58 protein-coding genes, 4 tRNA genes and 1 pseudogene (1 of these 63 cut by a window edge) are annotated in these 55,336 nt (G+C 55.8%); 34 read left to right on the forward strand and 29 right to left on the reverse strand.

The genetic code is table 11. From position 1 onward, the window contains the following. Positions 1-353 precede the first annotated feature (353 nt). The 3 genes from Q8R39_02380 to Q8R39_02390 all read left to right on the forward strand — a co-directional run bounded on the left by Q8R39_02380 (position 354) and on the right by Q8R39_02390 (position 2,345). Complete coding sequence (locus Q8R39_02380) at positions 354-1,307, forward strand: hypothetical protein (GenBank protein MDP3735253.1); 954 nt, start codon at positions 354-356, stop codon at positions 1,305-1,307. Between the two features lie 21 nt (positions 1,308-1,328). Continuing rightward, positions 1,329-1,532: a hypothetical protein gene (locus tag Q8R39_02385; protein ID MDP3735254.1), complete on the forward strand. Its 204-nt coding sequence runs from the start codon at positions 1,329-1,331 to the stop codon at positions 1,530-1,532. 183 nt (positions 1,533-1,715) lie between these two features. Further along, positions 1,716-2,345: a sigma factor-like helix-turn-helix DNA-binding protein gene (locus tag Q8R39_02390; GenBank protein ID MDP3735255.1), complete on the forward strand. Its 630-nt coding sequence runs from the start codon at positions 1,716-1,718 to the stop codon at positions 2,343-2,345. A 165-nt stretch (positions 2,346-2,510) separates the two neighbouring features. Here Q8R39_02390 and Q8R39_02395 read toward each other — a convergent pair whose 3' ends face one another. The 3 genes from Q8R39_02395 to rpsO all read right to left on the reverse strand — a co-directional run bounded on the left by Q8R39_02395 (position 2,511) and on the right by rpsO (position 5,955). Further along, positions 2,511-4,742 (reverse strand): polyribonucleotide nucleotidyltransferase, encoded by a 2,232-nt coding sequence (locus tag Q8R39_02395; protein ID MDP3735256.1) that lies wholly within the window; start codon positions 4,740-4,742, stop codon positions 2,511-2,513. A 367-nt stretch (positions 4,743-5,109) separates the two neighbouring features. Beyond that, positions 5,110-5,673: an NYN domain-containing protein gene (locus tag Q8R39_02400; protein MDP3735257.1), complete on the reverse strand. Its 564-nt coding sequence runs from the start codon at positions 5,671-5,673 to the stop codon at positions 5,110-5,112. Positions 5,674-5,682: 9 nt separating this feature from the next. Then, a complete protein-coding gene (rpsO, locus tag Q8R39_02405; protein ID MDP3735258.1) occupies positions 5,683-5,955 on the reverse strand; it encodes a 30S ribosomal protein S15 in 273 nt (90 codons plus the stop codon). 75 nt (positions 5,956-6,030) lie between these two features. On the opposite strand from rpsO, the gene Q8R39_02410 reads away from it, so the two are divergent. Next, positions 6,031-6,984, forward strand: a complete 954-nt coding sequence (locus Q8R39_02410) for a tyrosine-type recombinase/integrase (GenBank protein MDP3735259.1) — start codon at positions 6,031-6,033, stop codon at positions 6,982-6,984. Between the two features lie 34 nt (positions 6,985-7,018). Here the strand turns inward: Q8R39_02410 and dnaN are convergent, their stop codons facing one another. Together dnaN and dnaA are read right to left on the reverse strand one after the other, a co-directional pair. Beyond that, positions 7,019-8,119: a DNA polymerase III subunit beta gene (gene dnaN, locus Q8R39_02415; protein MDP3735260.1), complete on the reverse strand. Its 1,101-nt coding sequence runs from the start codon at positions 8,117-8,119 to the stop codon at positions 7,019-7,021. 249 nt (positions 8,120-8,368) lie between these two features. Beyond that, a complete protein-coding gene (gene dnaA, locus Q8R39_02420; protein ID MDP3735261.1) occupies positions 8,369-9,727 on the reverse strand; it encodes a chromosomal replication initiator protein DnaA in 1,359 nt (452 codons plus the stop codon). A 204-nt stretch (positions 9,728-9,931) separates the two neighbouring features. Here dnaA and rpmH point away from each other — a divergent pair, with 204 nt between their 5' ends. The 4 genes from rpmH (at position 9,932) to Q8R39_02440 (ending at position 11,773) form a co-directional block, all read left to right on the forward strand. After that, on the forward strand, positions 9,932-10,066 hold the full coding sequence (gene rpmH / locus Q8R39_02425) for a 50S ribosomal protein L34 (GenBank protein MDP3735262.1): 135 nt from the start codon (positions 9,932-9,934) through the stop codon (positions 10,064-10,066). Between the two features lie 60 nt (positions 10,067-10,126). Beyond that, positions 10,127-10,462 carry a ribonuclease P protein component gene (locus Q8R39_02430; protein MDP3735263.1) on the forward strand — a complete coding sequence of 112 codons (336 nt, stop codon included), beginning with the start codon at positions 10,127-10,129 and terminating at the stop codon, positions 10,460-10,462. Between the two features lie 24 nt (positions 10,463-10,486). Then, positions 10,487-11,227: a YidC/Oxa1 family membrane protein insertase gene (locus Q8R39_02435; GenBank protein ID MDP3735264.1), complete on the forward strand. Its 741-nt coding sequence runs from the start codon at positions 10,487-10,489 to the stop codon at positions 11,225-11,227. A gap of 63 nt (positions 11,228-11,290) precedes the next feature. Next, a complete protein-coding gene (locus Q8R39_02440) occupies positions 11,291-11,773 on the forward strand; it encodes a R3H domain-containing nucleic acid-binding protein (protein MDP3735265.1) in 483 nt (160 codons plus the stop codon). 378 nt (positions 11,774-12,151) lie between these two features. Here Q8R39_02440 and Q8R39_02445 read toward each other — a convergent pair. The 8 genes from Q8R39_02445 to Q8R39_02480 all read right to left on the reverse strand — a co-directional run bounded on the left by Q8R39_02445 (position 12,152) and on the right by Q8R39_02480 (position 15,478). Continuing rightward, a tRNA-Gly gene (locus Q8R39_02445) sits at positions 12,152-12,222 on the reverse strand. Between the two features lie 65 nt (positions 12,223-12,287). Then, a complete protein-coding gene (locus Q8R39_02450; GenBank protein MDP3735266.1) occupies positions 12,288-13,520 on the reverse strand; it encodes a GspE/PulE family protein in 1,233 nt (410 codons plus the stop codon). A 129-nt stretch (positions 13,521-13,649) separates the two neighbouring features. After that, positions 13,650-13,720: transfer RNA gene (locus Q8R39_02455), tRNA-Pro, on the reverse strand. A gap of 19 nt (positions 13,721-13,739) precedes the next feature. Continuing rightward, complete coding sequence (locus tag Q8R39_02460; protein MDP3735267.1) at positions 13,740-14,141, reverse strand: YraN family protein; 402 nt, start codon at positions 14,139-14,141, stop codon at positions 13,740-13,742. Positions 14,142-14,363: 222 nt separating this feature from the next. Continuing rightward, a complete protein-coding gene (locus tag Q8R39_02465; GenBank protein ID MDP3735268.1) occupies positions 14,364-14,765 on the reverse strand; it encodes an NUDIX domain-containing protein in 402 nt (133 codons plus the stop codon). A 28-nt stretch (positions 14,766-14,793) separates the two neighbouring features. After that, a tRNA-Gly gene (locus tag Q8R39_02470) sits at positions 14,794-14,864 on the reverse strand. A gap of 124 nt (positions 14,865-14,988) precedes the next feature. Beyond that, positions 14,989-15,393 carry a VOC family protein gene (locus tag Q8R39_02475; GenBank protein ID MDP3735269.1) on the reverse strand — a complete coding sequence of 135 codons (405 nt, stop codon included), beginning with the start codon at positions 15,391-15,393 and terminating at the stop codon, positions 14,989-14,991. Between the two features lie 13 nt (positions 15,394-15,406). Beyond that, positions 15,407-15,478, reverse strand: a tRNA-Arg gene (locus Q8R39_02480). 58 nt (positions 15,479-15,536) lie between these two features. Between Q8R39_02480 and Q8R39_02485 the strand changes: the two genes are divergently transcribed. Both Q8R39_02485 and Q8R39_02490 read left to right on the forward strand, forming a co-directional pair. Beyond that, on the forward strand, positions 15,537-17,045 hold the full coding sequence (locus Q8R39_02485; GenBank protein ID MDP3735270.1) for an HD domain-containing protein: 1,509 nt from the start codon (positions 15,537-15,539) through the stop codon (positions 17,043-17,045). Positions 17,046-17,640: 595 nt separating this feature from the next. Continuing rightward, positions 17,641-17,880, forward strand: coding sequence for a hypothetical protein (locus tag Q8R39_02490; GenBank protein MDP3735271.1), 240 nt, complete (start codon positions 17,641-17,643; stop codon positions 17,878-17,880). A 41-nt stretch (positions 17,881-17,921) separates the two neighbouring features. Here the strand turns inward: Q8R39_02490 and Q8R39_02495 are convergent, their stop codons facing one another. Further along, positions 17,922-20,462: a PBP1A family penicillin-binding protein gene (locus tag Q8R39_02495; protein ID MDP3735272.1), complete on the reverse strand. Its 2,541-nt coding sequence runs from the start codon at positions 20,460-20,462 to the stop codon at positions 17,922-17,924. A gap of 58 nt (positions 20,463-20,520) precedes the next feature. Here Q8R39_02495 and tyrS point away from each other — a divergent pair, with 58 nt between their 5' ends. Next, positions 20,521-21,723, forward strand: coding sequence for a tyrosine--tRNA ligase (gene tyrS / locus Q8R39_02500; GenBank protein MDP3735273.1), 1,203 nt, complete (start codon positions 20,521-20,523; stop codon positions 21,721-21,723). Between the two features lie 65 nt (positions 21,724-21,788). Here the strand turns inward: tyrS and Q8R39_02505 are convergent, their stop codons facing one another. The 4 genes from Q8R39_02505 to ruvB form a co-directional block, all read right to left on the reverse strand. Further along, positions 21,789-21,938 (reverse strand): hypothetical protein, encoded by a 150-nt coding sequence (locus Q8R39_02505; protein ID MDP3735274.1) that lies wholly within the window; start codon positions 21,936-21,938, stop codon positions 21,789-21,791. 180 nt (positions 21,939-22,118) lie between these two features. Beyond that, complete coding sequence (gene ruvC, locus Q8R39_02510) at positions 22,119-22,619, reverse strand: crossover junction endodeoxyribonuclease RuvC (protein MDP3735275.1); 501 nt, start codon at positions 22,617-22,619, stop codon at positions 22,119-22,121. After that, a complete protein-coding gene (locus tag Q8R39_02515; GenBank protein ID MDP3735276.1) occupies positions 22,616-23,155 on the reverse strand; it encodes a YebC/PmpR family DNA-binding transcriptional regulator in 540 nt (179 codons plus the stop codon). Before Q8R39_02515 ends, ruvC begins: the two co-directional genes overlap by 4 nt. Before the next feature lie 195 nt (positions 23,156-23,350). Next, positions 23,351-24,343: a Holliday junction branch migration DNA helicase RuvB gene (ruvB, locus tag Q8R39_02520; protein MDP3735277.1), complete on the reverse strand. Its 993-nt coding sequence runs from the start codon at positions 24,341-24,343 to the stop codon at positions 23,351-23,353. Between the two features lie 409 nt (positions 24,344-24,752). On the opposite strand from ruvB, the gene Q8R39_02525 reads away from it, so the two are divergent. Both Q8R39_02525 and Q8R39_02530 read left to right on the forward strand, forming a co-directional pair. Then, positions 24,753-25,124 carry a hypothetical protein gene (locus Q8R39_02525; GenBank protein ID MDP3735278.1) on the forward strand — a complete coding sequence of 124 codons (372 nt, stop codon included), beginning with the start codon at positions 24,753-24,755 and terminating at the stop codon, positions 25,122-25,124. 30 nt (positions 25,125-25,154) lie between these two features. Further along, entirely contained in the window at positions 25,155-25,499 is a 345-nt protein-coding gene (locus Q8R39_02530) for a hypothetical protein (protein ID MDP3735279.1), read from the forward strand. 700 nt (positions 25,500-26,199) lie between these two features. On the opposite strand, the gene Q8R39_02535 is transcribed toward Q8R39_02530, so the two are convergent. Further along, the gene (locus Q8R39_02535) at positions 26,200-26,607 is read right to left on the reverse strand and encodes an HIT family protein (GenBank protein ID MDP3735280.1); all 408 of its coding nucleotides are present in this window, start codon (positions 26,605-26,607) and stop codon (positions 26,200-26,202) included. 183 nt (positions 26,608-26,790) lie between these two features. Here Q8R39_02535 and recJ point away from each other — a divergent pair, with 183 nt between their 5' ends. The 9 genes from recJ to Q8R39_02580 all read left to right on the forward strand — a co-directional run bounded on the left by recJ (position 26,791) and on the right by Q8R39_02580 (position 34,216). Then, positions 26,791-28,722 (forward strand): single-stranded-DNA-specific exonuclease RecJ, encoded by a 1,932-nt coding sequence (gene recJ / locus Q8R39_02540; GenBank protein ID MDP3735281.1) that lies wholly within the window; start codon positions 26,791-26,793, stop codon positions 28,720-28,722. Between the two features lie 94 nt (positions 28,723-28,816). After that, the gene (locus Q8R39_02545) at positions 28,817-29,209 is read left to right on the forward strand and encodes a hypothetical protein (protein MDP3735282.1); all 393 of its coding nucleotides are present in this window, start codon (positions 28,817-28,819) and stop codon (positions 29,207-29,209) included. A 106-nt stretch (positions 29,210-29,315) separates the two neighbouring features. Next, on the forward strand, positions 29,316-29,498 hold the full coding sequence (locus Q8R39_02550; protein ID MDP3735283.1) for a hypothetical protein: 183 nt from the start codon (positions 29,316-29,318) through the stop codon (positions 29,496-29,498). A 100-nt stretch (positions 29,499-29,598) separates the two neighbouring features. Continuing rightward, entirely contained in the window at positions 29,599-29,829 is a 231-nt protein-coding gene (locus Q8R39_02555) for a hypothetical protein (protein ID MDP3735284.1), read from the forward strand. Continuing rightward, entirely contained in the window at positions 29,810-30,232 is a 423-nt protein-coding gene (locus tag Q8R39_02560; GenBank protein MDP3735285.1) for a type II toxin-antitoxin system death-on-curing family toxin, read from the forward strand. Before Q8R39_02555 ends, Q8R39_02560 begins: the two co-directional genes overlap by 20 nt. Further along, entirely contained in the window at positions 30,198-30,650 is a 453-nt protein-coding gene (locus tag Q8R39_02565; protein MDP3735286.1) for a ribonuclease HI family protein, read from the forward strand. Before Q8R39_02560 ends, Q8R39_02565 begins: the two co-directional genes overlap by 35 nt. Positions 30,651-30,756: 106 nt before the next feature. Further along, the gene (locus Q8R39_02570) at positions 30,757-30,966 is read left to right on the forward strand and encodes a hypothetical protein (protein ID MDP3735287.1); all 210 of its coding nucleotides are present in this window, start codon (positions 30,757-30,759) and stop codon (positions 30,964-30,966) included. Positions 30,967-31,096: 130 nt separating this feature from the next. Next, positions 31,097-32,593 (forward strand): L,D-transpeptidase family protein, encoded by a 1,497-nt coding sequence (locus Q8R39_02575; GenBank protein MDP3735288.1) that lies wholly within the window; start codon positions 31,097-31,099, stop codon positions 32,591-32,593. A 231-nt stretch (positions 32,594-32,824) separates the two neighbouring features. Beyond that, entirely contained in the window at positions 32,825-34,216 is a 1,392-nt protein-coding gene (locus Q8R39_02580; protein MDP3735289.1) for a hypothetical protein, read from the forward strand. Positions 34,217-34,353: 137 nt separating this feature from the next. Here Q8R39_02580 and Q8R39_02585 read toward each other — a convergent pair whose 3' ends face one another. Further along, on the reverse strand, positions 34,354-35,901 hold the full coding sequence (locus tag Q8R39_02585; protein MDP3735290.1) for a ComEC/Rec2 family competence protein: 1,548 nt from the start codon (positions 35,899-35,901) through the stop codon (positions 34,354-34,356). Positions 35,902-35,951: 50 nt separating this feature from the next. Then, the gene (locus Q8R39_02590; protein ID MDP3735291.1) at positions 35,952-36,191 is read right to left on the reverse strand and encodes a hypothetical protein; all 240 of its coding nucleotides are present in this window, start codon (positions 36,189-36,191) and stop codon (positions 35,952-35,954) included. Between the two features lie 80 nt (positions 36,192-36,271). Between Q8R39_02590 and murC the strand changes: the two genes are divergently transcribed. After that, positions 36,272-37,639, forward strand: coding sequence for a UDP-N-acetylmuramate--L-alanine ligase (gene murC / locus Q8R39_02595; GenBank protein ID MDP3735292.1), 1,368 nt, complete (start codon positions 36,272-36,274; stop codon positions 37,637-37,639). 11 nt (positions 37,640-37,650) lie between these two features. Here the strand turns inward: murC and Q8R39_02600 are convergent, their stop codons facing one another. The 7 genes from Q8R39_02600 to Q8R39_02630 all read right to left on the reverse strand — a co-directional run bounded on the left by Q8R39_02600 (position 37,651) and on the right by Q8R39_02630 (position 44,051). Next, the gene (locus Q8R39_02600) at positions 37,651-38,724 is read right to left on the reverse strand and encodes a trigger factor (GenBank protein MDP3735293.1); all 1,074 of its coding nucleotides are present in this window, start codon (positions 38,722-38,724) and stop codon (positions 37,651-37,653) included. A gap of 101 nt (positions 38,725-38,825) precedes the next feature. Further along, a complete protein-coding gene (locus Q8R39_02605) occupies positions 38,826-39,149 on the reverse strand; it encodes a hypothetical protein (protein MDP3735294.1) in 324 nt (107 codons plus the stop codon). A gap of 37 nt (positions 39,150-39,186) precedes the next feature. Next, positions 39,187-40,062 (reverse strand): hypothetical protein, encoded by an 876-nt coding sequence (locus Q8R39_02610; protein ID MDP3735295.1) that lies wholly within the window; start codon positions 40,060-40,062, stop codon positions 39,187-39,189. Between the two features lie 100 nt (positions 40,063-40,162). Next, positions 40,163-40,696, reverse strand: coding sequence for an inorganic diphosphatase (locus Q8R39_02615; GenBank protein ID MDP3735296.1), 534 nt, complete (start codon positions 40,694-40,696; stop codon positions 40,163-40,165). Between the two features lie 67 nt (positions 40,697-40,763). Next, positions 40,764-42,122, reverse strand: coding sequence for a transcription termination factor NusA (gene nusA, locus Q8R39_02620; protein MDP3735297.1), 1,359 nt, complete (start codon positions 42,120-42,122; stop codon positions 40,764-40,766). A gap of 212 nt (positions 42,123-42,334) precedes the next feature. Next, positions 42,335-42,919 (reverse strand): ATP-dependent Clp protease proteolytic subunit, encoded by a 585-nt coding sequence (locus tag Q8R39_02625; protein ID MDP3735298.1) that lies wholly within the window; start codon positions 42,917-42,919, stop codon positions 42,335-42,337. A gap of 121 nt (positions 42,920-43,040) precedes the next feature. Beyond that, positions 43,041-44,051, reverse strand: a complete 1,011-nt coding sequence (locus Q8R39_02630; protein ID MDP3735299.1) for a peptidoglycan DD-metalloendopeptidase family protein — start codon at positions 44,049-44,051, stop codon at positions 43,041-43,043. A 584-nt stretch (positions 44,052-44,635) separates the two neighbouring features. On the opposite strand from Q8R39_02630, the pseudogene Q8R39_02635 reads away from it, so the two are divergent. Continuing rightward, positions 44,636-44,746: pseudogene (locus Q8R39_02635) on the forward strand (TraR/DksA C4-type zinc finger protein). A gap of 105 nt (positions 44,747-44,851) precedes the next feature. Here Q8R39_02635 and Q8R39_02640 read toward each other — a convergent pair. Beyond that, a complete protein-coding gene (locus Q8R39_02640) occupies positions 44,852-45,826 on the reverse strand; it encodes a hypothetical protein (GenBank protein MDP3735300.1) in 975 nt (324 codons plus the stop codon). 217 nt (positions 45,827-46,043) lie between these two features. Between Q8R39_02640 and Q8R39_02645 the strand changes: the two genes are divergently transcribed. The 10 genes from Q8R39_02645 to Q8R39_02690 all read left to right on the forward strand — a co-directional run. Continuing rightward, positions 46,044-47,618, forward strand: a complete 1,575-nt coding sequence (locus Q8R39_02645; protein ID MDP3735301.1) for a YifB family Mg chelatase-like AAA ATPase — start codon at positions 46,044-46,046, stop codon at positions 47,616-47,618. 122 nt (positions 47,619-47,740) lie between these two features. After that, on the forward strand, positions 47,741-47,917 hold the full coding sequence (locus Q8R39_02650) for a hypothetical protein (protein ID MDP3735302.1): 177 nt from the start codon (positions 47,741-47,743) through the stop codon (positions 47,915-47,917). A 415-nt stretch (positions 47,918-48,332) separates the two neighbouring features. Continuing rightward, complete coding sequence (gene rsmI / locus Q8R39_02655) at positions 48,333-49,043, forward strand: 16S rRNA (cytidine(1402)-2'-O)-methyltransferase (protein ID MDP3735303.1); 711 nt, start codon at positions 48,333-48,335, stop codon at positions 49,041-49,043. A gap of 160 nt (positions 49,044-49,203) precedes the next feature. Continuing rightward, entirely contained in the window at positions 49,204-49,659 is a 456-nt protein-coding gene (locus Q8R39_02660) for a hypothetical protein (GenBank protein MDP3735304.1), read from the forward strand. Beyond that, entirely contained in the window at positions 49,628-50,905 is a 1,278-nt protein-coding gene (locus Q8R39_02665) for a putative glycoside hydrolase (GenBank protein MDP3735305.1), read from the forward strand. Before Q8R39_02660 ends, Q8R39_02665 begins: the two co-directional genes overlap by 32 nt. A 19-nt stretch (positions 50,906-50,924) precedes the next feature. Further along, the gene (locus Q8R39_02670) at positions 50,925-51,287 is read left to right on the forward strand and encodes a hypothetical protein (protein ID MDP3735306.1); all 363 of its coding nucleotides are present in this window, start codon (positions 50,925-50,927) and stop codon (positions 51,285-51,287) included. Positions 51,288-51,355: 68 nt separating this feature from the next. Beyond that, on the forward strand, positions 51,356-53,731 hold the full coding sequence (locus Q8R39_02675; GenBank protein ID MDP3735307.1) for a type IV secretion system DNA-binding domain-containing protein: 2,376 nt from the start codon (positions 51,356-51,358) through the stop codon (positions 53,729-53,731). 123 nt (positions 53,732-53,854) lie between these two features. Continuing rightward, entirely contained in the window at positions 53,855-54,340 is a 486-nt protein-coding gene (locus Q8R39_02680; protein ID MDP3735308.1) for a hypothetical protein, read from the forward strand. Between the two features lie 130 nt (positions 54,341-54,470). Beyond that, complete coding sequence (locus tag Q8R39_02685; GenBank protein ID MDP3735309.1) at positions 54,471-54,854, forward strand: hypothetical protein; 384 nt, start codon at positions 54,471-54,473, stop codon at positions 54,852-54,854. Positions 54,855-55,137: 283 nt separating this feature from the next. Next, positions 55,138-55,336: the 5' portion of a hypothetical protein gene (locus tag Q8R39_02690; GenBank protein MDP3735310.1), read on the forward strand. Its footprint extends 500 nt past the window's final position; only the first 199 of its 699 coding nucleotides appear in the window; the start codon lies at positions 55,138-55,140; the stop codon falls past the right edge of the window.

The following is a 55,336-nucleotide window of genomic DNA, read 5'->3' on the forward strand; positions in this document are numbered from 1 at the left end:
TTTTTGAGCGAGACGAGGAAAGTGAGCGAAATGATTCGACGCGTTACTCGAAGTACGACGAGGATCATTTTGCGATACTTTACGAAGTCGCAGCCGAAAATCAGAAATTGCAGCAGGAAGGGGTTTCGAAAGAAGTCTAATGCGCAACACCGAGTGTTGCACATTGTGTTGCACATTTCGGGCAAGGTCTTGTACAAAACGTCGCTCCATGAGCGCGATTGTAGCACTGAAAAATACTTCAGCCCAGCCGAATGCCACGCCACCAAAAAACAACACAGAAGCAATCAAGAAGCATGGGCATGAGCAAAGGATGGGGTGGCGCATATTCTTTAGTACCTGCTACAATAGCTCTGATGTCTCCAGGCGAAAAACAACCCTTCGAGGAGAGCACGCCGCACTTACTGCGGCTTGAGATGGACGAACCATCTCATACGCTCCGCGAGATTCCCAATGAGGATCCGGTAGACCGCGCCATACGTGCGATCGAAGCTATCCGCACGAAGGCGCTCGCCCTCCCGCCGCAAAGGCACGATGCGTTCGCAAACGTGCTCGATACAAACGCGGAGCGCATCGTCCGTGAGAGAAGCGAGCGCGAGCGGGCAGTGCGCAATATCACCCAGTTCCTCAACTCCATCCGAGACCCGGAGCGCCTTTCGGCGCGCCGCTCTGCCATTGAAAAACAGCGACCGGACCTCGAAAGCCACCAGCGTCTTGCCGATTGGGAGATGTTTCTCGCCGACCATATCTACTCGAACCCGCATCTATTCCGAGGCGCGCGCGGCGAGTCACGCCTCGGCGCGCTCGACCGCGTGCTTACGAACTCGAAACTCGACATCGCCGGTCGGCCATTCGACCTCTCCGGCATCAAGGGGCTTGCGGGGGCAGTCTCCCTCATCGGCTCAAAAAAGTACGTACCGTTTTTCCCCGACCCTCTGCTCGACGTCCTGCTCAAGGTCGACGCCCTCGGCCACAGAGAAGATACCGACCAACACATTCTTGCGCAAGTAAAAGCGCGTCGGGGCCTCGCGCCATCCACGCCGATCATAGACACGCCACGGGCATTTTTTGAGCGCCGTGACGTACGAAACAACTTCGACGGCGAACGCCTCTCGCGCCTCGCAGACGACGCCTTGGTGCTCGAGCTCACTGCCGAGGCACTCAGTAATAACTATCGCGGCAAATTCACACCGCTTCTCATTGTCATGCCCTCCTTCAATCCCGGCGACAATAATCCAGACTTCGATGCCGAGACCGGTTTGCCAAAGCGAGAAACCTTTGCTAGGATCAACTGGCCCAAAGGAATCTAAAGAATAGGGAGGTCAAACGATATGAACAAGCAGGACAGCCAACCAAACACCGAAGATACCCTCCCGCCGTTTCCCGCGCATCTCGAGCGGCCCGCGGAGACAAAAAGGGGCCTCACCGAGGATGAAGCCGATAGCGAGCTCAAGGAGGTCGCGCAGGCAATCGAAACTTTTGCGCGCAACGCACCGCCAGAATCCGAATTAAAATCCGAGCCAGAAAAAGACTAACGCAAGCAATCCGCCGTTCGGCCCACCGATACCAAGCGCACGCCCCACCGGCCGTGCGCTTTTTTTTCCGCAGTGTTCATGCCCAAAACAAAAATCCTTAAATTTGACGACGACTAGTCTACGTGCTTATATTGTGGCAGAGAAAAGGCCCCGCCCGATGGGGTCAAAAATAAGGAGGCCGTTATGTCGGAAGGTACGTTTGAGGTCGCGCTCATCGGTAAGATTAAGCACAGCAAGCTCTACAAGCTCCTGCGCGAGAAGGGTTGGAGTCAAGCGGAGCTTGCGCGACAGCTTGGCGTGAGTCAAATGACTGTTTCGAAGTGGATGCTCCTCAAGGGCTATCCACGGAACGAGAACGTGCTGCGCAAGTTGATGGACCTCACCGGCGAGTCACCGTTTGATTTGTTCCCGCAGTTCATGCGCGAGGACGAGTGGCGAGAGCGCCTCGCAGAACTGCCGCGCGAATGGGCAGTGATCCGCGAGATCCAAATCAAGCAGCTCATGGGCGGCAAAATACTCGCGCTGCCCTCGGCAGAAGATGAATATGCTGAGCTCGAGTTTGAAGAGCGTCTCCGGGAGACTCTTAATCTTCAAATCAGCCAGTCCCTCACCCCGCGCGAGGGACAAATTTTAAACATGCGCTTTGGACTAAGTGGAGAACGTGAGCACACACTCAGGGAGGTCGGCGACGCAATCGGCATCACACGGAAACGAGTGCACCAGATAGAAATCCGAGCTCTGAGAAAACTGCGCGGTTTCCGTCACGACGGGGAAAAGGTGTCGTCGCCCATTGCCAAGCTCCTCGATAGGTGAAACACGCCACAGAGAGATCCGCTGCCCCCGTACCCTGACACATCCGTGTCAGGGTAGCGTTTGTTTTAGGACTTACGCGTTTGGCGCATTTCTTTGTTGCCTTCGTCGCTCAAACGCGTAAGTCCTACGTTTGACTTTTTTTGCAAAATTCTGAATTGCGAACCCTCACCACCGCCGTCTATCGTCTCGGCGCTCGTCGCGTCCGCGCTGCGGCGGGCGGCGCGAAAAGCCGCCAGGGCCTCCGCGCTGCGCCCCGCCTCCACTCTCCGGCGGCTCTGGGAGAAAATTAGGATCCGCGTCTTTTATTGAAAGCGAAATTTTTCCGCCCTCCTTCGGCTCCTTCACCATGACCGGCACTTCTTGCCCCTCACGGAGCACATCTCGCACGCTCTCGACGCGCCACGGCGCGATCTCCGAGACATGAACCAACCCCTCGCTGTGCGGCCCGATTTTCACAAACGCGCCGAAGTCTGCGATGCGCGAGACCGTGCCCTGAAGCCGATCCCCGGGCAGATACTCCCGCGTCATTGACTCTATAATCTCCCGCGCGCGCTGCGGGCCGTCATTCTTGCCGGTGATAAACACCGACCCGTCGTCCTCGATCTCGATTTCGGTCTTCGTGAGCTCGCGGATTTCGTTGACTACCTTGCCGCCGGTGCCGATCACGAGCCCGATCTGCTCCGGCTTTATTTTCATCATCTCGATCATCGGCGCGTGCGGCGAAAGTGACGAGCGCGGCGCGGCGAGCTCCGCCGTAATCGTCTCGAGGATTTTGAGCCGCGCCACGCGCGCCTTCTCGAGTGCCTCGATCAGCACCGAAACAGGAATGCCGTCCACTTTCACGTCCATTTGCACCGCAGTCACGCCACGGTTTGTACCCGCGACTTTGAAATCCATGTCCCCGTGCTCATCCTCCGGGCCCTGGATGTCGGTGAGAAGCGCGTAGCGCTCGGGTGACTCATACATGATGCCCGAGGCGATGCCGGTGACTGGCGCGCGAATCGGCACCCCGCCATCCATCAGGGCAAGTGTCGCTGCAGAAACCGAGCCCATCGAGGTTGAGCCGTTCGAGCTCATCACCTCCGAGACCACGCGAATGGTGTAGGGAAACGTCTCGCGCGGCGGGATCATAGGGGCGAGCGCCTTCTCCGCGAGCGCGCCGTGGCCGATCATGCGGCGATTCGCGCCCCCCATGCGCCCGGTCTCACCCGGGGCAAACGGTGGAAAGTTATAGTGATGCACAAAACGCTTTTTCGTTTGCACCTCCATTCCCTCAATGATGAGCGAGTCTTGTGGGCCCCCCAGAGTGAGCGCCGAGAGCACATGCGTACCGCCGCGGTAGAAAATACCGGTGCCGTGGAGGAGCGGCGAGACCCCGCCTGCCTGAGCAAAGAGTGGCCTAACCTCGTCGAGGCCGCGGCCATCGGGCCGCCTGCCGCGCTCGATTGCCTCTTTGTGAATAATCGCATTTACCTGCCCGTCGTAATAGTCACGTACGAGAGCCGGGGCGACGTCAGGTAATCGTTCTGCGACAAGTTTCGTCCACGTCTCGCCAAGCGCGCTGATTGAGCGCTTGCCTGCTCCGGCAAAGACTGCTCCGTCAAGCCGCGCCGCGATCTCTGCGTCAAACAGTGCCGCGAGAGCAGGAGGCACCTCGGGCACCCTGAGTACCTGCTTCTCCTTCCCAATCTCGGCGACAATACTCTCCTGCCACGCCTGCAAGCGATCCAGTTCCTCCCGCGCGCGCTCGAGTGCCTCGCCGAGCGACTCCTCACGCGCCTCGCACGCGCCGACCTCAATCATGTTGATGGAACCATCGCGGCCGCAGGCGACGAGATCGAAGAGGCACGGCAGCGGCTCCCCGCTGTCCGCCGGTCGCACAATGCCGCGCTCGGAAAACGTCGGATTCACCATAAGCTCACCCTCGTCGCTCCCCTTCCCGATCCGCACCGCGGCGACCGGCCCGCGCCAGGGGATGCTTGAGGTCGCAAGTGCGAGCGAGGCGGCGTTCACCGCAAGCACGTCAGGGTCGTGCTCGCCGAGCGAGAGGATCATGATGATCACCTGAATGTCATTTCTGATGTGGTGGTCAAAGAGCGGCCGAATCGTCCGATCCACCACCCGGCCCGAGAGGATTGCCTCGTCCGACGGCCGCCCCTCGCGGCGGATGAAGCGGCTGCCGAGAATCTGCCCCGCAGCATAAAACCGCTCCTCGTAGTCCACAGTGAGCGGCAAGTAGTCGAGATTGGTCGGCCGCGCTGACATCACCGCCGTGGCATGAACCAGTGTGTCGCCATACCGCAGCATCACCGAGCCGTCCGCGAGTTCCGCGAGATCGGAGAAGATTGCCGTGAGCGTCTTACCGCCGATTTCCACACTAAATTCTCTCTTGTGCATGAATACTGCGGCGACCAGATTCCAGACTTGAATCAAGTAGCTAAGAAAGATTCAAATCAGCTATCTGACAACCGCTACCGAAGACTCTACCATACTACGCAAGAATAGCAAAACCCGCCGCACGGCGGCGGGCTCAACAAGGTGTTAAGGGACACACGCCAAAAAACGCCCAGCGGGTGTCCGCAAGGCGTACGTGGGGTCAAAAATTTTCACGTTCGTTTAAGCTCCGAATCGGCGTATACTTTCATTTTAAGCGGGGGCGTATAGACATGTACGGCACGCGCACGTTTCATCGTGGAATTGTTACCCATGATGTGGATAACGTCTGGTGTCTCAAACAGCATGTCTCCCTTCACGTGATAAGCGGTTATTCGTCACTCTCCCTTACCGCCGAGCCGCCTCCCCTCCCCCGCCGCCGAGCACGCCCACGGCCCAGCACGTAGCGCTCGGGTTTTGTGGAGAGATCGAGGAAGTCGTCCGCCGACTCACGCAGGCGCTGCGAGGCGGACTTGCCGAACGCGACAACCTCCACCTGGTTTTGATTTGCCTTCAAATACTCGACAAGCGGCACGAAATCGCCGTCTCCGGAGGCAATGACGATCGTATCGAGCCGCGGCGCAAGTTTGACGATATCAACCGCCATGCCAACGTCCCAGTCTGCCTTTTTCGATCCGTCAAAAAATATCTGCAAATCCTTCACTTTGGTCTCAATACCGAGCTTCTCAAGCGCCTCGAAAAACGCCCGCTCTTCCCCACTCTCAGTGCTGATCACGTAGGCAATGGCGCGGATAAGATCCCGCCCGGCAACGGCGTCCTTGAGCACGTTCCCGAAATTGACGCGTGCCTGGTAGAGGTTTTTGGCGCTGTGGTAGAGATTTTGCGTGTCAATGAATACGCCGACGCGATGATACTTGTACTTTGTCGCTCCCATAAGGGAAAATTAACCTTTTTTGATAAGTCCTATTTTTTTCGCGATCGCCGCATAACGCCTTGGATTCTTCTTCTCGAGATAGGAGAGATGACGACGGCGGTTCGCAACCATCTGGAGGAGGCCCCGGCGTGAGTGTTGGTCCTTGTTGTGCCGTTTGAGATGTGAGGCCAGTTCTTCAATGCGCTTCGAGAGCACGGCGATCTGCACCTCCGCCGACCCCGTATCTTGTTCGTGAATTTGGGCCTCTTTGATCACCCTCTGTTTTTTCCGCTTCGTAAGCATGTTCCCATGGTATCACGCCCCGCTATCCACCGCAATGATGTTGTGCGACGTTACGTGAAAGCGTAAAGTTGCGGCATGCCTAACGCACAAATCCATACGCTCAAACGTCAGTTTCTCGAATACCTCGAGATTGAAAAAGGCCGCAGTCTGAAGACGGTGCGTAACTACGAGCGCTATCTTGAACGCTTTTTTACTTTTGCGGGCATAGAAAGCCCTGTTCAAATAACAGACGACCTCGTGAGGCGCTACCGCCTCGCGCTCAATAGGCAACGGGTGCAAAGAGAGAAAACAACAGTAAACGACTCGCACGAAGACGAGGCGGGCACCATAAAGAAAAAAACCCAGAATTATTATCTCATCGCGCTCCGCGCATTCCTTAAATATCTCCAGCGCATCGACATCGTGTCGCTCTCGGCCGAGCGCATCGAGCTTGCTCGAGTCCCCGAGCGCGAGCTCGATTTAATCTCCTTTGCCGACCTTGAGCGCCTCCTCCGCTCTCCGGATGGAAGCGACGTCAAGGCGCTCCGCGACCGCGCCCTGCTTGAACTCCTCTTCTCAACCGGCCTGCGCGTCTCCGAGCTCTGCGCGCTCAATCACGATCTCGACCTCACGCGCGACACATTTTCCGTGCGCGGCAAGGGAGAAAAAATCCGTGTCGTCTTCCTCTCTGAGACCGCCCGCATCGCGCTCCGCGCCTACCTCGGAAAGCGAACCGATCTTGCCGAGCCGCTTTTCGTGAGCTTCTCCCCGGCATCAAAAAATGTCGCTCCGCGCCGTCTCACATCTCGCTCCGTGGAACGCATAGTCAAGCACTTCGCAACAAAATCCGGCATCTCGAAAAAGGTAACCCCTCATACAATGAGGCATGTTTTTGCGACCGACCTCCTTGAAAACGGTGCCGACATTCGCTCGGTGCAAGCCCTCCTCGGCCACGCGCATCTCGCCACCACCCAAATCTATACCCACGTCACCGACACCCACCTGCGGGACGTGCACAAAGCATTCCACGGCAAACGGCGGTCAAGATAAAACCGTGAATTACCTAAAACCTAGAACCTAAACGTCACCTATTCATCGGCATCACGAGGTAGCGGAACGACTGATCGCCGACGCCGGAGAGCACGACCGGTTTTTCGGCACCATTAAAGCGGAGAATCAAACTGTCTGAATTAATCGCCTGTAGCGGGTCCATAAGGTAGCGGCCGTTGAAGCGCATCGCGACCTCATCGCCCTCGAGCGTCGCCTGAAGGAGCTCGGTGTGCGCGCCGACGTCGGTATTCTTGGTCTCAACCTCAAACACTCCCTCGACCGGACTAATCCGCATACTCACCTGGTGAAATTGGTCTGAGAAAATACTCGTTGCCTTGAGCGCATTGAGGAAGTCCTGACGCAGCACCACCACTTCAGTCTGTCTCCCCGTCGGCATAAATTGCTCATAGTCGGGAAACACGCCGTCAATAAGTCTGCTGGTGAGGTAGATGTCGCCACAGGAAATACTGCACTGATTTTTATCCACCACGAGAACTGCGTCTCCGTCGAGTCCGTCAAATATACGCACTATGTCCGCCGCGCTCTTTGCGGGAAGGAGAAACGTATCGAACGACATTTCCTTTTTGAGCCGGAGCCGCTTCTCAGCGAGACGAAACGCGTCCGTTGCGGCACATACAAGAGAGCCGCCGCTGTATTTGAGAAAAATACTCGCGAGTTCTGGCTTCAATGTTGTGAGCGATGCGCTGTAGGCGACAGAGCGCAATGCCCGCAGTAAGTCCGCAACAGGAAGCAGGATACTGGAGCCGTCGCGGACTTGCGGCATTACCGGAAACTCCTCATGAGGAACCCTCCTAATACGCGCAGTCCTGCCGCCGCCGGAAACCACCAGATCGCCGTCTCCAAGCGAGAATGCAATTCCGCGGTCATCACGGCAGAGTGAGACAAAATTACTGAGGATCGATCCGGAGACGGCGGCGGTCCCGGGCTTCTCGACGCGCGCCGGAAACCGAATCTCGACTCCAAGATCGAGGTTGCTCGACCGGACGACCACAACATCTTTTTCCGCCTCAAGGAGTATGCACGAGAGTATTGGAAGTGTAGCGCTGCGCACGGTCACGCGAGCTGCTCGAGACAGTGCGTCATTTAGTTTGTTTTGTGTCGTAATAAATTTCATATATATTCTTTATTGTTATTATTAACCCTGTGGATAGGTGGATAGCAATATTTTACATTGGAAACAAACACTTTAGATGGTATGCCATGACTGGTATCGTGTGGAATGTATGGTACTAAATTATAGTATGTAAAAAATCTGAAATTTTTATCCACACACTACGTATACGTACGCCCGTGTAGTGTACATTTTAAGCACGCAGTTTTCCACAGACTTCTTGTATAACCAGTCTCGTCGCGAAATTTATATTTATTTCAAAATTGCTCTGATCTGGTTTATTTCCTGTGCGAATTCCATATTTGTTTTTATCCCTTCTTTTACCTTGTCACAGGAGTGGATAACTGTGGTGTGGTCGCGTCCGCCAAGCCGCTGCCCGATGGTGGGGTAGGAAGTTTGGAAATCCTCCCGGAGAATGTACATAATGACCTGCCGCGGTTTGACGACCTCTTTCCGGCGTGTTTTTTCGTATATTGACGATTCTTCAATGCCGTAATATGACGCGATTGTTTTAATAACCTCTGCCGCAGCCATTGTTTTCTTCGGCCGGACGTTGTTCTTAATATATTGCTTTACATCGAGAAGGTTTGGGGCGCGGTCGTGAAGTTTTGCCTCGCAGAGGATCGAATTCATTGCGCCTTCAAGCTCGCGGATGTTTGCTGTAATAGAGTCCGCAAGTGTGGTAATCACATCTTCAGACACAGGAGCATTCGCGCCTTGCATCTTTTTTCTGATGATGAGCATACGCGATTCATAGTCCGGTTCCGTGATCTCAACAACCATCCCAGCAGCAAATCGCGACAGGAGTCGCGACTCAATGTCCGGAAGCTGGCTTGGATGGGTATCGGAGGAAAAGATTACCTGCCTATTACTGTCGTGCATGGTGTTGTAGAGGTGAAAGAGCTCTTCTTGTATCTTCTCTTTTTTTGAAAAGAATTGAATGTCGTCTATAAGTACCGTGTTGTAGCCACGGTATTTCTCTTTGAATTTCCCTGCGGTGCCGTTCTGGAGCGAGTCAACGTATTCCGTGGCAAATTGCTCCGAGGTGATATAGTAGACCCGCTCCTTTGCATGGGCGCGTTTAAGCGCGTTTCCGATTGCCTGAATGAGGTGTGTTTTCCCCCGGCCAGTGTTTCCGTAGATAAAGAGTGGATTATAGGCGACACCGGGCTTTTTGATTACTGCCTGCGATGCGGCATGAGCGAGTTCGTTAAATGAGCCGATAACGAATGTTTCAAATGTATAACGAGGATTCAAATTATCCTCTTTACTCACATAATATTCGGCAAACGGGAGCTCTTGTGCAATATTTTTGCCGTTTATATGAGAGGATACAGGCGTTGTCGTTTGATTAACTCTATGCTGCGACCCGACAATAATGTACTCAATCGAGCGTACGCCTTCAATTCGCTCCCTAAGAAGGCGTAAGAGTGTTTTGTGGTGCTTCTCAACAATCCACTGTCGTACAAATTCATTCGGAATGCCAACCGTAGCGACCCCACCATCGTATGTTACGAGCGAGGCGTCTTTGAACCAAGTGTTGAACGTCGCCGGTGATACGGAGAGCTCGATTTCTACGAGAATACTATTCCATGTTTCGCGGAGATCCATAGTGTACACAATTACCGATTTCTAATTTCCAACTTCTAATTGTTTTTATTATAGCGCGAGTTTGGTGTGCACAAACTTGTGGTGTGTGTGGAACTATGTTAGGAATATGGGTACAACCTGTGGAAAGTAGAAAGTGGAGGGTAGAAAGTAGTTTTTGTGTTTTCGACTCCCCACTTTCTACCCTCCACTTTCTACTTTCCAAATATGAAAGGCACCTATCAACCAAAACGACGCAAACGAGCGCGCACGCATGGATTTCGCGCACGCAGCAGCACACCCGGAGGCAGAGCGGTTTTGGTGCGGCGTCGGCGTAAGGGGCGGGCAAGGGTTGCGGTGTAGAGAGTGGAAAGTAGGATTACGTTCAACCCCTACTTTCTACCCTCTACTTTCTCGTCGTCCATGCTTCCAAAAAAACACCGGCTTACCAGAGCGCAGGTTGCGGAGATTGTGAGGCGTGGGACGGCCTTCCACTCACCGCATCTCACCCTACGCGTTTTACCGTCCCCTGACGGCTCCTACCGCTTTGGTTTTGCGGCCGGTAAAAAGGTCTCACGAGGTGCAGTTGGTCGCAATCGGCTGCGCCGCCGCGGTTACGGAGCGCTTGAGCGCCTGCTCCCCGCTTCCCCGCCGCGTCTTGAGGGCATTTTTTTCTTTAAGCCCGGCTCTCTTGCGCTCACGCCGAGCGAGCTCAACGTGGAAATAGAGTCTCTTCTTAAGCGAATACTGTCGCGGTAGGCCGACTTCTGCTAGACTGTTTACATGATAGGATCGCTCTTTAATACCCTCCTCTACCAACCTTTCTACAACGGGTTGGTTTTTTTGATTTCCGTTATCCCCGGGGGCGATGTTGGCGTCGCAGTTATCGTACTTACTATCGCAGTAAAACTCGGCCTGTTTTCACTCTCCTACCGCTCGATTATATCGCAACAACGCTTGAAAGAGCTTGGACCGGAGCTCGAGCGCATTAAGACGCAGTTTAAGAACGATAAACAACGCCAGGCCATGGAGACCATGGCGCTCTATCGGCGGGAAGGCGTCAATCCTCTCTCGACGATTCTCTCACTCCTCCTCCAGATACCGGTGGTATTGGCGCTTTACTTCGTTTTTGTCAAGGCTGGGCTCCCCGCGATCAATCACGAGCTCCTCTACGACTTCCTTGCCGAGCCGGGGGTTATTTCCCTCTCGCTCCTCGGGCTTATTGATATTTCAAAAAAAAGCGTTATACTTGCCGTGCTTGCTGGAGCGACGCAGTACCTCCAGGCGCGGCTTATGACGCCGCAGGCACCACAGGGCGAGCCGCGGGATGGGGAGCGCTCGCTCAAAGACGAGCTCGCGCGGAGTCTCCAGCTTCAGATGAAGTATGTGTTTCCCGCCCTCATTGGTTTTTTTGCATATAATTTCGGCGGTGCCGTCGCGCTCTATTTTGCGGCGAGCAACGCGTTCGCCATCGGGCAGGAGATGTATGTGAAGCGGGCTCGGGAACGGGAAAGTGGAAAGTAGAAAGTGGAGAGTAGTTGCAGTAGTTTCCACCTTCTACTTTCCACCCTCTATTCTTCAAACAACATGGACCCTCAAACAATCAAACAACTCATCGAAGAGGTCCTCGGGAAACTCTGTGTTTCCTGCGATTCTGTCGAGCTCACAGAAGACGCCGCGACGAAACGGCGGCAATTTTCAATAACGAGCAGCGACTCAAATCTCTTGATTGGCACTAGGGGCGAGAACCTCGCGGCGTTGAACCACATTGTCCGGGCGCTTGCGCGTCGGCATGGCGGCGACGAAGACGACGAGCTCAACTTTTCGATAGACGTCAATAATTATCGCCGCTCTCGCGTGGAGGCGGTGCTTACCGAGGCGCGCGAGGCGGCGGAGCGCGCTAGACTCTTCTTGCGTCCAATCGAACTCTCCCCCATGAGCTCCTACGAGCGTCTGGTCGTCCACTCGTTCTTTAGCGACGTACCAGATGTCACCACCGAGTCATTCGGCGAAGGCAGGTTTCGGCGAGTGGTGGTGAAGTGCGCGACAGGCGAGGAGAGTAATGGCTAATAGGTTGCGTATAGCGGAACTGACTTCGGAGCACTTTTATAGACGGTGTTAGAACCTGCTTTGTTTTAAATCGGAAAGAAATACGGATATCCATATTGGCGTGTAATAAGAAATATTACGCCCCCTGTAATGGCAATCGCGGCCAACCAGAAGTAAACTTTTTTTGTCTGCCTCTCGAAGATGAAGTAAGCCAATCCTAAAATTATTGCTGTTAGGAAAAACCATTGGTTTATTTCACTGAACTTCATCTGCGCGGTTCGTATGTGATACCACGGAATCCCTGCAAAAATGAAAAAACAGAAAGCAACTAACGCCAAAAAAGAGGCACCCGTTTTTTTATTCCACGAACGCGGCGAAAGCAAAAGGAATCTCATATTGTGCGGGCAGGGAGAATCGAACTCCCATCTACTGCTTGGAAGGCAGTCATTTTGCCACTAAACTATGCCCGCATTGTAGGGCGTGCGTCTCCGGAGCTTCAATGTGGCGTGGTTGCGGTTGAGCCATACTGCCCCCACTACATACTCGCCCGCAGCACCTCCTCTGGCGTCGTGATGCCGGCGTAGACCTTTTTGAGTCCGTCTTCGCGAAGCGTCTTGAGGCCCTTCTTGTGCGCCACCTCTTCGATTTCTGCGGCTGAGGCGTTATTGATTATCATGCGCTGGAGCTCGCCATCGACATCAAGCACCTCGAAGATACCTACACGGCTGCTGTAGCCGGTATCGAAGCACACCTCACAGCCAGCGCCGTGGACGATACTCGCGCCCCGATCGATCCCCAAAGAGCTTCGTATTTCCTCAGATGGTTGGTACGCCTCGCGGCACGACCCGCAGATTTTTTTTACCAGGCGCTGCCCAATGACGCCGGAGAGCGCATACGCAACCATATCCCGCTCTATTTTCATGTCTATAAGCCGCGTGATGGTGCCTATGGCCGAGTTCGCATGGAGCGTCGAGAGGAGGAGCCGACCAGTGAGCGATGCGCGGATTGCATTTTCCGCGGTTTCATAATCGCGGATTTCGCCGACCATGATGCTGTCCGGGTCTTGGCGTAGGATTGAGCGTATGCCGACAGCAAAGGTGTAGCCCGTGTGTGGCGAGACCTGGCTCTGGCGTACAAAATCGAGATAGTATTCGACTGGATCCTCGAGTGTGATAATCGTACGGCTCTCCCCCGCGAGCTCACGGAGGATTGAATAGAGCGTCGTTGTCTTTCCGGTACCCGCCGGACCCGAGACGAGTACCATGCCGTGCGATCGGCGGGAGATTGATCGCACCAGGCCGAGATCCTCAGCACCGAAGCCAAGATCCGAGAGGTTGAGGAACGACTCAACGCGATTGAGAAGTCGGAGCACCACCGCCTCGCCATGGACCGTCGGGAAGAACGAGGAGCGAACCGCAAGCACGCGAGCTCCTGAGGCCACCGCGGCACTTGTGCTGGACGGTGCCACCCATGCGAAGTAGCCCTCTTGGGGTGTCGCACGGTGCGCGATATCAAGACCACTGAGCACTTTGAGGTGGGAGATAAAAGTATCATATTCGTCTTGCGGCCGTCTTGTCCATACATGGAGCACACCGTCAATGCGGAAGCGAATCAAGAGATGTTGCTCTGTTGGGTCGATGTGGACGTCCGAAGCCTTATTCATGACCGCCTCTGCGATCATCGCGTCTTTGAGCTCCTCCGCCGCAGAAAACGTTCGCGCGTCCACGCCTTGATTTTTTTGTTTTTCGTCTGAAGTGGTTTTTGCCATACAATATGCGCCCCACTTTTTTAGATATGACTGGATTACTGTGCGGCGAAAAGTGGAACACTCGCCTTTATTGCATCATAGCATACCGCGCGGTTCTCGCGCGCGATTTAAGGCACACCGTATGCATTTTCGGGGTGCCGAGACTCGAACTCGGACTAAATCCTCCCAAAGGACTCGTGCTACCATTACACTACACCCCGGCACTTCGTTATTTAAAGCCTATAGGACAATGTCCTCAAGATAGCGTATCCGCGCCTTTTTTGCACCGCGATCGAGCAATACCGCGATGACACCAAACTGCCATTCCGGGTCGTCCTTCCTTCCCGCCAAATACGTTGCTACTGCTCGTGCGAGTCGTTTGAGCTTTCTCGGGTGGACGTTTTCTTCAGGACGATAGGCGTCAATACTGTCGCTGCCATCCGTACCAAAGACGCTCGAAACCGTCTTCACCTCGATAAAGTGGAGCAGGTCATTTCTCGACGCAATAATGTCGATCTCCCCCCACTTTCGGAGAAAATTACGCTCAATAATCCGGAACCCGCGCTGAGTCAGATAGCGACATGCGACATCCTCACCGAGTTTTCCCACCTCCTGCTTCTGCGTTCGCGTTGACTCAGCCACAAGTTTTTGGTTTTTAAGACGTAGCGATGTTTCTTAAGAAACATCCAGAGTCTTTTATGAGCGACTTTTTAAAACCTATATTTTGAGCCGTTTTTATGAGTGCAGTCCTTTTTCAATTAGATATTAAGGACGTCCTTTATACACATGTCCCCAACGTTATCCACAATCCCTTACTTTTAAGCCATTTTTCTTAGGGGCGCTACTTGGGCAGACCTACCCGTCTTATATGAGGCTCTTTTGGGCAATTTCCCAAACATACTTATCGAGCCCAGCACACTTTGCTATTTCCTGTTTTGGCAGCCACCTATGCTCACTATGTTCTTTTTGGTCAAGTACTAGCACCCCTTCAGCAGATGTGCGATAGGTCAGTCGCACCACATGCTTATCGGGGCGCAAAATGTCCTGCGCTGCAACAAGTTCCGGCTCGCCGACCATTTTAAGCCCCGTTTCTTCTTCGATCTCCCGCTTTAAGTTTTCGGATAGTGACACCCCCGGATTGATTCTGCCGCCCGGTATATCCCACAGATTGTTAACATCGGGATACGCTTCCGGGGACCGCTTGAGGAGCAAAACCTCCCCTTTTTTGTTTAAAATCAACGCCTTAACGCCGACCTGAAGAATCATAGGTTTTTCAGTCCCCAACTTTACCTTGTGCGGGCAGGGAGAATCGAACTCCCGTCTACAGAATGGCAATCTGTCATTTTACCACTAAACTATGCCCGCGTTTTTCGTATCTGCCCCAAAAAGCAAATTCGGATGATCTGTTGGAGTGCTTTTTTCTTCTTGGTTTGTGCACAACTCCAGCATACTCGCACACTGCGTTTTTGCAACGGCATTTTAGCCGCTGTTATGTTAAGTCCATAAATGGATTGAAGACCACCTCCCACAAATATCCGTCTGGGTCGGCAAAATATCCTGAATACCCGCCCCAAAATACTTCCTGTGGTTTCTTGATCAACCTTGCTCCAACACTTATCGCCCGTTCAATCACCCGGTCGACCTCTTCTTTGGTTTGCACATTGTGAGCCAATGTAATACCACCGAATCCAGACCCAGTTGCCGGGACCATAGCATCTTCGGCAAGCTTTTCCTTTAGGTAGAGAGCGAGCCACGTCCCCATCATCTCGAAGAAAATCACACCTTGTCCATCTTTGTAATTGTGTACGGGGAAACCAAGCCCATCACGATAAAATCGTAATGATTGTAGAAGGTCGGATACCCCAAGAGTAACAAGGCTGATTTTGGCTTTCATGCTGGAAATTTAACGCCCCCGCCAGGATTCGAACCTGGAACGTTTGCTTCGAAGGCAAAAATGATATCCATTTCACCACGAGGGCAGCACATAAATCATAGCAATGATTAGCGTAAAACAAAAGGATACAGTACAATTTCGGCATGGAATTGCGCACAAATTCAAAGATGCCGCAAAAAGTTGTAGCCGTATCGGAGACGCTCACGAAAGCCGGTTTCGAGGCATACCTTATCGGCGGGTGCGTTCGGGATCTCATCATGGGCAAGGTACCCAAGGATTGGGACTTGACGACAAGCGCTAGGCCGGAACAAATACTTGAGCTCTTCCCCGGTTCATTTTACGAAAACGACTTCGGCACCGTCGGTGTTGTCTTTGAAAATCTAAAGGACATAAACATAAAGGACAAATATATAAAGGACATAACTACAGAAGTAATTGAAGTGACTACCTACCGATTAGAGGCAAAGTATTCTGACTCGCGTCACCCAGACTCGGTTACATTTAGCGATACACTTGCGGATGACCTCAAGAGACGTGACTTTACCGTAAACGCAATCGCCTACGACGTTTCTCGTGAAAACACCATAGACTTATTTCACGGCCAAGAGGACATCAAAGACCGCGTAATACGAGCGGTTGGCGATCCTGGTGAGCGTTTTTCTGAAGATGCCTTACGTATGATGCGTGCGGTGCGCTTCGCCTGTGAGCTTGATTTTTCGATTTCACAAGAAACATCCGAAGCTATATGTTTGCACACAAAGAGCTTGCAAAATATAGCGATAGAGCGCGTGCGAGCCGAGCTTATCCGCATTCTTGAGTCAGATATTCCAATGCGAGGCATAGAATTCCTGCACGAGCTCAAACTCCTCCCATATATCATCCCCGAGCTTGAGCGAGGGATAGGGATTGAGCAAAATCAGGCTCATAAGTATGACGTATGGGGGCATAATATACGAACTGCCCAGCACGCTGCAGATAAGGGCTGGGATTTAGACTTGCGTATTGCCGCCCTATTTCACGATATTGGAAAGCCGTCAACGCGTCGTTTTGCAAAAGAGAGGAACGACTGGACTTTCCACGGGCACGACGTCGTTGGTTCACGAGAAACTCGGAAAATCATGGAGCGTCTGAAGTTTCCCGTGAAAACAATCGAAAAAGTATCGAAGCTTGTCCGTTGGCACATGTTTTTCTCTGACCCGGAGAAAGTAACGCTTTCTGCAGTGCGTAGAATGGTACGCAATGTTGGCGAAGAGAACATATGGGATCTTATGAACCTACGGGCGTGTGACAGGATAGGAACCGGAAGGCCAAAGGAGCAGCCGTATCGGTTTCGGAAATACAAGTCAATGATCGAGGAAGCACTCCGCAGCCCGACGTCGGTGAAGATGATAGCGATAAATGGTGATAAAATAATGGAAATCACCGGACTCAAGCCGGGGCATAAGGTCGGGTATATTCTCCACGCCATGCTGGAGGACATACTCGATGACCCAACAAAAAATACACCGGAGAACCTTAGAAATCGAACGCTGGAGCTCGCGCAGTTGTCAGACGAGGAACTTATGGCGCTCGGCGAGCATGGGCGTAAGCGTAAAGTTTCTCAAGAAACAGAGGCGGTTGGTAAGATACGGAAAAAATACTGGGTCGAGTAGGGTGCTTGTGAATTCACTGGCGTGTGGATTTTTTAGGACTCGTTTGATTTCACGGGAAACAAATAACCCACTATGTAAGTGGGCAACATAGTGGGCGATTGCTGAAGAATCACCCAGAATAAAATGCTCGGGGCGCGAAAGCGCTAAAATCTATAAGACGTATAGAAGTTTGGGGCGCTTCGTGCTCGCCAAGATTATCTTATTCCAGACGACCTTCTATGGAGAATATGAAAAGATCTTTTCCTTGGAAGGATCTGATAGCGTTGTCCTTTTGTAACGCTCTCTGTCCTTTATGATATTTTCTATAAAGGACATTGTAAAGGACATGACTGTGGATAAAAAAGTGTCCTTTAGAAATTTGATTGTGTCAAGTGCCCACCCACAACCACTCACGCCTATTATTTTTGTGTTCGTGCTGGAAGTGTTTGGAAATGGCGTCGCCTCGCTTGACGCAAAACGCAGAACTCGACTTCCCTCGGGGCTCGGCCTCAGACATCTGCATTTTCCTCGGCTCGCCATTTTCTAAACACCTCTCGCAACGCACAAAAATAAAAGACGTGAGCGATTACAACGGGTGTGTGTTTAGTTGAGGATTATGAAAGATATCAGTATTTACATTCAGAAATATGTACATCTGCCGCACCCGGAGCTGCGGCTCAAAGAGGCGGCGAAAAAAGCGGCAGAGCATATCCTCGGCACCGATGTGCCAATTGAAAATATTCGCGTAAAAAATGGTACTGTACAGCTCACCCTCTCCTCGGTCGCCCGCGCCGAGCTTTTTCTTCACAAGCAGGAGTTTGACTTCTTATTTCAGAGTGAAATGAAAAACCATTAAGAGATCAGGTTTCCTGGGGTTTGTAATTTTCACCCTGTGGATTACGGTGTTGTTGTTGCCGCGGCTCCTCCGGTAACCGAAAGTGTGGTGCGATACTCACCGCGGTTGAGGACGCTGTCGTAGCCGATGATAAGGAGTTCGTTGTCGCCTTCGAGAGCGCCGGCGTCAGCGGGTATTAAAGAGAACGAGAGGGGAGGGGTCTGTGTGGAGCCGATGAGGGTGCCGTTGAGGAATACCTCGGCGCGCGCGAGCGTCGATGCTCCAGCACCTGAGACCGTGAACAGTACTCGCTCCGAGGCGTCGTAGGCGCCGGGGTGAAGTCCTTGTACTTCAAGCTTCGGGGCTTTTTCCTGTATATGGACGTCGTCTTTTTCATTTGGGATAATTTGCGGCGTCTCACGATTGATTTTCTGTCTTTCGACCCACACTGCGACTGGCGCTTCCCAGAGGCGATATTGCGGGTCGAGTGTTGGATTTTCCGGCCTCGGCCCGAGGGGGTTTTCGCGGTTTACCCAGTGGAGAATCGTGTGCGGATCAACGACGACGCGCTCTTCACGGAGCTCTTGGGGAGTAAGGTCGGTCGCGATCTTCCCGGAGATTTTATCGACGACGTACGACACGCCACCCTGCCACCGGCCGCGGAGGATCGGCGCTAATTCCAGGCTGTCCGGGAGCGTATGCGGCTTGATGAAGGAGACCTTTTTTTGAGAGACAAGGACCTTGTTTATGAACTCGTGCCAGAGCGGCGCGACGATAAACCCAGCAACCTTTTTCTCCATCGGTGAATTATCATTGTTTCCTGCCCACGCACCGACCGCGATAGTTGGCGTGTAACCCACGATCCATGCGTCGCGGTAGTCGTTCGTGGTTCCGGTCTTTGCCGCGACATCGTAGCCGGGAAAGTAGAGGAACGACTGCTCGCCGAATGCCGGTGTGCGCGCTTCATTATCGGCGAGAATATTGGTCACGGTCCGCGCAATCTCACTCGGGAGCACACGGAGCGGGCGTGGTGTGTGCTCTTCAAGCACCGTTCCGTCCGTCCGCACAACCTTAAGGATCGTTGCCGGCGGGACACGCACGCCGTCGTTTGCAAATATTCCATAAGCGCTCGTGAGATCAAAGAGTGTTACCTCGCCGCCACCAAGAACGAGCGTCAGGCCATAGCGGCGGATGTCTTTGAGAGTAGAGATACCCATGCGCTCCGCGATCTCGAGGGAGTCCTTGAGTCCGGCAAGGTAGAGTACTTTGACCGCCGGCACATTAATTGATTGCGCGAGGGCGTTTCGGAGCGAGACCGGACCGCGAAAGACATTATCATAGTTCGTCGGTTTATAGCAGATCGCCCTCGGCGAGATCGGTGAGCCGTCCGGAGTGCACTCAGTCGAGAACTCAGTCTCGAGATCGAAGACTACCGTCTCCGGCCGGTACCCTTTCATAAACGCGGTGGCGTAGACGAAGGGCTTAAACGCGGAGCCCGGCTGGCGCTCGCCGAGCACGACGTTAAAGTTGCCGTCAATCTCTTTATCAAAGTAGTCGCGCGAGCCGACCATAGCGAGTATCTCTCCCGTACGCGGATCGAGCGCGATAAGCCCCGCGTTCTCGGCATTGAACTTTTTTTTATTCTCAAGCGCGAATTGTTTAACAACACGCTCCGCATCTGTCTGGAGTTTACTATCGAGCGTCGTTACGATCGTGAGCCCGTCGCGTTCGATCGTCTCCCGTCCGTATTTCTGCTCGAGATACTCCCGCACATACATCACAAAATGCGGCGCTTGGATACTACTCTCGCTCCGTGGCAGAAATGTCGGTTCCTCGGCGAGTGCGGCGGCGCGTTCTTCTTCCGTAATGAATCCTTCCGCGAGCATTCGTTCGAGGACGAGGCCCTTGCGTGTCTCAAGGGCGTCGCGGTGGTTGCCGTAGGGGGAGTAGTAGGTTGGCGCCTGCGGGAGCGCAGCGAGATAGCTTGCCTCCGCGAGCGTTACATCGCGGGCGCTCTTCCCGAAAAATTGTTGACTCGCTTCCTCGACACCATAGACGCTGCCGCCGTAGGGTGCCTCGTTGAGGTAGAGTTCGAGGATACCTTCTTTACTCATCTGCTGCTCCAGCTTCGCTGCGAGGATCCACTCTTTAAGCTTGCGTGCCAGGCGCTTCTCACGCGTGAGGATCGAGTTTTTAACCACCTGCTGCGTGATGGTCGAGCCGCCTTGCTCAAATCTGCCAGAGAGGATGTTTTTCAATGTCGCACGCACGACCGCGAGCGGCCGGATGCCTTTGTGTTCGTAGAACGTTGCATCCTCGATGGCCACGGTTGCATTTTTGATGCGGCGTGAAACCTCCTCGATACCGACCACCGTGCGTTTTGTATCGGCGTTGACGTCGAAGAGTAAGATCTTTCCGGTGCGGTCGAAGATTTTCGTAGACTGTATGATGCGGCGGTCCTCAAACGCCGAAAAGTCGGGGACAGTGAGCGTGGCGGCCCAGAGGAGCGCCGCGCCCGTCCCCGAGAGAGCGAGGGCGAGTGTGATCAAAAATACACTTCGCAGAGTGGAGCGGCGCGTTTTATGACCGTCAGTATTACTCATAAAACCCAGTATAGCAGTACGCAGCATAGTAGCGTATTCTATGATAGAGTTTTAGTCAATGAACGAGCGTTTACAGGGTACCGAAGCGGCGATTACCGAACTCCTCACGCGCGGCGTTGAGGCGGTGTACCCGAGCGCTGATTTTTTGCGCGAGCGGCTCGAGAGCGGCAAGCCGCTCTCGATCTACCTCGGCATTGACCCGACAGGGGCGCTCCACTTAGGGCACGTCGTGGTGCTCGGGAAGCTCGCCGCTTTCCAGAAGCTCGGTCACCGCGTGATTCTCCTCATTGGTGATTTCACCGCGATGATCGGCGACCCAACGGATAAGACCGCGACCCGACGTTCTCTCTCGCGTGAGGAGGTGCGAGTGAATCAGGAGCGCTATCTCGCCGGGGCGGCGCTATTTTTACACTTTGACGGCGAGAATCCGGCGGAACTGCGGCGCAATAGCGAGTGGCACGACACGCTTACGTTCGAGCGCGTGCTTGAGATTGCCTCGCATCTCACCGTTGACCAGCTCCTCAAGCGCGACATGTTCGAGCGCCGCAGCGCGGGAGGGAAGCCAATTTACCTTCACGAATTTCTCTACCCGCTGATGCAGGGGTACGATGGCGTCGCGCTTGAAGTCGACGGGGAGATAGGCGCTTCGGACCAGACGTTCAACATGCTCGTGGGCCGGACACTTGAAAAACAACTCCTCGGCCGTGAGAAATTCGTCCTTACAACAAAACTTCTCACAGATCCCACTGGCCGCAAGATGAGCAAAAGTGAGGGAAATGTGATCTGGCTCAGTGATACGTCCGACGAGCAGTTTGGGAAAGTGATGCGCTGGCCGGACACGATGATTGTGCCGGGGTTTGAGCTTTGCACTGAGCTCGCATACGAAGAACTCCATACGATTCAGGACGAGCTTCAAGGAGGCGCGAATCCGCGTGATTTGAAACTCCGCCTTGCACGAGAGGTCACCGCACGTCTTTCGGGCGAGGAGGCAGCACATGAAGCCGAGGCGCGTTTTCTTGCGACATTCTCTGGCGGCGAAGCACCGGAGGATATGCCGGAAATCGCGGCCAAAGAAAACGAGGCCTTGATTGATGTGCTCGCGCGAAGCAGTCTCGTCGCGTCAAAAACCGAAGCGCGCCGGCTCATTGAGAGTGGCGCGGTTGAGACCGCGGCGGGGGAGCGGCTCACCGACCCTCGAGCAGTAGCGCCCCGAGGCGGCGTGCTTCGAATCGGCAAACGGCGATTTCTCAGGATTCGTTAGAACAACAAACACACCCTCGAGACAGATGTCTGCGGGGGTGTGGCATTGGTTGGGGTATTGATTATTTAATCGCTTTCCTCCTCCTCTTCATCTTCAAGCGCAACGTCGTCGTCTTTTTCCTCCTCGTCGTCTTCGAGATCGTCATCTTTGTCGGCGATGCGGAATTCGTCTTCGTCGAGCCCGCGCGCGAAGCGCGCTTCGAAATCATTACTCATAACGTATAGTGTGTGGCACTGAATCGTTCGAGTTGATAACGGCGACCCCAGTGGTAGAGCCTCGCGCATTCTGCCACGACGCTCCACCAGTTTTGGTAGCCACTATTTTCACAAATCAATTTTATTTTGCAAGGTTGTAAATATACTGTACGACATAATTTTATAATGTCAATCGTTACCTCATGCGCCCCATACAGCGTGTGGTATGGGTTTACGATAGACTGCAAGGTGCGTTAGCCCAACCGCGATCGCGTCAATCTCGTCATCGTGGCGGGAGCGCTCGGGGAGCTCAATGAGCCGCGCGACCATCGCGGCAACTTGCTGCTTCGTGCCGCGGCCGTAGCCGGTAACCGCGATTTTCACCTGAAGCGGCGTATATTCGTGTACCTCTAGCCTCGCTTCGCGCGCAGCAAAAATGATCACCCCACGCGCCTCAGAGACCGCAAGCGCGGTACGTTGGTTCGTATTAAAAAAAAGCCGCTCGAGCGCGAGCGAGCGCGGCTCGTAGAGCGCAATCAGCCGTCGCACCTCTTCTCCAATCTGCGAGAGCCGCTCGGCGTGCGGGAGTGCTTTGTCTGTCATGAGGCACGACGAGTAGAGCAGCGTATCTTTGTTGGCATTTCGTCGAAGTACCGCCATCCCCACCCGAGCGTACCCGGGATCAATTGCGAGAACATTCATGCTCGAAAATTCGCGTTCGTGTACACCGCCTGCACCTCGTCGCTCTCTTCGAGCGCCTCGACGAGCGCGGCAAGTGCGATTTGCGTTTTTTCATCGAGTGAGAGGGGAGTGGTCGGTTCCCAGCCGGTGTCGGTTTTTTTGAACGCCCAAAGAGCGGAGCCCGGGGCGGCGAGCGAGCCGCCGTGCTCGGAGAGAGCGTGTTTTATTTCTGCGACGGCGCGATTTTTGTTGTCAGTGACTGCTTCGATGATGAGCGCCGCGCCGCCCGGGCCGTACGCCTCGTAGGTGACGGCCTCGAGCGCGGCCTCCTCGCCCCCGGCGCCGCGCTTGATTGCACGCTCGATATTCTCTTGCGGCATGTTCACGGCGCGCGCTTTCGCAATGATAGCTGCAAGAGAGGGAGCTCCTGCGTCGCCTTTCGCGAGGCGGGACTCGACGGCGATGAGCTGCGCAAGCTTCCCGAATACCTTGCTCTTATGGGCGTCAGTCGCCTCCTTGCGGTGCTTCACTTTTGACCATTTATTGTGGCCGGACATATAAAGAAGTGTAAAGCGTAAAGCGAAAAGTGCAAAACAACACAGCAAAATTCGAATTTCCAACCAACAAGCTCCAAACCAAATAAATTCCAAGCTCCAACCAACAAGTTCCAAACAAATTTCAAATTCCAATGCATCAAATCTTAAACACGCACGTCGTGTTTGGAAATTGTTTTTTGGAATTTGGAAATTCGATTACAGTAGTGTTTTCTGTGTGCTCGTCGGTATCGCGATACCAAGGTGCTCATAGGCGAGCGCGGTCACCATGCGGCCCCGCGGGGTGCGCTCAATGAGACCGGCGCGCATGAGGTAGGGCTCGTGCACCTCCTCGATCGTCTCGGTTTCCTCCGCGAGCGAGGCGGCAATCGTGCCGAGGCCGACCGGGCCGCCGCTGAATTTAGTGATCAGGGTCTCGAGAAGACGCCGGTCCGCGGGGGTGAGGCCGAGCTCGTCTATTTCAAGGAGCGCGAGTGCCTCGGACACGGCTTTACGCGACAGGTCACATTTACGTATCTGGGTGAAGTCGCGGCAGCGCTTGAGGATGTAGTTTGCGGTTCGGGGGGTAAAGCGGCTGCGCCGCGCGATCTCCTCGGACGCCTCCGGCGCGACTCTGACTCCAAGAATCGTCGCCGATCGGGCGACGATTCTTGCGAGTTCGTCCTCGCTATAGAACTCGAGCCGGAATACGCCGCCAGAGAAGCGCGAGCGCAGCGGCGAGGAGAGGAGCGCGACGCGCGTCGTCGCGGCAAGGAGCGTGAAGGGCGGCAGGTCGAGCTGGATCGTGCGCGCCGACGGCCCTTTGCCGATGATGATGTCGAGCACCCCTGACTCCATTGCGGGGTAGAGCACTTCCTCGACCGCCTTATTCAACCGGTGGATCTCGTCTATAAAGAGCATGTCGCCTGCCGCGAGGTTTGTGAGGAGCGAGGCGAGGTCGCCCACCTTCTCGATTGCCGGTCCCGAGGTGATCTTGATCTGGGCACCCATTTGCCGGGCGACGAGGTGCGCGAGCGTGGTCTTGCCGAGACCGGGCGGGCCGTAGAAGAGGAGGTGCTCCGGTGGCTCCGCGCGCTCGCGGGCAGCAGAGAGGAGGATCGAGAGATTGCGTTTGATGTGCTCCTGGCCTATATAATCGTCCCATGCGGTGGGCCGGAGTGCGCGGTCGAGGTGGTCATAGTCGCTTGACATAGAAATTTTTTTATGCTAACCTTCCCCAATGTTCTCTTTGGTTCTTTTTTGCTTATACACCTCTAAGCAATGCCGCCCACAGCACAGGCAGAGGACGTTTTGTCCTCGGATGGAGCTATCCTTATGTCCGTGCTACCTAATCTAATTATTTTTAGATCAGGTGTTGCTTAGAGATGCGTGAGCGAAAAATTTTTTTACTCGCGTGCAGACAGTAAAGCACAAACACACTCGCCGTGAAAGCCAGGGCAGAGTGTGTTTGTGCTTCGACGCGCATGTTTTCAGTCCGTATGACAGCGCAGGCCAAAAAATCGACAGCAAATATACTTTTTGCTATCATATAAAGTGGAAATGTTCGCCAAAAGTGTATGTTTGGCGAAAACTAAAACAGCAACCATGGAGGGAATGGGCAATGAAGTTCTACGAACGTTCGCTATTTTGGACATGCGTTTTGGCGATTTTGGGCGGCTTTATCGGTTGGGCGGTAGCCGAATCGCCTCCGGATCCTGGGGCGACAGCCGGGGCGTGGATTCGGATGTGGTTTTTGGTTCTGCTGATCCACATTACCCTCGGTTTTCGAGGAGTACGGTATGACGACACTGCTTTTATTGCCGGAGAGGTTGTGGGGTTTCTCGTAATGGCGCGCACACCAATAGTGCCTTTTGCTGCTGCTCCATATGATGCCCTGCTCGCGGGTACGATTATCACCGCGACCGTTCTGCTCGCCGTGTTGTTCAACCTCAAATGTCTTCCGGTGTTGTACCGGTGGGGTCATTTCGCATAAGGGAGTTTGCATAGGGGGAGGCGTACGATTATGGCCATCTTTGTCGTCTCGGTTGTACTTCTTGCGTTGCTCGTCGGATCATTCACGGTGCTTGCGGCGCGGGGAGCGTGGAGCGAGGATAGTTTGGCATACGCCCTGTACCAGCTTGTTACTGGTAAAACACACGATGTGGTTGAAGTCGGCTTGATAGTGTTTGTGGCGCTTGTGTTGTTTGCGTTTGCGTACTTTGCGGCATGCGGCCTACAGAGCTTCGTGGCAGAAATCGGGCTGAAGACGTTTGTCGTATTTATGTCTACGACGATTGGCGCTTTGGCGCTCGGGTCTATTGTAAGCGCGTTTATATTTCCAAGCCTACTGCAGCTGATCGGCAGGTAACGTGCCGAACTGTGTGTAATAACGCAGAGAGAAAAACAAAAGGCGGACATCATCGTGATGTCCGCCGTGTCATTTTGTGCGTCAATAGTTTCCCAAGACTAAAGTTCGACAAAAAACGTTTTTGCGGTATACTGGAATTAGTTCTTGTGCTGGATAGCCGCCCAGCCGCAAACACAGCGGCCCGCGGGAGGAAAGTCCGGGCTCTCGCTGGCGCAATTTCCAATTTACAACAACCGATTTCCAATTATTGGAAGTTAGAAGTTAGTGGTTGGCAGTTGCGTGAGCAGGGGTGCGATCAGAGACGCCTGATTCCGAAAGGATAGGGCCTCCGGCGTCAAAACCGGAGGAGTACCACGGTAACGTGCGTAGTGAAACGGCTAAATCCCTACCTGGGAGCAAGACCGAGCCGTTGGCAACAGCCAATTTACAACAGCTGATTTCCAATGTAATTGGAAATCAGAAATTAGTAATTGGTTGTTGTGTAAACGGAGTGTCGCTCGAGCTGCACAGCAATGTGCGGCCCAGATAAATGGCTATCACCTTGCGGAGTGCCACGCGAGTCTCCGCGAGGAACAGAACCCGGTGTATAGGCACAAGAAACCGCGTCGACGCTCGAATTTTTGTTCGAGCGTCGCCATAAACGCAACCGCCCCGCTCGAAAGCGGGGCGGTTGCCTATAATCTTCCTTGAACTCACATTCTCACGCGAGCACAGCACGAATTTTTTCCGCCACCTGCTCGATTTCCCCATTTTTATACGGCGCGCCTTTCCAGTGGCGGAAGCCGTCGGCCATGAGGCGCGGGACGATGTGGAGGTGTATGTGGGGGATGAGTTGGCCTGCGGCGCGGCCGTTATTAACCATAAGGTTGATACCGTCGGCACCAACTGCGGCGCGGATCGCCGGGGCGAGGCGTTTCGTTGCCGCAGCGACGTCGCAGAAGGTTTCCTCCGTAACGTCAAAGATATTCTCGAAGTGCGCTTTCGGCACGACTAGCGTATGCCCGGGATTCGTCGGGTTGATATCGAGAAACACGGCGACCTTCTCGTCTTCGTAGACGAAGACAGCCGGAAACTTTTTGGCGATGATATTACAAAATAGACAATCCATGATTGAACGACATGTGACCTTTAACATTTGACCCCTGACTTTTTCGTCGTCGTGCCGCCGCGTTGTCAAAGGTTAAATGTCAAAGGTTAAATGTTGCGCCCGTGGACGCTTGTATTTCTGGAACTTATATTTCACTGTACCTTATTCTCCTCACATTTTCCAATTTCAAGTATACTGGTTGCTATGACGCATTACCGCATCCGCGACCCCATACCAGAGAGCGCGGATGCGGCGCTCGCTGAATACTCGCCGCTCGTACGAGCGCTTCTCTTTCGCCGGGGCATCTCAGAGGCCGAAGACGCGCGGAAGTTTCTCGCACCGGACTATACGCGCGACACGCACGATCCCTTCCTCATGAAAGATATGGAGCGGGCGGTTGACCGTATTCTCGAAGCGATCGAGCGCGGCGAGCGCATTGTGGTCTACAACGACTATGACTGCGACGGCATCCCGGGCGGCGTGATTCTCCACGACTTTTTTCAAAAAATCGGCCATAACAATTTTACGAACTATGTGCCACATCGCTACTCCGAGGGCTACGGGCTCAACAGCGAGGCGATCGAGCAGTTTCGCGTCGAGGGCGTCTCGCTCGTGATTACTGTTGATTGCGGCATTACAGATGTTGCGGAGGTGACTCAAGCGCAGGGGAGCGGGATCGACGTCATCATCACAGATCACCATCTGCCGCTCGTTGACCAGCTAAGCGGCGAGCAAGTTATCCCCGCAGCGTATGCGGTGATTAACAACAAGCAGCGCGACGACGGGTATCCATTTAAGGAACTCTGCGGGGCAGGGACGGCATTCAAGCTCGTGCAGGCAGTACTCATGCGTTTGCGTATGGGCGCGAGCGGCGGCGAAGGAATGTCCAGACTGGGATGCAGTGCGAGGCACGAGCGAGAAACGGAAAGAGGTGTACTCGAAGCTACGGCGAGTGAGTATCGCAGCCGCGAGCGGAGCAATGCGCCCAATCTGGACATTCCTAAAGAAGGATGGGAGAAATGGCTTTTGGATATGGCAGGCCTCGCGACGATTGCCGACATGGTACCGCTTCATGGCGAGAATCGAACGCTTGTGCATTTCGGGCTCACGGTGCTTCGTAAGAGCCCGCGTCCGGGCTTCCAGCAACTGCTGCGTCGCGCGCGCGTGGCACAGCGCTCACTCACCGAGGACGACGTCGGCTTCATGGTGGCGCCGCGAATCAACGCGGCAAGCCGGATGGGAGAGCCCATGGAGGCACTGCGCCTCCTTGCGACGCGGGACGTGCTCGAGGGCGGAGTGCTTGCGGAGGAGCTCCACGCGCTCAATGAGCGGCGCAAGGGGCTTGTGGCAGGAATGGTGCGCGAGGCGAGAGCGCGGTTTGAGGAGTACCTCCGCGAGCGCGAGGCACGCCTGCTCGTCGTGCTCGGAAGTCCTTCGTGGATGCCGGGACTTCTCGGGCTTGCGGCTAACTCGCTTGTCGAGGAGTACCAGCGGCCTGTTTTTCTTTGGGGGAGGGCGGGAAGCGAGACCATTAAAGGTTCGTGCCGCTCGGACGGGAGCGTGAACGTGGTCGAATTGATGAGTGCGGTGAGAGCGGATGTATTTCTTGATTTTGGCGGCCACGAGCGATCCGGCGGTTTCTCAATTTCGCACGAATACATCCACACGCTCGAGGCAGCGCTCGAGGAGGCGCATGGAAAAATTCTCGGCGGAGAAGGTCTTGCGCCGGTTAGTGCGGGAGCTGCGGGTATGATACACAAAGTGGATGCCGAGCTCTCACTCGCCGATCTTAGTTGGGAGACTTACCGAGAGATTGCCGCGCTTGCGCCGTTCGGTATCGGGAACCCGAAGCCGCTGTTTGTCCTGCGTGATCTTACTATCACACGCGTTCGCACGTTTGGGCGTGATGGTGGGCATCTCGAGATTAGGTTTAGTGATGTTGGTAAATATCCGATGTCTATCACCTCAAGCCGGACGACAATTTCCCCGGTTCCTGCAGTCGGTTTTTTTATGAAGCCGGATGGATTTTCCGTTGCGCTTGAGCAGGGCGCGCGCATGAACCTCCTCGCACATCTAGAGGCCTCGTACTTTCGCACCACCCCGGAGCTTCGATTGCGTATAGTTGACATTTTTTAGCGTTTGTGCTATACATGTAGCAGATTACGTCCCCCGTATTTTTTTGTATGGCTCACAGGGGCGACTGGCGTCATTTGGTTGAGGAGAGCGACTCATGAGCATCGGAGATTTGATGGAGTGTTTCGCGAATCGGCCGCAGACATGGGCTGAACGCCGGAAACAATTAGAGGAGGAGGGTCGCACAGGACGGGCTAGCAAGGGCGCGTATCCAAAGCTGCTCACGCTCTTCGAGGTCGGTACAGAGAAGGAGTTCTGGCGTGCACAGGAGATGACGAACGCCCCGGTGGCCTTGAGTGAGGAGCGTTATCCTGATGCTCCGAATGATGCGCTGATGTACATCACCGGGGATCTGCCACCGGATTCTGGCCTGCACGAATTCTGGCAAGTTTATTGGCACCTTACGAAGGCCGTGCATCACCACGAGTGTAATTGGGTGTGTCAAAAATACGAGCTGTCCGAGCCTGGTCGTCAAGGAGCAGGCTACTAGTGCACCCCCCACCGCAGCTCCTAAGCTGCGGTGGGGTAAAATGTTTGGTAGAGTACGAGCACGAGGGTCGAAGTAATTTTTTTGAGCAGTATTTTGAGAAATTTTTATGGAACAAACACCAACAGTAGGGAACGAAGCATCCAATGAGAACGCCGTACAGAGCGAGGAACACACACGCGAAGAGGCGGTTGCCATCGCTGAGAAAATGTTTGCCGACCTCTACCGAGAGGACCCGGAGGTAGCAGAGGAAGCGTGGGAGCGCGCGAAGCGAAATCGAGACATGCAGTAGCATGCGTGACTTCTCGCAGGCAATACGAGCGGAGACACGGTTGACAGCCCTCAAACGACGATTATAATGGGATTATAATCGTCGTTTTGTTGTTTTGTATATGACTCAGAAAATTATTAAAGTCGGCAGTTCGGCGGCAGTAACGCTTTCGCGGGAAACCCTTGGGGCTCTCGGACTTGACATTGGTGACAGGGTAGAGGTCGCCACAGACGCCGTACGGCGCAAAATCGTTGTTGTGCCATCGGTACAGTTTAATCCAGAGCTAGTGAGTTGGACACGAAATTTTATCCGCCGATATCGAAAAGCGCTTGATGCTCTCGCGCGGCAGTAATGTGCGCTACCTTTCGCAAAACGACATTCTTGCGATCCATGCGCTCCTCATCGAGAGCACGGGAGGGAGTGACGGTGTTCGCGACATCGCCCTGTTTCGATCCATTGTTGCGCGGCCGCGCCAAAAGGCGTTTGGGCAAGAAGCTCATCGAGGCGTTTTTAATAAAGCAGCCGCATACCTTGAGTCAATTGCGCTGTACCACGTGTTTGTCGATGGCAACAAGCGCACATCCATTACCGTTGTCGCGCGATTTTTGAGTTTGAACGGATACGAGTTCTCTGTTACGAACGCAGAGATGGAGTGTTTTGTTTTGCGGGTAGTGGTGGAAAAGCTCCCGACAGACGACATTGCCCTGTGGCTTACATCACATGCAAGAAAAATTCCTAAACGAAAAAAGGGCTAGGATAACTGTCTTCACCGACGGCGGGGCGCGGGGGAATCCGGGACCGGCGGGCGCTGGGGTTTACATCGTCGGCACCGATGGTAAGCCTCTACGGAGTATTGCGCAGTTTCTCGGCCGTCAGACGAACAACTGGGCGGAATATCAGGCCGTGATCCTTGCACTTGAGGCCCTGAAGAAACTTTTTAGCAAGGTGCGCCTGCGCGAGATTGACGTCGAGCTCAAGCTCGACAGCGAGCTTGTGGCGCGGCAGCTCCGGGGCGAGTACCAGATCAAAGAGCCGACGCTCTTTCCGCAGTATATTCGAGTGCACAACCTTCGGGTGAGCGACATCCCGAATTTCATAATCACACATGTTCCTCGGGCGCACAATAAAGACGCGGATCGCCTCGCAAACGAGGCGATGGACCGCGGGGCTTGACTTTTTTAATTTGGGCGTGTTGTATATAGACAAGTGAGAGTTCCTAGACTCCTTTTGTCGCATGGAGGTTGTGATGGACAGCAAGCGAAGTCCTTTAGTCGACGTAATGTTTGAAGAGGTGACGCGGCACGAATCAGCGCGCTCGGTTGTTCTGCAGACAACGCTCGAGGGCCTTGTGGAGTTCGCGCAGTGCGTCACGGGGTCGGTGGAAGATCGCGATGTCGTTCCCTGCGTCGCGTGGCTTCTTTCTCAGTATCGCATCACCATTGAAACGCCACGGGGGGTACGGATCGAGCTGGTTATGCCCGAGGCATAAAAACACCAAGAGGGGAGATTATGACGAGCGAGCGTCACGGCCCTGCACTCATAGATCGGTGCAGGGTCGAAACCATTTGGACTATTGACGGAGATGCTCGCACGTAGTGGTACACTGGAGAGAGCGCTCTATGCGCGTGTCTCTTATGCCTCCATCACCCGATGGTTTTGATCGTGCCGGTTTGCGCTTTACGTTCGTGGTTACGGCCGGGATCGCAGCGCTTCTATTCGCCGCATCGTACGGCCCGCGCTTGCTCTGGGGGCTGCCGCCGTTTGACTCCGATGCAAACGAGACGCGTGAGGTAGTACAGTTCGATGCGGCCATCGCGGAAATCCGCTCTCGACGCGGCGCGAGAGAAGCCGCGGCACTTGCCGCGGAGCAGGAGCGCAATCGTGTGCTCGACCCAAGCGTCATCAGCGCCCCATCTATTACCGAGCATATTCCGAAGCAGGGGAAGTTTATCGGCATTGACCTTGCGGCGATGGAGCTCTCGCTCTATAAGGACAGAGAGCGTATCGGGCGCTACCCCGTACTCTCAAAAGGCCGCCCGGGCTCGCACTGGGAGACGCCGACCGGAAACTACACCGTGCTCATGAAATCGCCGAATCACTTCTCCTCGATCGGCGGCGTTTTCATGCCCGAGAGTATGCAGTTCTTCGGCAACTTTTTTATCCACGGCTGGCCGTACTATTCGGATGGGACGCTGGTCGAGAGGGGCTACTCTGGCGGTTGCATCCGGCTCTCGACCGACGACGCGAAGCAGGTGTTTGCGTTTGCGGAGCGCGGCACGCCGCTCTTCGTCGCGGCTGCGGGAGATGCGACAGCGGCGCCACGTGGCTACGATGTACGCGTCCGCAACCGGCCGCGGCCTTCAGTCAGCGCCCGCGCCTACATTGTCGCCGATGTCGCGAGTGGCGCGGTTTTTGGCGAGCGTGAGGCAGAGCGCGAGCGGCCGATCGCCTCGATTACGAAGCTCATGAGCGCAATCGTTGCAAACGAAACAATCAGCTTCGATAGGCCGATCAGCATTATTGACCCGCAGGCCCGAGGGGTTGGGGATTACGGCACGCTGCGACAGGGTGCTAAGTTTCTCGTGGGCGATGCGCTCTACCCACTTCTCCTTGAGTCGAACAACGCCGTCGCGCACGCGCTCGCGCGAGAGCTCGGGGAGGAGCAGTTCCTCGCCGCGATGAACGCCAAAGCCGCGGCGCTCAGTATGCACTCGACGCGCTTTGCCGACGCCTCAGGCATCTCCGCTGGTAGCGTCTCGACCGTGCGCGATCTCGTCTCGCTCGCGCGCTACCTTGTGGCCACTAAGTCGTTTATCCTCGGAATTACCCGGACGAAAACAAAGGACGTGACCGCGCTCGACGGCACGACATACACGTTCGCAAACCGCAACCATTTGCTCACGCACGAGCTTTTTCTCGGCGGCAAGACCGGCTTTACCGAAGAGGCAGGCGAGACGATGCTCACCCTCTTTGACGTGCCGATCGGCGGCGGGAGAGCGACCAGTACGCTTGCGATTATCGTGCTTGGCTCAGGCGAGCGTGAGGAAGACACAAAAGCGCTCCTTGGGTGGTTTAAGAGCGCCGCGGTTGCGGTGATGAAGGGTGGTGATGGATGATTGATACGTCCTACAGAGTACGACGCAGGGGCGCGCACCCTATTACGGTACTTTGGCAAAAATTGAACAAAAAGACCACCCGTGGCTCAACAGAGCCGCGGAACGTTCTGAAGCAGCAATTTTTTTACAAAAGTATTTGACAAGATTAACGACCCATGCTATCTTTTAAACGGAAATACAGCACTGAATAAGGCTACTAACGGAGGGACTGCTGTGGAAGTGAAGCATGAGATGTTTGAAAGAAATTTGATTGCCGGTTCGGGTAAGGAAAACCTTCAAGATGCGGCGCCGTTCTGGGAACTGCATCATGTTGGAGTTGTCGCCAGTGGTAAACGGGAAAACTGCCAGCTTTGCCACACGCCGTTGCTCAAGTTTGCGGTTATCCGCAACCATGAAACCGACATCCGCAAACTGATTGGTTTCGACTGCTACGCTAAGCTCTTGCGGTATTTGGAGACGCATCACATAACCTCGAGCAGGTTGCGCAAGCTTGATGAGCACGAACGCGAACAGCGTGAGTATGTCAAGCGACACATTAATGCTTCGATGCTCGCGTGGCTTCGGAGCCAGTCGGATCTGCCGGACCATGCGCGTTTGTCGCTTGAGGTGATCGACACGCTCGGTTATCCGCCAAGCCTCGTCGCCGCGGAGCTCCTCGTCGGATATTACCGTACTCATCGGCACTTTTCCCTCGAGAACACCGAGCTCGTAGCGAACGAGACACGCGCGTTATTGAGGCGTTATCCGGATCGTGGTTCATTACCGCAACGGGTGAACTTCAATGGGCTCAGCCAGATTGAGGCGATGCTTGAAGTATGGGGCAAGGCCGACAAGGCACAGCGCGAGCAAGATGATATCGAGGCGCGTTTAGAAATCATAGCGCCGAAGGACGGCGGGCGAGTCATTACGCCGCGGTATACAGGTTTTTTGGCGCACCCAGCCGTCGAGTCGGTGTACAAGCGGTTGAATGTTTCCGTTGTTCTGGACAATGAGCGGCATGATTTTGCTGTCGAACTTTGGAAGGAGCATCCGCTTGAGCAGAGGGTAACCGACGTGAGGTCGCGAGAACTTTTAGCGAGCTGCGCAAGTTTATACGGCACGAGTCTTGAGGGTACGATGCCGCCAACTTTTCGAGTAGTTCGTGGCCCGAACGGTACCATCCGCGTGGCTGATCGAGATCTGGAGGCATGGGCAGACCGCGCGGAGAAGGAACTGGTGCGTCTTATTGACCTCGAGTTTCGAAACATTGCAAAAGCGCGAGTGCGAAGAGAGTCCAAGTACGGTCTTGAGTTTATCGCCACACACCGTGTGGCTCTTCGGAATCGTCTGCGCCAGGAGCGGTGGATGGTTGTGCAGTGGACCGGTGCTCTCTGTGGCGACCACTGGGATGAGTGCCTCCCCTTACTTCAAAAGAGGTATGGGGAAAAGCGCGGGAATGAGATATACGATATGTCTATTCTTGCCTCGCGGGAGATTTCAGCGGAGTACTTGCTACACAACATCGTTGCGGGTTACTCGACACGCTGTGTTTGTTATACGTTGACCAAGAAGTCAGCGCGGTGCGAGAGGGAGTTTAAGATACTTTCCGACTCGGACAATCACGACAATCAGCACGAGGCATGATCTAGTGGCGTGATGCCTTTCACGGGGGGAAGCTTGTTGCAAGCTCCCCCCCCCATTTTTGCTTTTAAGCACAAGCCACCGTTTTTGGATATTGGAACCTTGCTACAAACGCTCGGCATAAGCGGCACGCGTGGCATTTAATGTGCTTGTTGTTTTCGACGTGAAAACCACATGAGTGCCGCGCTTATGCAGCCGTAGGAGAGCACAACTCCATATACGGGGAGCGGCGGTAGTGCGATTGAGGCAAATGGAAGCGAGGAGAACATACTGGTAACAGTAAGCATATAGCCGAGGAGCGCGGTTGCGAGCCAGGCGAACGGCGTGGCCAGGACCATACTTACCAAGCCGACCACACCAGCGAGAAACCCAAGCAGCATTGTTGCTGGGACTGCGAGCAATACAAGGAGGTTCGCTGGCAAGGAGACGACCGAAAGTTGTCCTGACTCGAAGAGGAGGAGCGGCAGCACGAAGATCTGCGTTGCGATAGTCGCGGTTGCAATCTCGCGAAGTTTGAAGCGCTCGGGAATCAGCGTGAGGTGTGGAGTAATGCGGGGCGCAAGGAGTATCAGCGCGAGCGTCGCGAGGAAGGAGAGCTGGAACGAGGGGTCGAAGAGAAGAATGAGGGGGTTGTGAAGCGTCATCGCGACTCCGGCGAAGATGAGCGCGCGTGTCATGTCGTAGACGCGGTCCGTGGCGCGGGCGAGGATTGCGATCACGGCCATCGCGCTCGCGCGGACGACCGTAGCGGACCCGCCGGTCATCAGCGCAAAGAGTACGATACAGAGCGTTGCGACGAGCCAGGTGAAGCGGCGCGGGAGGACGAGCAGTGAAAAGCGCCTCACCGCGTCCGCAACGATTGAGATATTGTAGCCGGAGAGGACGACGACATGGATCAGTCCCACGGCGCGAAAACGATCGAGCAAGTTTTCGCCGAGCGAACGGCGAGCGCCGAGGATGAGACCTCCGAGGAGCGAGGCGTGCGGCTCCGGGATGAGACGGCTCACACGCTCAAGGAAAGCGCTTTTTAGCGCGAGGAGCGCGCCGACGAGCGTGCTCCCGCCGCCATGAAAGAGGAGCTCGACTTTTGCCCGTTTGATCTCGAATCGGATGCCGTCTTTGGCGAGGTAGCTTGCGTAGTCGAAGACGCGGCCAGTTCCACTTTCAAAATTTTTTGGTTGCTGGAGCTCGCCTTCAATCTCGAGTCGGTCGCCGTAGGAGAGTTTTGGAAAAGATGGTGCGACAACGAGCGCGTTTCCGCGGACCGGGAGCGGCGCTCCGCTCCCGCCGTCGAGTTTTTCGAGCCGTACGGTAAGTCGCGTAGAGCTTTCGCGTTCGTCCGGCTCGGCGACGATGAGACCGGAGACACGCACATGTTCGCCGATGTGCGCGGCTAGCAGCGAGTCGAGCGGCTTGGCGATTGCCGCGTGCGTGCGGAGTATGCCGAGCGAGAGTGCGATGAAAAAGAGAGCAGCAAAGAGCGCGGGAGTAAAAGCGCGTGTCGCGCTCACACTTCTCGCGCGCGAGCGCGACACGTCAAGGTACCCCCACGCGCCGAGCACTCCGCCGAGGAGGAGCGTAAACCAAACAAAAACAAGCCCGAAGTCGGCAACCGAGCGCAGGAGAATCCCGAGAAAAAATCCGCCGAGCACCGCCGTGACGAGCGTGCGTCTCATCGGCGGTATCATAGCACGGTGGCAAAAAGTAATCAGGCGAGCGTCCCAGGGTGTTCGCCAGGTTACTTTTTGTCGCCAGGTGGTCCTGACGAGTGCTTTTCACGTCGGGCTCGTTTGAGGATCGCGGCAAATCGCTCGGGGAGTAGTATGCGTACGCCGAGGAGTTCAAAGCCGATGAGCGCAAGCCAGGAACCCGGAGTGAGTGGCGTGATGAGGGCGAGAACTCCAACAATGATGAGCACGACGCCCACGACCTTTTTTATCTTTGGAGAGCGCAAGAGCGCGACGATTCGTGTTTTCATGTGTTTAGCCAGCGGTAACTCATTCGTAACAAGGAATAGCACCGGTTGTCAATGGGTTGTGACGCTGCTATGGTTGAGCCATGGAACGGGAAACACTCGAGAATGTTGGTCGCATACATTTTGTCGGCGTTGGGGGGATCGGGGTTTCCGCGCTTGCGCGGCTCATGCGCTCGCGAGGGGCGCGCGTCGGCGGCTCGGACGCTCTAGACTCGGAGCTCCTCGACGCCCTTCGCCGCGAGGGAATCGCGGTTGCGGTCGGCCACGACAGAGGAAACGTACCGGAGGACACAGAGCTTCTCGTGTACTCCAGTGCAGTACCGGAAGATAACCAGGAACTCGCGCGCGCACACGAGCTCGGGGCACTCGTCTTGAGCCGCGGCGCCTTCCTCGGCCTTCTCTCGCGCGGCTATTACACGATCGCCGTTTCTGGCACGCACGGGAAAACCACAACGACTGCGATGCTTGCGAAGGTGCTTGCCGACGCGGGGCTTAAACCGACGGTACTCGTGGGGAGTCTTCTTGCCGAGTCGGGGACAAACTTTCTGCCCGGCGGGGAAGTTGAGACGCCGCAGGGTCCGCGGCGCTATCTCGTGGTCGAGGCGTGCGAGTACCGGAGGGCGTTTCTTGCGCTCGCGCCTTCTATGGTGGTGATTACGAACATCGAGGAAGACCACCTTGATTATTTTAGAGACATCGCCGACATCGAGCGCGCGTTTTTGGAGCTTGTAAAGAAACTCCCGCGCGGCGGCGTGTGTATTGCCACCAACGATGTTAAACATCGGATGTCTAACATTTTGAGTGGTGGTGAAAATGTTCAACACTCGGTGTTGAACACCGACGACGCTCAATGCATTGATTATAACAAGGTTTCCTCTGCTGGGCTTCGCTTGCGTTCTCCTGGCAGGCACAATATCGAAAATGCTCAGGCGGTGCTTGCGGCCGCCGAAGCGCTTGGCGTTCCGCGTGCGAGCGCGGTTGTCTCACTTAACGACTTTCGCGGCACATGGCGCAGGTTCGAGTACAAGGGGCGCATCGACGGGAATGGCGCGCGCGTGTACGACGATTACGCGCACCACCCGAGCGAGATCCGCGCGACGCTTCAGGGGGCGCGGGAGCTTTTTTCCGGCGAGAAAATTATCGCCGTATTCCAGCCCCATCTTTTCAGTCGTACGCGCCAACTTCTTAAAGGTTTCGCGCAGAGTTTCGGCGACGCAGACGAAGTGTTCATCGCAGATATCTATGCTGCTCGTGAGCAGGATGACGGCAGTGTTCACAGCCGCGATCTCGTCGCGGCAGTCGAGAAGCACCACCCGCGCGTGCGCTACGGCGGCACGCTTGCACACATCACGGACATACTCAAAAAAGAAACCGCGCCCGAGGACGTCGTCGTCCTCATGGGCGCGGGAGATGTGGGGGAGGTGGTCGCTATGTGCAATAGTCGTCTATAGGGTCTTTTTTTCTACTGTGTCGCCACCGCGCCTTCTTTTTCGAGAAATTGGAATACGGCTTCATTGGCGAGCATCATTGTGATGTGGGCGCGCGCAGCTTCCGGGTCAGCTTTTGGCTCGCGCTTGAGCGCGAGAGTGGTGAGGCGTTCGATTTCCTTATTCTGTGGTCGGAGATTCTCGGCGCGCGCGATTTCGTTGAGAACGACTTGGAGTTTTGCATTTTTGTCGGCCTTCGGCCGGAGATCGCGACGGATGTCCTCCTCGCTTTTCCCGATGTGTGCGAGGTAGTCCGGGAATGCGGCGCCGGAGCGCTCGATGTCGTGCATGAAACGCGCGAGCAAGGCTTCAAGCTCGCTCTCGGTTATCACCGCGGGTATGGTCGTCTGCGAGCGCTCGACGAGCCGCTCACTCGCCTCGATGCGTTTTTTTTCCGCGAGCCGGAGGCCCTTCTCGTACTTGATCTGCCCGCGAAGTTTCTCAGTGAAGTCGGCGACGCTCGCGAACGAACCGATGTCTTTCACGAGCTCGTCTGTGAGCTCGGGGGGCGGCTCGGTATTCTTATCGCCATCGACAGCAGCCGCGTTTCTCTTCTGTCGAGTCGCGAGCGCTTGGCGAATCTGAAGCAGTGCATCCGCGACTTCCTGCTCCGTGATTTCGACAGCGACTTCCTTTCCCCCGAATATCTCGCGCGCGATCGCGCGATAATCTGGAAGTGTTACGGTCGGCATGAGTGCGGTGCGAATGAGGAAGCCGACAGGGTTTCCGGGGGCACAGCGCGTCAGGCTCACTGATGGCTTTCCAATCGGCGCGAGCCTCTGCTCTTCGATAATGCGCGGATACGCCTCGCGGATCGCGAGCTCCGCCATGTCCTCAAAGAGGGCCGCTTCGCCGACGTGCGAGAGCAGGATGTTTTCGGAGATGTGCCCCGGCCGAAAGCCGGGAAGACTCACGCGGCCTTGGAGCGCGCGGAGTACTGCGGCGCGGTGGTTCTCCACTCTCGCAAGTGAGATTTCACCGCGGATTTCAGCCTCGGCGGGGCCGGTTTCGCGAATGACAATATTGGCGTAGAGCGGTTCGTCAGCCATTGAGGGCAAGGATAGCAGATACGGAGCAGCATGCAACAGGCAGTATACGGCACGCACGAAACGGCGCTAGTATAGTGTGCTTATTGCTTGCTGCGTACTGCTTATTGCCCGTTTAATTCTGCGTTTATCGCCCCGGTTTCTGCGTCGAGCGAATTGAGAGTGGTCGCGTTGAGATCGGCATCGATCGCGTCGAGCTCATCCGATGTGCCAACGCTCTGGAGCGATTCGAGGGCGGGATCCCGCTCTGTGGTACTATCGGTCGGAGTCGGCTCGGCGGCTTCTTTGTCCGCGCGCTCTGCAACGCGGCCGCCGACGATGTAGAGGGCGCCGAGCGCAAGGAGGAGCAGAATCACGATGATCGCGACCGTCGGCCCGACTGGTTTGCGGGTCGTTTGCGTCGTTTGTGTAGTGTCTGCGGTGTCCATATTGAGATACAAGTTTAGCGCACGAGTAGTGATTGTATTATTCGTTTTCCGTTGTGGTCGCTCCTCCGGCACCCGCGCCTCGACCGGTGTTTGCGCGGATTGCGACGATCGCTTCAACGAGCGCTTGGTGCGCTTTGCGTACAGCGTCTTTTGCTTCGCCTATTGCCTCGTGTATGGCTTGAAATGCAGCGCGCGGATCTTCCTCGGCGACAGCGGCTTCGAGGTTCGCGCGGATGGCAGCAAGCGTAGCCGCCGCGGTGTCAATCTCTATCCTCGCTGCGGCGAGGAGCTCTTTCGCGCGCGAGAGGGCTATACTACGGGCTGTCGGTCGTGTGTTCGGCTCTGTGTCGAGTTTTTCAATGCGCGAGCCTACGCGATCGGCGAGGTTGCGGAGACGCTCGATCGCGGCGTCAAATCTGCGGAGCATGCGCTCCATCAAAGCGCGGACTTGCGCGCGGGCTGCATCACGGAGCGTCTCTCGGCGCTCGTCTCGGCGTGTCTCCATTTCGGCACGGTTCGTTTCGCGACGCGCATTCATACGAGCACGCAGGGTCTCTGCGGTCGTCGTACCCATGCGCCGACCGGCACGCTCGCCGCTGCCTTGCATCATAGGGCGCATATTCGCTGGTATGGGCATGGACGTGGGCGTTGGTTGCCCCGCGTTTTCTCCCCCTTGATTTTGTGCTCTGCTGCGGGTATTTCGGAGTGCATCAAGGCGCTCGGAGCGTTCGATCGGGCGTGCAGGGTCTGCGGGTGTTGGCGGGAGAAGCGCTGGCGGAGGCGGTGGAGTTCTCGGCGGCTCCTGGGCTCCGGCGAGAGGTACCATCGCCGAGATAAGCATGACGAGAGTACTGCCTGCGGCTAGTATAAAAGCGCGACGACTACTCGTGCGCGCATCTGGTACTTGCGACATATGAGTAAAAATGTTAGATGAGTAAAGCTGCCCCCAGGATACACTAAAGCGCGGGGTTTCCGCCACCCCGCGCTGTTGAAAACCCCCCTTGACGATGTTGCTATTTTTTTGCCGAGCTATAGCGCTCGCGGTAGAGCTTTTGCCCCCGCGCAAACGCCGCGCGCGCAGCGCTCGCGCCCGCAAAACCGGTTACTTCAACCACTTTATTCTGGAGCTTTTTGTAGGTTGAGTAAAAGTGCTCCATTTCGCGAAGCGTGTGTTTGTTGATGTCTCGGAGGTCCTCTGTATCGCCCCAGCGCGGATCGTCGCGCGGCACGGCGATCAGCTTATCGTCCCCCTCGCCGCCGTCAATCATTCTCATGAGCGCGACAGGTCGCACCCTGACGAGAATCCCCGGGAGCAGCGGATAGGTCGTGAGCACAATGACGTCGAGGGCATCGCCGTCGTCCCAGAGCGTCTGCGGCACGAAGCCGTAGTCGAACGGAAAATCCTGCGCCGTGTGTGCGACGCGGTCAAGCGCGATGAGGCCAGTCTCCTTGTCGACTTCGTACTTATTCTTCGAGCCTTTATTGATCTCGATAATGACGTTGATCGCGTCCGGTTTCCCGGGACTGATGTCGTGCCAGAGGTTCATAGTGGAAATTAAAAATCAAAATGTAAAATGACAATGCAAAATAAAAGAATTATGACATCTCGATGTGTTATTTTTCAGGAGTATCATTTGGAATTTTTTCATTGTCATTTTGATCTTTGATTTTTTCATTTTGCATTTCCTCCAGACTCTCTTCTGATGCCGCCGCAGTATTTTCTATAGAGGCGTCTGTTTCTTTGTCTTCGCTCTCAGCTCCCTGCGCCGACCTAATGTCAATCTTCCAGCCGGTGAGCTTTGCCGCAAGGCGTACGTTCTGGCCGCCTTTGCCGATCGCGAGCGACTGCTGTTCCGGGGCAACGGTCGCCGTGGCGCGGTGATCTTGTTCGTCGAGTGCGACCTCAAGCACCCGCGCCGGGGAGAGAGCGTCCTCGATGAACTCAGCCGGATCTTCCGACCATTCTATAATATCAATTTTCTCGCCGCCAAGCTCGCTTGTCACAGTGGACACACGTACGCCTCTCTGCCCCACGAGCGATCCCACCGGGTCCACATGCGCGTCGCTTGAGGCAACGGCGATTTTCGAGCGGGAGCCGGGCTCGCGGGCGATCGTCTTCACCTCGACGGTGCCGCTTGCGATCTCCGGCGACTCGATTTCAAAGAGGCGTTTCAGAAATTGTGGGTGCGTGCGCGAGAGGCGGAGGTAGACACCGCGCGGCGAGTCGTCGACGGCGTAGAGATATGCCCGCACCCGCTCGCCCTGCCGATAGCGCTCGCCGGGTATTTGTTCCTCGCGCGCGAGGAGCCCCACGGTGCGCCCGAGGTCTATAAAAATATTGCCGCGCTCGATGCGCTGCACCGTGCCGGAGACGATTTCCCCCTGCTTGCCGCTGAATTCGCCGAGTACCGACTCACGCTCGGCTTCGCGGAGTTTCTGGATGACGACCTGCTTTGCGGTCTGCGCGGCGATGCGTCCGAAATCCTCCTTTGGCTCGAGCGGGAAGACGATCTCGTCGCCGAGTGCAACGTCGCGTTTGATCTTGCGGGCATCCTCGATGAAGATATGGTGCTCGGGGTTGAAGTTAACGCGCTCGTCTTTCTCCCCGTCCTCGGTATCGTCTCGACCGTCTTCGGGCTCCACCCCTGTCTCCTCCGAGCTTCGCGCTGTGAGCTTTACGCCGGCTCCGATACTCTTCTCTTCCGCCTTTTCGATCTCACGTGCGCGCTCGTCTTCGCGCTCCTCTGGAGTGCGGACAAGTGTCTCGTCCACGACTTCTTTCACCTGCTCGAAGGCGGTCGTGCCGGCGTCGGTACTAAAGCGGGCGCGCACGATTTGCCCGCGCTTGCCGTACTCTTTTTTGTAGGCAGTGGCGAGGGCTTGCTCAATCGCGTCAATAATTTTTTCTCTCTCGATGCCGCGTTCGGATTCAAGCTGTTCGAGTGCGGCATTGAGGGCTTTGAGGTCCAACATAGGATTAAATTTCCAAATTCCAAAAAACAAGCTCCAAACAAATTCCAATGATTCAAATTTAATTTCCAAACACGACGTTCGTGTTTGGGATTTAACGCATTGGAATTTGTTTGGAACTTGTTGGTTGGAAGTTGGAGCTTATAAAGAAATGTCCGCTCTTCGCGGACATCCATGAGATAAGTGTAGCAGCGCGCGGCACTCCTGTCAATCTTCTATTGTTTCGTTTTATAAATCGTGTCAACGATGCCGTATTTTTTGGCGTCCTCGGCGGTCATGAAGAAGTCGCGGTCCGCGTCCTTCTCCACCTTCTCGAGCGGCTGGCCGGTGCATTTGGCGAGAATTTTGTTGAGCTTCTCTCGCATCTCAACGATGTGCTTTGCGGTGCGTTCAATGTCCGCGGCCTGGCCTTGGACGCCCCCCCACGGCTGGTGAATCATCACTTCGGCGTTCGGGAGCGCGAAGCGCTTGCCGCGCGTGCCGCCGGCAAGGAGTATCGCTGCTCCCGAGGCTGCCAGGCCGACACAGACGGTCGAGACGTCCGGTTTGACGTAGTTGAGCGTATCGAGTATCGCGAGCGTCGCCGTGACCGATCCGCCCGGGGAGTTGATATAGAGGCTGATGTCTTTCTTTGGGTCCTCAGAGGCGAGAAAGAGAAGCTGGGCGATCACGATATTCGCCGAGTAGTCTTCGATCGGCCCGCCAAGGAAGACGATACGGTCTTTGAGCAGACGTGAATAGATGTCATACGCCCGCTCGCCGAACTGCGATTTTTCGATAACGGTTGGAATGAGAATCATGGTGCCAGTATTATGTAAAAAGTTGGCGCAAGATGCAATAGCTTATAGATTACGTTGGTCAGACACGAGCTTTTAGCACGACGAACGCTGTCCCTAAAAGCTAACAGCTCTAAGCTAAAAGCTAAAAAGGATTTCTCGCTCCGCGGACTTCGAAGTGGAGGTGTGGGCCGGTTGCTTTGCCGGTCGCGCCGATGTAGCCAATGACTTCCCCCCGCACGACGCGCTGGCCAAAGCTTACCACGTTCAGGCTGTTGTGCGCGTAGAGCGTCTGGGTGCCATTCTCATGCGCGATGACGATATAGGTGCCGTAGCCGCCATTCCAGCCGTCTCTCTTTGAGAGTATTACTTCACCATCCGCAGCGGCGAGAATTTCAGTGCCGACCCGCGCCCCAAGATCAATGCCGTTGTATCCGTGGATCCCTTGGGTGCGGCGACCGCTCAAGACAGGCCGGAGGTAGTAACCTTCGTAGCTCGGGGTGCTTCGAGCGCTGCGCCCCGAGGCGGCGGCAGTGGGCACAGATCGTGCGATCTCGCCGTCCGGGATGATCACCGTGTCCCCGACCGCAAGCGTCGCGCCCTCTTCGAGGTCGTTATATTGTCGGATCTCGTCGAGATCACCCTTGTAGCGGCTCGCGATGCTCTTAAGCGTATCGCCGGCGCGCACCTCGTAGCGCACGCCGGAGACGGGGAGTATGACGAGCGTTTGCCCGGCGCGAACCAGGTCGTGGCGCTCGATATCGTTCGCCCAGACAATGGTGTTGACCGAGACGCCGAACATATCCGCGATCTCAGAGAGCGAATCGCCCGGCCGCACCACGTAGATGCTGATTTGATCACTCCCGCCTCGCCGGTCACCACTTGTGATGTCTGCTGGTCCAGTCTCGGAGAGAAGCGCGGTGCCGCTTACGATCGTGATTGAGTCATCGCGAAGCGCTCGTGCCGGATCCGCTACGGGGAGAGATGAGAGGAGCGGCAGGAGCTGCGAATCTGCGCGTGCGATGATGGGGGGCTCCCGATCGGCAGTCTCTGCCGCGGCGTGCTCACCAAAGATGGACGAGAAAAATCCTAGAACACTCGCCTCGGCGGCGGGAACGGGCGCGAGGAGGAGCCCCGCAGCTAACAAGGAGGCCACAAAGTTCACCAGCCGGCAGTTTGGGTGCCGGCTTTTGGTGGCTCTGTGGAGCCGCTCTGTCGCCCGGCTGCCGTTCTCATGCGTCGGCGCGCCGGGGTCCTGTGGATGGAGTATAATAAGCCAAATGATTAGGGAATTTCGGCTTTTTCTTCCAAAATGGCCCTGTTGAGCCATATGTCCATTCAATCAGCAAGTCACATTTTCCACTATACTCGAAGGGGGGAGGGAGTCAATCTTGACTGTGGACAAGTTAAGCGGCAAGCAATAAGCAGCATGCAGTAAGCACGTGCAACTCGTTTGCTTACTGCTTGGAGTTTTATTGCGGCGTGTGGTACGATGGCGCCATGATATGCGATTACACTGTCTATAAAACGCGACTGCTAGCAGAACAAGAGCGTCTCGAGCGCGAGATGTCGGGCATTGGGCGGCAGAATCAGGCGAACCCCGCTGACTGGGTGGAGAAGGAGGACACGATGGACATCTTGCGGTCAGATAAAAATGAGGTTGCCGACCACATCGAGGAGCTGGTAGACAACAGGGCGGTCCTCAACGAGCTCGAGGCCGAGCACACCGAAGTGCTCGCCGCGCTTGAGCGCATCGAAGCCGGAACCTACGGCACCTGTGAGACTGGCGGGGAGGAAATCCCGCTCGAGCGACTCGATGCGTACCCCGCGGCGCGGGCGTGCATTAATCATGCGGTGAATCTTACATAGTGCTGCTGCATACGTAGACAGGGCGCACGCTCAAAACAACGTGCGCCCTTTGGCGTATGTGATTTTCACTATACGCGGGTTATTTTTCTATTCGATCGCGCCGAGGAGGATTTTATCAAAAATTTTATTGCCAAACTCCCAGTAGCCGCTCGTGGCGTATACTGCATCCGCGCCAGCAGCGCGATAGTCCGCTACGTCGCGCCATGTCATGATACCTCCGGCGCCGATTACAAACTGATCCTCCCGGAGCATCGGGCGCAGAAATCGGATGTTTTCAAGCGCAATCGGCTTTAATGCCGGGCCGCCGAGTCCGGCAAGGCCGTCGAGGTAGGTTATTGCCGGTGTGCCGTCCTCAGCCAGGCAGAGCGTATTACCGAGCGTGTTTGTTAAAGTCACACCAGCGCACAACTCCGAGGTGGCGATGATGCCGCCGATGCGCTCCAAGACCTCGAACCCAAAGAGCGGCGTCCGGTCTGTAACGAGTGAGTGGATCGGCTCAAGGAGATCCTCAGTGACGAACGGTGAAAGTTTCACCCACACCGGAATCGCGGGTTTGCCGACACGACGCTCTATCGCATTGAGCGTCGCTTCAATGGACTCCGGGCTGTAGCTCATGATTGGTTTTTGGACGCCGGCAACCCATACGTTTGGACAACCTCCATTGATCTCTATACCGTCAACACCTCCTTCGAGTGCCAACTCGACTAAGATTGCCGATTCGTCCGGAGTAAAACCCGCGGCGTTCTCAAAAAGCAGTTTTCCTGCATCATGGGTGATCCGCACCATCTTCGGCATATCACGTTTGAGAGCAGCGCGTCCTCTGTTCGGCATGCCGAGAGAATTTTGCGTATGCAGCAAACTTCCGTCCCTCCGGTCTAGATGCCGGTGGTATACGACCCCTTCGTTTTGGTGCCGCTCATCGAACGTCGTTGCGCCGTGTATGATGAAAGAAGCTTTCGATTGAGCAGCAATCTCTACATCACGTACGGTTTTACATACGCCCGGGCCGAGTCCGACTGGGTGAGAAAGAATCTTCCCGCCAAGATTCACCAGAAAATTCATAACAAATCTCCCTCGCAGTTATTTGGTATTGGGCGCAGGCAGTTTTTGTAACTATGCCGCTTCCCACGCTCTAAGCGACACTCCTGTATCAGCATTCTGCGTAGATTTGTACCACACCACCGACGTTAGTGCACGCACATCACACGTCGCCGTTGTAGGGCTAAAAAACGTTCCTCGTATTTGCGGGAAGAAAAGCGGTCATGCTACTATTTCCCCCATGTCCTATGCGAAGGTCTACGCGGCACAGAGTGTACTCCTCAGGGCGCATATCATCGAGGTGGAAGTGGATCTCGGCAAGGGGCTCCACGCTTTTTCTGTAGTGGGTCTCCCAGACAAGGCGATCGAGGAGTCACGCGATAGGGTGAGCGCCGCGATCAAGAACGCCGGCTTTAAGCCGCCGAAGCAGTACAATAAGAAAATTGTGGTGGCCCTCGCTCCGGCGGACCTTCGCAAAGAAGGCCCGCTTTTTGATCTTGCGATTGCGCTCTGCTTTCTTCGCGCCGCAGGCGATATCGCGTTCGATTCCGCGGGGCGGCTTTTTCTCGGCGAGCTCTCGCTTGATGGCGAGGTGCGGGGAGTCAGAGGCGTACTTCCCCTTGTGCTTGAGGCAAAGCGCCGCGGATTTCGCGAAGTCTATGTGCCGGCGGTGAACGCCGTCGAGGCCGCGCTTGTCGAAGGCATTGCGGTCTTCGGAGTCGGCTCGCTCCGCGAGGTCATCGGGCACCTCAGCGAGGAGGCGGATCCGGAGACAATCGAGGGCGGCAGCGCTCGAGGCGGCTTTATTGCGCCGCAGCACCGGACGGAAATTTTTGACGCGGTAGACGAGCCGGACATTGACCTCTCGGATATCAAAGGGCAGGAGACGGCAAAGCGCGGTCTTGAGATCGCCGCTGCGGGCGGGCACAATATCGCGCTCTTTGGTCCAGCAGGGACCGGGAAGACCATGCTCGCGAAAGCCCTTGCTGGCATCCTTCCACCGCTTGATTTTGACGCCGTGATTGAAACCACCGGCATATATTCGAGCGCGGGACTCTTGAACGAGGCTATAATGACGCGGCCGCCATTTCGCGCTCCGCACCACACGACCTCTTATGTCGCGATGGTCGGCGGCGGGACAATTCCGAAGCCGGGGGAGGTAACGCTCGCGCACAACGGCGTCTTGTTTCTCGACGAGTTTCCGGAGTTTGACCGGAAGGTGCTCGAGACGCTCCGCCAGCCGCTCGAAGAGCGGGTCGTTTCGATTTCCCGCGCACGCGGCTCCTCGCTCTTTCCGGCGAATTTTATTCTCGTCGCCGCGATGAACCCCTGTCCCTGCGGCAATGCCGGTACCGCGAAGCCCTGCGATTGCGCTCCGCAGCATATCGCGCGCTACGAGCGGCGCCTCTCCGGCCCGATCATGGACCGTATTGATCTCTGGATCGAGGTCTCGAAGATTGATTACGAAGCGCTTGCCGAGGGGCGGCGTAGCGAGGGAGAATCCGCGCTAATGCGCGAGCGCGTGAGACGTGCACGTGAGCGCGCGCGGGAGCGCTACGCAAGCGCGACGAAGCCGCTTCGGTTCAATAGTGAGCTCTCGGCGCGCGACCTCTCGCGCTACGTGCCCCTTGCACCCGAGGCGAAATCCATGCTCACTGATGCTGCGCGCTCCTGGGGTCTCTCGGCGCGCTCATTCCACCGCATGATCAAGCTCGCCCGCACGATCGCGGACCTCAAGGGCGAGAGGGATGTCACCGGGGCACACATTAACGAGGCGTTCACGTACCGCCCGCGGAAGCTCTTCGCGCGGCTTTGAAATCGCTTGACGAAAACAGGATGGCGGTTACGCTAAGGTTGTACCATTGTTTAACCTCAAGTGTTTTAACCTCAAGACTCATGGGCATAAGCATCATAGGCATCAAGCAACTTCATAGGGATATGAAAAAAGTTGTACGTGCTGCGCGGCGCGGCCGGTCGTTTACTGTTGTGCGCAACGCGACCCCTGTCTTTCGCATTGAGCCGATCGAGCAGCCACCCTACGGCGTCTTGGGGGAGTCTTTGGACCAAACGAGGAAGAAAAACCACACGCTTGCGGATTTCGATAAGATTCGTTAAGAAATCGCAAAACAAGCGGAGCAGCGAAAGCGCCCATGAGGAGAATACTCTTCATGAGCGCGGGATGTGGGGACGTTGGCGCGCGTTCAAAATACGTGTGCTTCTATCTTGACGTACTTGTTGTTGAATTTGTCAAAATGAATCGAGCGCCTTGCCCCAGTTGAGCGGGGTTTTGCCAGCATTTTGCATTTTCGCTCCACAATGGGGGCAGAATTTTACGGTCGGGTTCTGATATTTACAGCGCTTTTTGCAACTGGAACATGCGATCACAACTCCTATCCATGGGTGGTAAGCTGTTGCAATCCAGTTCGCCGGTACTTTTTGAGTGATTGGAGCCTCTGCCATGTCGTTTCCTTCTGTGTTTGGTAGCTCTGTCTGACTTATCTCCGGGTATATTAATTCCCCAAAGGGCAACATGTCAACTTTTTACATAGTCGCAACCCCCATCGGCAACCTCGAAGACATCACGCTTCGGGCGCTGCGTGTGTTGCGGGAGGTAGATTTCATTCTTTGCGAGGACACGCGGGAGACGAGGAAGCTCCTTCAGCGCCATGGGATCACGACGTCGACAATGGCCTATGGTTTCGATACGGTGCGTCGGGGCAAGCGGCAGGAGCGAAATCCAAAGATTGAGCGCGTGATCGAGCTGCTCGAGGAGGGGAAAAATCTCGCGCTCGTGTCGGACGCAGGGACACCGGCGATATCGGACCCGGGGGGTGTGCTCGTCTCGACGGTGAGGGAGAAACTTGGCGATCGAGTCACGGTGGTTCCGATTCCGGGCCCTTCTGCCGTTATCGCCGCACTCTCGGCGGCGGGCGTGCCATCGTCTGAGTTTCTCTTTCTCGGCTTCCTGCCGCACAAGAAAGGGCGCGCGAAACTGTTTGCTGATATTGCGGCCGCAGAGCGCACCGTAGTCTTCTACGAGTCGCCGCACCGGATTCTGAAATCGCTCGAACAGCTCCTGGCGGTGCTTGTTAACCGACCGAAGCAGGTAGTCATTGCTCGAGAGCTTACCAAAATTTATGAGGAGTTCGTGAGTGGCAGCGCCGCGGAGGTGCTCGCGTATTTTGCTCAAAATCCAGACAAAGTCCGCGGCGAGTTCGTCGTTATCGTCTCCCCAAAGTAGCATGCACGGGGCGCGCGATATATACTATGGCCATATACAGGATAAATTTTCAAATTTTCAATATGCGTCCGCGTCCTATTTCTAACGGGATGAACCAATTTTCAAACGACGAACGTCGTCGTGTTTGGAAATTGAAAATTGGAAATTGGTAATTTCGCTTATGTCTTCCCACGCCACTCTATTTCTCATCGGCATTTTTCTTGCGGTGCTCCCGTTTCTCGGGCTTCCACGCTCCCTCGACAGTGCGTTCATCGCGGTCGCGGGGGCGGCGTGTTTCGTGATCGCTTTTGTGGTGCGGAGCGAGCGCGCGCGAGCTCTGAGAGGCGCGCTTAAGGCAGAGGGGAGAGCGGAGGTGTTTGTCGAAGCGCGTCCAAAGCGCGCTCGACGCACGCGCCCTCGCTCACTCTCCGACGTGATCGAGCCGCGCGACGTTGACCATGTGACGGCCCCTGCCGTTGCTGAGGCATGGCCCAATCCCACACCGGATCGTGTGGGGCTGGACGCGGCGCAACCACCGGGCCCCGCGTCGGTTACCGTAGGAGCCGACGCGCCAGCTATTGAGAGAGCGGATTTTCCACGCGAGCATGAACCCACCACCGTCGAGGCGAGCGTCTAATTCTCCTTTTGTTGCCGGAGCAGTACTTGCCGGCGCGCTCGCGGCCGGCTTTTTTGGTGCACCTGATGTCGCGCGCACGCGCTATGAACTTGCGGCAGCAGGAGCGGGAGCGAGTGGGGTTGCCGTCGAGGCGGCGGCCGAACCGGCGCTTGAGCCGAAGCGTGAGCCGCCGCCGATTTACCTCCCGACCCCGGAGCCCCTCAAGGCGATCTACATGAGCCAGTGCGTTGCAGGCACACCCTCATTCCGCGATCGGTTGGTGCGATTGATTGACGAGACCGAGCTTAATGCTGTGGTGATTGATGTGAAGGATTACAGCGGCGGCATCGGTTTCCCGACCTCACACCCGATGCTTACCGAGAGCGTCTCAGCGAAATGTGGCGCGCGCGATATGCGCGCATTTCTCCGTACCCTCAAAGAGAAGAACATCTATGCGGTCGCGCGCATTACGGTCTTTCAAGATCCGCACTACAGCGCGCTCCACCCCGAGCTTGCGGTCACAAAAGCGAGCGCGACGACGACGCTCTGGCGGGATAACAAAGGTCTCTCGTTTATAGACGTCGGCGCGCGTCCGTACTGGGAGTACATCGTCGCGGTCGCGAGACAGACGCATGCGCTCGGCTTTGATGAGCTCAATTTTGACTACATTCGCTATCCCTCAGACGGCCCGATGGGCGACATCTATTTCCCGTGGAGCGATGCGGCGCTCCGCGCTGACCCGGAGCGCGGCGATGCGCGGATGCTCCGCGACTTTTTCGCATACCTTCGCGAGGAACTTGTCGAGCAGGTACCCGAGGGGGAGCATGCACCGGTGCTCTCGGCTGATCTTTTCGGCATGACCACAACGAACGAGGATGATCTCAACATCGGCCAGCTCCTCGAGTACGCGCTGCCCTATTTCGACTACATTTCCCCCATGGTCTATCCGTCGCACTACCCGCGCGGCTTCCGGGGACTTGCGAATCCGGCCGCCGAACCGTATGAGGTCATTCACTACTCGATGGGGAGAGCAGTCGAGCGAGTTGTCTCGTATCGGGAGAGAGCTTCAACAACTGCTGCCGTAGCAGAGGGGAGGATACGCACGCTCCAACTCCGGCCGTGGCTCCAGGACTTTGACCTCGGCGCGATCTATACCCCCGAGCTCATCCGCGCCGAAATGCAGGCGGTCTACGACAGCGCTCTCACGAGCTGGATGCTCTGGGATCCGGCGAATCAGTATACGCGAGAGGCCTTGACAAATGAGTAAGAATTTGCTCAAATAGCAAATGGATAGAACGTCCGCAAACGACACTCCGGAGTATCGGAGCAGAGGAGGAAGGAAGATGGGGGGTTTTTATACTGATGGTGTCCCCAACGACGAAGACGTGCGTAGACAGTTGAGCGACGTTGAGAAACTCAGGATTGCCGCAATGAGGACGCATCTTTCTGTCGCAGCAGACACGAGGGAGATGTTTTCGGAGCGGCTCTCGCGGCTGCGGAATGCCTACATTATGCTCGCGGCACGACGCCAGCTACTTGAACTGCCGGAGTATGCGACATTCGTGACTTTGTATAACGACGTGCGTTCGAAGCTTGCCGCATCCCTCCATCCAGGACGTGAGTTGGTGCCCCCTCGGATCCGCGCATAGCGCGATCGCGAGCAGAAAACACTTGAAGCCCGCCCTCAAGAAGGGCGGGCGCGTGCTATACTTTTCTCATGGTACATGCGATTAATTTTAACGAAGAGCGCGTAACCCACTTTGCAAAGACCGACGCGCGCGGGAAGCACATCCCCTTCGGCATCAAGGCAAAGGACAGGACCCGGCATGTCTATGTGATTGGTAAGACCGGCATGGGAAAGTCGACCTTGCTTGAGAACATGGCGGTGCAGGATATCAAGAACGGCGAGGGGTTTGCGTTCGTTGACCCGCACGGCAAATCAGCCGACCTCCTCCTCGACTACATCCCTCCCGAGCGCGTCAAAGACGTGCTCTACTTTGCCCCCTTTGACCTTGAGTATCCCATCGCGTTTAACGTGATGGAGGACGTCGGCTACGACAAGCGGCATCTTGTGGTAAGCGGGCTCATGGCCGCGTTTAAGAAAATCTGGGTGGATGTGTGGAGCGCGCGCATGGAGTACATTCTGCAGAACACGCTCTTGGCGCTCCTCGAGTACCCGGGGGCGACTCTGCTTGATGTGAACCGCATGTATACGGACAAGCGGTTCCGCGAAAAAGTAGTGGGAAGTCACGGGAGCGTGCGCGAGGATCGCGTGGAGGGAATGGTTAAAGATCCGCTGGTGAAGTCATTCTGGCTCGATGAGTATGCGACCTACACCGACCGCTACACGCAGGAAGCAACGCCCGCGATCCAGAACAAGATCGGCCAGTTCACCGGCAACCCTCTGATCCGCAACATTGTAGGACAGAGCACGTCGACGTTCGATCTCAGGACCATGCTCGACGAGCGCAAGATTCTTATAATTAATCTCTCGAAGGGCAAAATCGGCGAGGGAAACGCGAACCTGCTTGGCAGCATGATCATCACGAAGCTCTATCTTGCGGCGCTCTCGAGGGCGGATATAGCGGATCGCGAGATGACGAAGCTCCCCAATTTCTATCTCTATGTTGATGAGTTTCAGTCGTTTGCGAACGAGAGCTTTGCGGATATTCTCTCCGAGGCGCGCAAGTACAAGCTGAACCTCACCATGGCGCACCAGTATGTGGAGCAGATGAGCGAGGAGGTGCGGGCGGCGGTGTTCGGCAATGTGGGCACGATGATCGTGTTCCGCATCGGCGCCTTTGACGCCGAGGTGCTCGAGAAAGAGTTTGCGCCGCAGTTTACGGCAGAAGACTTGGTAAACCTCGGCTTCGCGCAGATTTATCTCCGGCTGATGATCGATGGTGTATCGTCGCAGCCGTTCTCTGCGGTCACTTTGCCGCCGATCGCGCCGCCGGAGCACTCTCTGCGGGAGCAGGTGATCGAGAATTCGCGCGCGCAGTTTGCGCGGCCGCGCTCTGGAGTTGAGGCCGAAGTGCGCGAGCGCTACGAGGGCCAGCAGCGGGATCGCGAGCGCGTAGCAGCGGAGCAGTCCGGGCGTGCGCGAGCGGAGAACGTCGGCGCGGGGGAGCGCTCCGAGCGGCCGCAGGGGGGCGGACGCGGGTTTGAGGGCGGCGCGACACGGCGAGCGGTACGTATGTCTCATGACCGACCTCCGACATATGCCCGCAGCGCTCGCGAGGAGTACCGTTTGCCGACGCGTCGTGCTCCAGACGCCGTATATTCGCGGGATAGCGGCGAAGAACCGCGGCATGAGAGAGTTGGCGAGAGAGAGCGAACACCACAGGGCGAGCCGCCGGGCGGCGAGCGGAGAGCGACTTTGCAGCTGGAGCGTGAGGCGTCGCAGGACTTTTCTCGTGAGTCACACCAGAGCGATCGCCCTCGGCAGCCGCATGGCGAGCCGTTTCGTGAGGTGCGGGATGAGAGGCAGCGCACCGCGCGCGAGGAGAGTTCCTCGCCGCGCGCTCCCGTGCGCGGCGACGGACGTCCCCGAGAATATCGACCGTCTGAGCACCGAGAAGAACCGGAGGCGCACCGTCCCTTCTCCGGCGCGCTTCGCGACGCGCTGCGGCGCGCGCAGGAGCGAGAGGTGCCTCAACAAGGTGGCGACGCGCGGCGCGGCGAGGCCGAGCAGGGTCCTTCCGTCAGGATGCGTGAAGATGGTATGCATCGCGATCGCGTCCAGCACCTTCCGCGGAAGGTGCTGGACGATCGCGTGGCCGGAGCTCCGGCCACGGCACTGGGTAATATATCACCGCCGACGCACCCCATCACCCCCCGTTTTGACCGCTCGGCACGGCCCGAGACGCTCTCAGGCCTGCGTGATGCGCTCGCAAAGGCGACGGGGAGTAGCAGCGCGCGAGAGCCGAGCGCGGGCTCGAGCGCCCCAAGCGTCGAGAAAGAATCGATGCGCGAGCAGGATCAAAAATCAGAAAGAAAAGAGGAACAAAAGCGCGAGGAACCGCCGCAGACCCGGGTTCCGAGTGAAATCCCCGAGGAAGAACTTAAAAAAATACTTGACGTGGGGAAGTGAACAAGAGGAGCGAGAAAAACAGGGGATCACACGCAAAACATGGTTTTGGCCGACTCACGTTCGTCTTTGCGAGGAACGCAGCGGAGCGGAGCGACGAAGCAATCCAGGATTAAACCTCAAAACATGCAGATCAATTTTTTTGTCGATTCCGATCTTGGGGATTATGAGGCGGGGCGCGCGGAGTACGAGGCGATTTGGAATGAAGACGGTGAGCGCATTCTTGCGACACTCGAGAGGGTAAGCGGTTTTGCGTTTCATGAACACACGATCAACGCCATCGTTTTTGATGGTCGGGGAAGATCGCATCCGCTCAGTCTCCGACACGACCTCCCGCTCGACCGTAAACGCTCATCGCTTGTGCATGAGCTCGGACATCGTCTGCTCCACGGTCGTGAGCGCAAGATGGCGACAAGCGACGAGCGGCACCGTTTTCTCTTTCTGATACTTTTTGACGTTTTGGTAGAGCTCTACGGCGAGCAGTTCGCGCGCGAGACTGTCGCGTGGGACAGCAGGCCCGAACTCAAGTTTTGCTACAAGAATATTTGGGATGAGGCGCTTGCGTTTACCGCAGAGGAGCGCAGAGCCGAATTTGAAAAGCTCAAAAAGTAGATATCAGAACTCAAAAATACTTGACGTGGGGAAGTGAGTACGGCATTCTGGCGTTAGAAGCTTCGATGGTTTTTCAGGCAACAGGGGAGGTGGTAATGGCAACGGTAACTCACCACGAAGGGAGTAAAGGATGAGTACGTGGAAGGACGACATTATTGGACTATTCACCGGAACTTCGCTCGGTATTGCCCGGGAGTGTGTTGACTGGACGGGCATGGGCGGCCTGCTTTGTAGGTGGGATGTAGCGTCGCCGGACGAGCGCTCTAAAATACGGGATGCGCTCGCGGAGATCATAGCGGAGGAGAAGAGCGCAAGTACGGACTGGGGCGTTGTCCTTGACGCCGCGTACTTTGCATACACGCAGAGCATTTGGGACCAGAACGTGTGCCATGCGATCTTGGCCCTCAAGATAACCACAGCTCCCCCGGAGTGGCAGGATCGGGTTGAGTACGTTAAGGATTGCTACATTGCAGGCTATATGGGCTACATGCGCGCAAAAGTCGTGACCACTTGAGATGCGTGCGCACAACTCGCCCGACAGCTCCGAGGAGCTGTCGGGTGTTCGGTTTTTTAGGCGTGCACTCGCTACTAAAAGCCGATAATGGTATTGTAATGAGCGGAGTTTCAAATACGAAGAAGGCTCAAAATTTTAAGGGAGTAGGAAGGTGAGAAAACACGCAGACGTTGTAGGCGAAACGTATCGAAAGTTTCTTGCACAGTTCCTTGTCGATCGGCCAGAGTTTGCACGTGGCGATACGCAGCCTATAGTGCGTAAACCGCGGTGGACCAGTGCACTTATGCGCACCGTAGCGGAATGGGAAACAACGCTCAAGAAAGGCGATGGCGTCCTTCGGCTCATGACGCGATTTGACGCGGATACGGGCGAGCCGCTCTCGTGGGCGCTCCGGAAAGACCTCTCGTCTAATATCGTGCTCATTGACCGAGAGTATGCACGAGCGCAGGCGTGTGTCGAACGCGACCGTTTTCTGCGCCTTG

The organism is bacterium, from assembly GCA_030697645.1.
Lineage (GTDB): Bacteria > Patescibacteriota > Minisyncoccia > Phycocordibacterales > VMGT01 > JAUYPI01.

Excerpts from the sequence above, each read along its gene's own strand:
- Q8R39_02625 (MDP3735298.1), bottom strand. The coding sequence starts at position 42,919 with ATGATTCTCATTCCAACCGTTATCGAAAAATCGCAGTTCGGCGAGCGG.
- Q8R39_02400 (MDP3735257.1), bottom strand. The coding sequence starts at position 5,673 with ATGGGAGCGACAAAGTACAAGTATCATCGCGTCGGCGTATTCATTGAC.
- Q8R39_02570 (MDP3735287.1), top strand. The coding sequence starts at position 30,757 with ATGTTTGAAGAGGTGACGCGGCACGAATCAGCGCGCTCGGTTGTTCTG.
- recJ (MDP3735281.1), top strand. The coding sequence starts at position 26,791 with ATGACGCATTACCGCATCCGCGACCCCATACCAGAGAGCGCGGATGCG.
- Q8R39_02550 (MDP3735283.1), top strand. The coding sequence starts at position 29,316 with ATGGAACAAACACCAACAGTAGGGAACGAAGCATCCAATGAGAACGCC.
- Q8R39_02525 (MDP3735278.1), top strand. The coding sequence starts at position 24,753 with ATGAAGTTCTACGAACGTTCGCTATTTTGGACATGCGTTTTGGCGATT.
- rsmI (MDP3735303.1), top strand. The coding sequence starts at position 48,333 with ATGTCAACTTTTTACATAGTCGCAACCCCCATCGGCAACCTCGAAGAC.
- Q8R39_02680 (MDP3735308.1), top strand. The coding sequence starts at position 53,855 with ATGCAGATCAATTTTTTTGTCGATTCCGATCTTGGGGATTATGAGGCG.
- Q8R39_02535 (MDP3735280.1), bottom strand. The coding sequence starts at position 26,607 with ATGGATTGTCTATTTTGTAATATCATCGCCAAAAAGTTTCCGGCTGTC.
- Q8R39_02660 (MDP3735304.1), top strand. The coding sequence starts at position 49,204 with ATGTCTTCCCACGCCACTCTATTTCTCATCGGCATTTTTCTTGCGGTG.
- Q8R39_02565 (MDP3735286.1), top strand. The coding sequence starts at position 30,198 with ATGCAAGAAAAATTCCTAAACGAAAAAAGGGCTAGGATAACTGTCTTC.
- Q8R39_02430 (MDP3735263.1), top strand. The coding sequence starts at position 10,127 with ATGCTTCCAAAAAAACACCGGCTTACCAGAGCGCAGGTTGCGGAGATT.
- Q8R39_02440 (MDP3735265.1), top strand. The coding sequence starts at position 11,291 with ATGGACCCTCAAACAATCAAACAACTCATCGAAGAGGTCCTCGGGAAA.
- Q8R39_02575 (MDP3735288.1), top strand. The coding sequence starts at position 31,097 with ATGCGCGTGTCTCTTATGCCTCCATCACCCGATGGTTTTGATCGTGCC.
- Q8R39_02390 (MDP3735255.1), top strand. The coding sequence starts at position 1,716 with ATGTCGGAAGGTACGTTTGAGGTCGCGCTCATCGGTAAGATTAAGCAC.
- Q8R39_02580 (MDP3735289.1), top strand. The coding sequence starts at position 32,825 with ATGTTTGAAAGAAATTTGATTGCCGGTTCGGGTAAGGAAAACCTTCAA.
- nusA (MDP3735297.1), bottom strand. The coding sequence starts at position 42,122 with ATGTTGGACCTCAAAGCCCTCAATGCCGCACTCGAACAGCTTGAATCC.
- Q8R39_02530 (MDP3735279.1), top strand. The coding sequence starts at position 25,155 with ATGGCCATCTTTGTCGTCTCGGTTGTACTTCTTGCGTTGCTCGTCGGA.
- Q8R39_02505 (MDP3735274.1), bottom strand. The coding sequence starts at position 21,938 with ATGAGTAATGATTTCGAAGCGCGCTTCGCGCGCGGGCTCGACGAAGAC.
- Q8R39_02600 (MDP3735293.1), bottom strand. The coding sequence starts at position 38,724 with ATGGCTGACGAACCGCTCTACGCCAATATTGTCATTCGCGAAACCGGC.
- Q8R39_02385 (MDP3735254.1), top strand. The coding sequence starts at position 1,329 with ATGAACAAGCAGGACAGCCAACCAAACACCGAAGATACCCTCCCGCCG.
- Q8R39_02410 (MDP3735259.1), top strand. The coding sequence starts at position 6,031 with ATGCCTAACGCACAAATCCATACGCTCAAACGTCAGTTTCTCGAATAC.
- Q8R39_02495 (MDP3735272.1), bottom strand. The coding sequence starts at position 20,462 with ATGAGTAATACTGACGGTCATAAAACGCGCCGCTCCACTCTGCGAAGT.
- rpsO (MDP3735258.1), bottom strand. The coding sequence starts at position 5,955 with ATGCTTACGAAGCGGAAAAAACAGAGGGTGATCAAAGAGGCCCAAATT.
- Q8R39_02545 (MDP3735282.1), top strand. The coding sequence starts at position 28,817 with ATGAGCATCGGAGATTTGATGGAGTGTTTCGCGAATCGGCCGCAGACA.
- Q8R39_02555 (MDP3735284.1), top strand. The coding sequence starts at position 29,599 with ATGACTCAGAAAATTATTAAAGTCGGCAGTTCGGCGGCAGTAACGCTT.
- Q8R39_02605 (MDP3735294.1), bottom strand. The coding sequence starts at position 39,149 with ATGGACACCGCAGACACTACACAAACGACGCAAACGACCCGCAAACCA.
- Q8R39_02645 (MDP3735301.1), top strand. The coding sequence starts at position 46,044 with ATGTCCTATGCGAAGGTCTACGCGGCACAGAGTGTACTCCTCAGGGCG.
- murC (MDP3735292.1), top strand. The coding sequence starts at position 36,272 with ATGGAACGGGAAACACTCGAGAATGTTGGTCGCATACATTTTGTCGGC.
- Q8R39_02685 (MDP3735309.1), top strand. The coding sequence starts at position 54,471 with ATGAGTACGTGGAAGGACGACATTATTGGACTATTCACCGGAACTTCG.
- Q8R39_02615 (MDP3735296.1), bottom strand. The coding sequence starts at position 40,696 with ATGAACCTCTGGCACGACATCAGTCCCGGGAAACCGGACGCGATCAAC.
- dnaA (MDP3735261.1), bottom strand. The coding sequence starts at position 9,727 with ATGGATCTCCGCGAAACATGGAATAGTATTCTCGTAGAAATCGAGCTC.
- Q8R39_02450 (MDP3735266.1), bottom strand. The coding sequence starts at position 13,520 with ATGGCAAAAACCACTTCAGACGAAAAACAAAAAAATCAAGGCGTGGAC.
- Q8R39_02485 (MDP3735270.1), top strand. The coding sequence starts at position 15,537 with ATGGAATTGCGCACAAATTCAAAGATGCCGCAAAAAGTTGTAGCCGTA.
- dnaN (MDP3735260.1), bottom strand. The coding sequence starts at position 8,119 with ATGAAATTTATTACGACACAAAACAAACTAAATGACGCACTGTCTCGA.
- Q8R39_02640 (MDP3735300.1), bottom strand. The coding sequence starts at position 45,826 with ATGAATTTTCTGGTGAATCTTGGCGGGAAGATTCTTTCTCACCCAGTC.
- Q8R39_02465 (MDP3735268.1), bottom strand. The coding sequence starts at position 14,765 with ATGATTCTTCAGGTCGGCGTTAAGGCGTTGATTTTAAACAAAAAAGGG.
- Q8R39_02515 (MDP3735276.1), bottom strand. The coding sequence starts at position 23,155 with ATGTCCGGCCACAATAAATGGTCAAAAGTGAAGCACCGCAAGGAGGCG.
- Q8R39_02560 (MDP3735285.1), top strand. The coding sequence starts at position 29,810 with ATGCTCTCGCGCGGCAGTAATGTGCGCTACCTTTCGCAAAACGACATT.
- Q8R39_02675 (MDP3735307.1), top strand. The coding sequence starts at position 51,356 with ATGGTACATGCGATTAATTTTAACGAAGAGCGCGTAACCCACTTTGCA.
- Q8R39_02395 (MDP3735256.1), bottom strand. The coding sequence starts at position 4,742 with ATGCACAAGAGAGAATTTAGTGTGGAAATCGGCGGTAAGACGCTCACG.
- Q8R39_02590 (MDP3735291.1), bottom strand. The coding sequence starts at position 36,191 with ATGAAAACACGAATCGTCGCGCTCTTGCGCTCTCCAAAGATAAAAAAG.
- ruvB (MDP3735277.1), bottom strand. The coding sequence starts at position 24,343 with ATGTCAAGCGACTATGACCACCTCGACCGCGCACTCCGGCCCACCGCA.
- Q8R39_02380 (MDP3735253.1), top strand. The coding sequence starts at position 354 with ATGTCTCCAGGCGAAAAACAACCCTTCGAGGAGAGCACGCCGCACTTA.
- Q8R39_02475 (MDP3735269.1), bottom strand. The coding sequence starts at position 15,393 with ATGAAAGCCAAAATCAGCCTTGTTACTCTTGGGGTATCCGACCTTCTA.
- Q8R39_02610 (MDP3735295.1), bottom strand. The coding sequence starts at position 40,062 with ATGTCGCAAGTACCAGATGCGCGCACGAGTAGTCGTCGCGCTTTTATA.
- ruvC (MDP3735275.1), bottom strand. The coding sequence starts at position 22,619 with ATGAATGTTCTCGCAATTGATCCCGGGTACGCTCGGGTGGGGATGGCG.
- Q8R39_02585 (MDP3735290.1), bottom strand. The coding sequence starts at position 35,901 with ATGATACCGCCGATGAGACGCACGCTCGTCACGGCGGTGCTCGGCGGA.
- Q8R39_02665 (MDP3735305.1), top strand. The coding sequence starts at position 49,628 with ATGAACCCACCACCGTCGAGGCGAGCGTCTAATTCTCCTTTTGTTGCC.
- Q8R39_02670 (MDP3735306.1), top strand. The coding sequence starts at position 50,925 with ATGGATAGAACGTCCGCAAACGACACTCCGGAGTATCGGAGCAGAGGA.
- Q8R39_02650 (MDP3735302.1), top strand. The coding sequence starts at position 47,741 with ATGAAAAAAGTTGTACGTGCTGCGCGGCGCGGCCGGTCGTTTACTGTT.
- rpmH (MDP3735262.1), top strand. The coding sequence starts at position 9,932 with ATGAAAGGCACCTATCAACCAAAACGACGCAAACGAGCGCGCACGCAT.
- Q8R39_02435 (MDP3735264.1), top strand. The coding sequence starts at position 10,487 with ATGATAGGATCGCTCTTTAATACCCTCCTCTACCAACCTTTCTACAAC.
- Q8R39_02490 (MDP3735271.1), top strand. The coding sequence starts at position 17,641 with ATGAAAGATATCAGTATTTACATTCAGAAATATGTACATCTGCCGCAC.
- tyrS (MDP3735273.1), top strand. The coding sequence starts at position 20,521 with ATGAACGAGCGTTTACAGGGTACCGAAGCGGCGATTACCGAACTCCTC.